This is a genomic window from Desulfonatronovibrio magnus (genome assembly GCF_000934755.1).
Taxonomy (GTDB): Bacteria; Desulfobacterota; Desulfovibrionia; order Desulfovibrionales; family Desulfonatronovibrionaceae; genus Desulfonatronovibrio; species Desulfonatronovibrio magnus.
In genome coordinates this window covers 1-57,405 of record NZ_KN882177.1, presented here as the reverse complement: position 1 = coordinate 57,405, position 57,405 = coordinate 1, and the positions used below count along the sequence as shown (strand labels likewise).

The 57,405-nt window shown below is 45.8% G+C and carries 55 protein-coding genes and 1 tRNA gene (1 of these 56 only partly in view); 14 read left to right on the top strand and 42 right to left on the bottom strand.

What is annotated here, in order from left to right; all coding sequences use genetic code 11:
* The 9 genes from LZ23_RS16480 to LZ23_RS16440 form a co-directional block, all read right to left on the bottom strand.
* A protein-coding gene (locus LZ23_RS16480; protein ID WP_045215969.1) for a complex I subunit 5 family protein crosses the window boundary here: on the bottom strand, positions 1–1,158 show its 5' portion. Its footprint begins 351 nt before the window's first position; 1,158 of the gene's 1,509 nt are visible here — the first part of the coding sequence; the start codon lies at positions 1,156–1,158; its stop codon lies off the left edge, out of view.
* A 63-nt stretch (positions 1,159–1,221) separates the two neighbouring features.
* Positions 1,222–1,530, bottom strand: a complete 309-nt coding sequence (gene nuoK, locus LZ23_RS16475; protein WP_045215967.1) for an NADH-quinone oxidoreductase subunit NuoK — start codon at positions 1,528–1,530, stop codon at positions 1,222–1,224.
* Positions 1,527–2,036 (bottom strand): NADH-quinone oxidoreductase subunit J family protein, encoded by a 510-nt coding sequence (locus tag LZ23_RS16470; RefSeq protein ID WP_045215966.1) that lies wholly within the window; start codon positions 2,034–2,036, stop codon positions 1,527–1,529. Before LZ23_RS16470 ends, nuoK begins: the two co-directional genes overlap by 4 nt.
* Positions 2,037–2,576, bottom strand: a complete 540-nt coding sequence (locus LZ23_RS16465) for a 4Fe-4S binding protein (RefSeq protein ID WP_045215964.1) — start codon at positions 2,574–2,576, stop codon at positions 2,037–2,039.
* Positions 2,573–3,547, bottom strand: a complete 975-nt coding sequence (gene nuoH, locus LZ23_RS16460; protein WP_045215963.1) for an NADH-quinone oxidoreductase subunit NuoH — start codon at positions 3,545–3,547, stop codon at positions 2,573–2,575. The genes LZ23_RS16465 and nuoH overlap by 4 nt, the downstream gene beginning before the upstream one ends.
* Positions 3,544–4,704, bottom strand: a complete 1,161-nt coding sequence (locus LZ23_RS16455) for an NADH-quinone oxidoreductase subunit D (protein WP_045215961.1) — start codon at positions 4,702–4,704, stop codon at positions 3,544–3,546. The genes nuoH and LZ23_RS16455 overlap by 4 nt, the downstream gene beginning before the upstream one ends.
* Before the next feature lie 29 nt (positions 4,705–4,733).
* Positions 4,734–5,243 carry an NADH-quinone oxidoreductase subunit C gene (locus tag LZ23_RS16450; RefSeq protein WP_045215960.1) on the bottom strand — a complete coding sequence of 170 codons (510 nt, stop codon included), beginning with the start codon at positions 5,241–5,243 and terminating at the stop codon, positions 4,734–4,736.
* Positions 5,243–5,776, bottom strand: coding sequence for an NADH-quinone oxidoreductase subunit B (locus LZ23_RS16445; protein WP_045215958.1), 534 nt, complete (start codon positions 5,774–5,776; stop codon positions 5,243–5,245). Before LZ23_RS16445 ends, LZ23_RS16450 begins: the two co-directional genes overlap by 1 nt.
* Positions 5,752–6,132 carry an NADH-quinone oxidoreductase subunit A gene (locus tag LZ23_RS16440; RefSeq protein ID WP_045215957.1) on the bottom strand — a complete coding sequence of 127 codons (381 nt, stop codon included), beginning with the start codon at positions 6,130–6,132 and terminating at the stop codon, positions 5,752–5,754. Before LZ23_RS16440 ends, LZ23_RS16445 begins: the two co-directional genes overlap by 25 nt.
* Positions 6,133–6,325: 193 nt before the next feature.
* Between LZ23_RS16440 and LZ23_RS16435 the strand changes: the two genes are divergently transcribed.
* A complete protein-coding gene (locus LZ23_RS16435; protein WP_045215956.1) occupies positions 6,326–8,410 on the top strand; it encodes a molybdopterin-dependent oxidoreductase in 2,085 nt (694 codons plus the stop codon).
* Between the two features lie 198 nt (positions 8,411–8,608).
* Here LZ23_RS16435 and LZ23_RS16430 read toward each other — a convergent pair whose 3' ends face one another.
* A complete protein-coding gene (locus tag LZ23_RS16430; RefSeq protein WP_045215954.1) occupies positions 8,609–12,976 on the bottom strand; it encodes a translocation/assembly module TamB domain-containing protein in 4,368 nt (1,455 codons plus the stop codon).
* A gap of 265 nt (positions 12,977–13,241) precedes the next feature.
* Entirely contained in the window at positions 13,242–15,044 is a 1,803-nt protein-coding gene (locus LZ23_RS16425) for an autotransporter assembly complex protein TamA (protein WP_084591112.1), read from the bottom strand.
* Between the two features lie 849 nt (positions 15,045–15,893).
* Here LZ23_RS16425 and LZ23_RS16420 point away from each other — a divergent pair.
* Positions 15,894–16,505, top strand: a complete 612-nt coding sequence (locus LZ23_RS16420) for an FmdE family protein (protein WP_045215952.1) — start codon at positions 15,894–15,896, stop codon at positions 16,503–16,505.
* Between the two features lie 145 nt (positions 16,506–16,650).
* A complete protein-coding gene (locus tag LZ23_RS16415) occupies positions 16,651–17,448 on the top strand; it encodes a sirohydrochlorin cobaltochelatase (RefSeq protein ID WP_052507456.1) in 798 nt (265 codons plus the stop codon).
* A gap of 767 nt (positions 17,449–18,215) precedes the next feature.
* Here the strand turns inward: LZ23_RS16415 and fliQ are convergent.
* From fliQ to LZ23_RS16355, 11 genes are all read right to left on the bottom strand, one after another.
* Positions 18,216–18,485, bottom strand: a complete 270-nt coding sequence (gene fliQ / locus LZ23_RS16405; RefSeq protein ID WP_045215949.1) for a flagellar biosynthesis protein FliQ — start codon at positions 18,483–18,485, stop codon at positions 18,216–18,218.
* Positions 18,486–18,612: 127 nt separating this feature from the next.
* Positions 18,613–19,398: a flagellar type III secretion system pore protein FliP gene (gene fliP, locus LZ23_RS16400; protein WP_045215947.1), complete on the bottom strand. Its 786-nt coding sequence runs from the start codon at positions 19,396–19,398 to the stop codon at positions 18,613–18,615.
* Complete coding sequence (gene fliO / locus LZ23_RS16395; RefSeq protein ID WP_232300528.1) at positions 19,334–19,681, bottom strand: flagellar biosynthetic protein FliO; 348 nt, start codon at positions 19,679–19,681, stop codon at positions 19,334–19,336. The genes fliP and fliO overlap by 65 nt, the downstream gene beginning before the upstream one ends.
* Complete coding sequence (gene fliN, locus LZ23_RS16390; RefSeq protein WP_045215946.1) at positions 19,674–20,225, bottom strand: flagellar motor switch protein FliN; 552 nt, start codon at positions 20,223–20,225, stop codon at positions 19,674–19,676. Before fliN ends, fliO begins: the two co-directional genes overlap by 8 nt.
* Positions 20,226–20,327: 102 nt before the next feature.
* Positions 20,328–21,305, bottom strand: coding sequence for a flagellar motor switch protein FliM (gene fliM, locus LZ23_RS16385; protein WP_045215944.1), 978 nt, complete (start codon positions 21,303–21,305; stop codon positions 20,328–20,330).
* Between the two features lie 21 nt (positions 21,306–21,326).
* On the bottom strand, positions 21,327–21,821 hold the full coding sequence (locus LZ23_RS16380; RefSeq protein ID WP_045215942.1) for a flagellar basal body-associated FliL family protein: 495 nt from the start codon (positions 21,819–21,821) through the stop codon (positions 21,327–21,329).
* Between the two features lie 955 nt (positions 21,822–22,776).
* Positions 22,777–23,499 (bottom strand): OmpA/MotB family protein, encoded by a 723-nt coding sequence (locus tag LZ23_RS16375; RefSeq protein WP_232300527.1) that lies wholly within the window; start codon positions 23,497–23,499, stop codon positions 22,777–22,779.
* A 36-nt stretch (positions 23,500–23,535) separates the two neighbouring features.
* Positions 23,536–24,369, bottom strand: coding sequence for an OmpA/MotB family protein (locus LZ23_RS16370; protein ID WP_045215940.1), 834 nt, complete (start codon positions 24,367–24,369; stop codon positions 23,536–23,538).
* A gap of 1 nt (position 24,370) precedes the next feature.
* Positions 24,371–25,132 carry a motility protein A gene (locus LZ23_RS16365; RefSeq protein WP_045215938.1) on the bottom strand — a complete coding sequence of 254 codons (762 nt, stop codon included), beginning with the start codon at positions 25,130–25,132 and terminating at the stop codon, positions 24,371–24,373.
* A gap of 109 nt (positions 25,133–25,241) precedes the next feature.
* Entirely contained in the window at positions 25,242–25,967 is a 726-nt protein-coding gene (locus LZ23_RS16360) for a YggS family pyridoxal phosphate-dependent enzyme (protein ID WP_232300526.1), read from the bottom strand.
* Complete coding sequence (locus tag LZ23_RS16355; RefSeq protein ID WP_045215935.1) at positions 25,957–26,784, bottom strand: tRNA (adenine-N1)-methyltransferase; 828 nt, start codon at positions 26,782–26,784, stop codon at positions 25,957–25,959. Before LZ23_RS16355 ends, LZ23_RS16360 begins: the two co-directional genes overlap by 11 nt.
* A 1,099-nt stretch (positions 26,785–27,883) precedes the next feature.
* Between LZ23_RS16355 and LZ23_RS16350 the strand changes: the two genes are divergently transcribed.
* The 5 genes from LZ23_RS16350 (at position 27,884) to rfaE2 (ending at position 33,066) form a co-directional block, all read left to right on the top strand.
* A complete protein-coding gene (locus LZ23_RS16350) occupies positions 27,884–28,819 on the top strand; it encodes a radical SAM protein (protein WP_045215933.1) in 936 nt (311 codons plus the stop codon).
* Between the two features lie 263 nt (positions 28,820–29,082).
* On the top strand, positions 29,083–30,546 hold the full coding sequence (locus LZ23_RS16345; RefSeq protein WP_045215931.1) for an Rne/Rng family ribonuclease: 1,464 nt from the start codon (positions 29,083–29,085) through the stop codon (positions 30,544–30,546).
* A gap of 2 nt (positions 30,547–30,548) precedes the next feature.
* Positions 30,549–31,097 (top strand): epoxyqueuosine reductase QueH, encoded by a 549-nt coding sequence (locus LZ23_RS16340; RefSeq protein WP_045215930.1) that lies wholly within the window; start codon positions 30,549–30,551, stop codon positions 31,095–31,097.
* A gap of 368 nt (positions 31,098–31,465) precedes the next feature.
* Entirely contained in the window at positions 31,466–32,593 is a 1,128-nt protein-coding gene (hemW, locus tag LZ23_RS16335) for a radical SAM family heme chaperone HemW (protein ID WP_045215928.1), read from the top strand.
* Positions 32,590–33,066 carry a D-glycero-beta-D-manno-heptose 1-phosphate adenylyltransferase gene (gene rfaE2, locus LZ23_RS16330; protein WP_084591110.1) on the top strand — a complete coding sequence of 159 codons (477 nt, stop codon included), beginning with the start codon at positions 32,590–32,592 and terminating at the stop codon, positions 33,064–33,066. Before hemW ends, rfaE2 begins: the two co-directional genes overlap by 4 nt.
* A gap of 29 nt (positions 33,067–33,095) precedes the next feature.
* On the opposite strand, the gene cobM is transcribed toward rfaE2, so the two are convergent.
* The 8 genes from cobM to flgB form a co-directional block, all read right to left on the bottom strand.
* On the bottom strand, positions 33,096–33,848 hold the full coding sequence (gene cobM, locus LZ23_RS16325) for a precorrin-4 C(11)-methyltransferase (RefSeq protein WP_045215927.1): 753 nt from the start codon (positions 33,846–33,848) through the stop codon (positions 33,096–33,098).
* Positions 33,849–34,034: 186 nt separating this feature from the next.
* Positions 34,035–35,378 (bottom strand): FliI/YscN family ATPase, encoded by a 1,344-nt coding sequence (locus LZ23_RS16320; protein WP_045215926.1) that lies wholly within the window; start codon positions 35,376–35,378, stop codon positions 34,035–34,037.
* Entirely contained in the window at positions 35,375–36,097 is a 723-nt protein-coding gene (locus LZ23_RS16315) for a FliH/SctL family protein (RefSeq protein ID WP_198146027.1), read from the bottom strand. The genes LZ23_RS16320 and LZ23_RS16315 overlap by 4 nt, the downstream gene beginning before the upstream one ends.
* A complete protein-coding gene (gene fliG / locus LZ23_RS16310) occupies positions 36,090–37,100 on the bottom strand; it encodes a flagellar motor switch protein FliG (RefSeq protein ID WP_045215923.1) in 1,011 nt (336 codons plus the stop codon). The genes LZ23_RS16315 and fliG overlap by 8 nt, the downstream gene beginning before the upstream one ends.
* Positions 37,101–38,699 (bottom strand): flagellar basal-body MS-ring/collar protein FliF, encoded by a 1,599-nt coding sequence (gene fliF, locus LZ23_RS16305; RefSeq protein WP_045215921.1) that lies wholly within the window; start codon positions 38,697–38,699, stop codon positions 37,101–37,103. It abuts the gene before it with no gap.
* 95 nt (positions 38,700–38,794) lie between these two features.
* A complete protein-coding gene (gene fliE / locus LZ23_RS16300) occupies positions 38,795–39,106 on the bottom strand; it encodes a flagellar hook-basal body complex protein FliE (RefSeq protein ID WP_045215919.1) in 312 nt (103 codons plus the stop codon).
* A gap of 145 nt (positions 39,107–39,251) precedes the next feature.
* Entirely contained in the window at positions 39,252–39,689 is a 438-nt protein-coding gene (flgC, locus tag LZ23_RS16295) for a flagellar basal body rod protein FlgC (RefSeq protein WP_045215917.1), read from the bottom strand.
* Entirely contained in the window at positions 39,689–40,099 is a 411-nt protein-coding gene (gene flgB, locus LZ23_RS16290) for a flagellar basal body rod protein FlgB (protein ID WP_045215915.1), read from the bottom strand. The genes flgC and flgB overlap by 1 nt, the downstream gene beginning before the upstream one ends.
* A 1,322-nt stretch (positions 40,100–41,421) precedes the next feature.
* Between flgB and LZ23_RS16275 the strand changes: the two genes are divergently transcribed.
* Positions 41,422–41,982 carry a tetratricopeptide repeat protein gene (locus tag LZ23_RS16275; protein WP_045215910.1) on the top strand — a complete coding sequence of 187 codons (561 nt, stop codon included), beginning with the start codon at positions 41,422–41,424 and terminating at the stop codon, positions 41,980–41,982.
* Between the two features lie 219 nt (positions 41,983–42,201).
* Positions 42,202–42,816, top strand: a complete 615-nt coding sequence (locus LZ23_RS16270) for an IMP cyclohydrolase (RefSeq protein ID WP_045215908.1) — start codon at positions 42,202–42,204, stop codon at positions 42,814–42,816.
* Between the two features lie 78 nt (positions 42,817–42,894).
* Here LZ23_RS16270 and LZ23_RS25160 read toward each other — a convergent pair whose 3' ends face one another.
* On the bottom strand, positions 42,895–43,047 hold the full coding sequence (locus LZ23_RS25160) for a hypothetical protein (protein ID WP_232300525.1): 153 nt from the start codon (positions 43,045–43,047) through the stop codon (positions 42,895–42,897).
* Here LZ23_RS25160 and hflX point away from each other — a divergent pair.
* Positions 43,027–44,460 carry a GTPase HflX gene (hflX, locus tag LZ23_RS16265; RefSeq protein ID WP_232300524.1) on the top strand — a complete coding sequence of 478 codons (1,434 nt, stop codon included), beginning with the start codon at positions 43,027–43,029 and terminating at the stop codon, positions 44,458–44,460. The two genes, LZ23_RS25160 and hflX, sit on opposite strands and share 21 nt — an antisense overlap.
* Before the next feature lie 298 nt (positions 44,461–44,758).
* Here hflX and plsY read toward each other — a convergent pair whose 3' ends face one another.
* Positions 44,759–45,355 carry a glycerol-3-phosphate 1-O-acyltransferase PlsY gene (gene plsY, locus LZ23_RS16260; RefSeq protein WP_045215906.1) on the bottom strand — a complete coding sequence of 199 codons (597 nt, stop codon included), beginning with the start codon at positions 45,353–45,355 and terminating at the stop codon, positions 44,759–44,761.
* Positions 45,356–45,547: 192 nt separating this feature from the next.
* On the opposite strand from plsY, the gene LZ23_RS16255 reads away from it, so the two are divergent.
* Positions 45,548–45,623: transfer RNA gene (locus tag LZ23_RS16255), tRNA-Phe, on the top strand.
* Between the two features lie 180 nt (positions 45,624–45,803).
* Here the strand turns inward: LZ23_RS16255 and LZ23_RS22860 are convergent.
* The 7 genes from LZ23_RS22860 to LZ23_RS25155 all read right to left on the bottom strand — a co-directional run bounded on the left by LZ23_RS22860 (position 45,804) and on the right by LZ23_RS25155 (position 54,355).
* Positions 45,804–46,643, bottom strand: coding sequence for a DNA-primase RepB domain-containing protein (locus tag LZ23_RS22860; protein WP_157493290.1), 840 nt, complete (start codon positions 46,641–46,643; stop codon positions 45,804–45,806).
* A 353-nt stretch (positions 46,644–46,996) separates the two neighbouring features.
* Positions 46,997–48,475: a class I SAM-dependent DNA methyltransferase gene (locus tag LZ23_RS16245; RefSeq protein ID WP_045215904.1), complete on the bottom strand. Its 1,479-nt coding sequence runs from the start codon at positions 48,473–48,475 to the stop codon at positions 46,997–46,999.
* 64 nt (positions 48,476–48,539) lie between these two features.
* A complete protein-coding gene (locus LZ23_RS25690) occupies positions 48,540–49,268 on the bottom strand; it encodes an AlbA family DNA-binding domain-containing protein (protein WP_052507454.1) in 729 nt (242 codons plus the stop codon).
* A complete protein-coding gene (locus tag LZ23_RS24775) occupies positions 49,265–50,830 on the bottom strand; it encodes a restriction endonuclease subunit S (protein ID WP_052507453.1) in 1,566 nt (521 codons plus the stop codon). The genes LZ23_RS25690 and LZ23_RS24775 overlap by 4 nt, the downstream gene beginning before the upstream one ends.
* Positions 50,831–50,832: 2 nt before the next feature.
* Positions 50,833–53,589 carry a type I restriction endonuclease subunit R gene (locus tag LZ23_RS16230; RefSeq protein ID WP_045215902.1) on the bottom strand — a complete coding sequence of 919 codons (2,757 nt, stop codon included), beginning with the start codon at positions 53,587–53,589 and terminating at the stop codon, positions 50,833–50,835.
* A 171-nt stretch (positions 53,590–53,760) separates the two neighbouring features.
* Positions 53,761–53,892: a hypothetical protein gene (locus LZ23_RS25380; RefSeq protein ID WP_269745192.1), complete on the bottom strand. Its 132-nt coding sequence runs from the start codon at positions 53,890–53,892 to the stop codon at positions 53,761–53,763.
* Positions 53,893–53,974: 82 nt separating this feature from the next.
* Positions 53,975–54,355: an ORF6N domain-containing protein gene (locus LZ23_RS25155; RefSeq protein ID WP_232300523.1), complete on the bottom strand. Its 381-nt coding sequence runs from the start codon at positions 54,353–54,355 to the stop codon at positions 53,975–53,977.
* Positions 54,356–54,575: 220 nt separating this feature from the next.
* Here LZ23_RS25155 and LZ23_RS25150 point away from each other — a divergent pair, with 220 nt between their 5' ends.
* On the top strand, positions 54,576–54,743 hold the full coding sequence (locus tag LZ23_RS25150) for a hypothetical protein (RefSeq protein WP_157493288.1): 168 nt from the start codon (positions 54,576–54,578) through the stop codon (positions 54,741–54,743).
* Between the two features lie 74 nt (positions 54,744–54,817).
* On the opposite strand, the gene LZ23_RS16220 is transcribed toward LZ23_RS25150, so the two are convergent.
* Complete coding sequence (locus LZ23_RS16220; RefSeq protein WP_052507452.1) at positions 54,818–55,669, bottom strand: virulence RhuM family protein/type II toxin-antitoxin system death-on-curing family toxin; 852 nt, start codon at positions 55,667–55,669, stop codon at positions 54,818–54,820.
* A gap of 537 nt (positions 55,670–56,206) precedes the next feature.
* Between LZ23_RS16220 and LZ23_RS16215 the strand changes: the two genes are divergently transcribed.
* A complete protein-coding gene (locus LZ23_RS16215) occupies positions 56,207–56,674 on the top strand; it encodes a helix-turn-helix domain-containing protein (RefSeq protein ID WP_045215901.1) in 468 nt (155 codons plus the stop codon).
* Between the two features lie 71 nt (positions 56,675–56,745).
* Here LZ23_RS16215 and LZ23_RS24225 read toward each other — a convergent pair whose 3' ends face one another.
* Positions 56,746–56,904: a hypothetical protein gene (locus tag LZ23_RS24225; RefSeq protein ID WP_157493286.1), complete on the bottom strand. Its 159-nt coding sequence runs from the start codon at positions 56,902–56,904 to the stop codon at positions 56,746–56,748.
* Between the two features lie 13 nt (positions 56,905–56,917).
* Positions 56,918–57,268 (bottom strand): HepT-like ribonuclease domain-containing protein, encoded by a 351-nt coding sequence (locus tag LZ23_RS16210; RefSeq protein ID WP_045215899.1) that lies wholly within the window; start codon positions 57,266–57,268, stop codon positions 56,918–56,920.
* Between the last annotated feature and the right edge of the window lie 137 nt (positions 57,269–57,405).

Here is a 57,405-nt window from a genome sequence, read left to right as displayed (position 1 = left end):
TAGAAAAAGCAAAGCAGTTATTGGCATCTTTGTGGCCAGGCCGCCAAGCTTTTTAATGTTTCTTATATGAGTAGTATAGACCACAAGGCCACAGGCAGAAAAGAAAACAGTCTTGCCCATGATATGACTCATAAAGAAAAACAGTCCACCCTCAATGCTGGCTGCAGTCAATGCACCTATGCCCAGCATGGAGTAAGCACTCTGGCTGATGGTCGAGCAGGCTGGAATCCTTTTCATGTCTGTCTGTGCCAGGGTAAGCAGTGATCCGTAAATCATGGTTATGACTGAAAAAATCATAATTGGCGGACCAAAAACCTGGAAGTCATCCCACAGGGGCAACACAAGCATACGGACTATAATGTAAGCGGCAATATTAGCGTAAACTGCCAGTAATCCTGCTATACATGTAGGATGTTCAGCATGTACCCAGGGCATCCATACGTGCAGAGGTACAATGGCTAATTTGGCAAAGAAGCCTATGAGCACAAGAAGAATTACCCAGAATGCGAGAGGATCGCCGGAAAGAAGGTGAATTTGATCCATTTGAAATGAACCAACCTGAGCATAAATTATAACTACTCCACCAAGGAAGAATAGCGCTGAAAAGACACCCCAGATAAAGCACATTACTGCAACTTTCACCCTGTCCTGATAACCAAAGTAAGCCATCAGAAAAAATAGGAAAAGGGTGAGCACTTCGAGAAAGAAGTACATAAGAACTAGATCACTGGCGAAACTGACTCCCATAAAACCTACTGGAAATGGAAGCAAAAGATAGAAAAAAGAAGTAAAGTAATTTACCTGCTCTTTTTCACTCAAGTGAGAGTACAGAATCTCTATCCTGTGATCAATGTATTTTATGGAATATGTGCATAAGGCCAGACACAGCAGATTACATATCAGTGCTATGGCTATGCTCAATCCGTCAGCTAACAGGTTAATGCTGATATCAGGATTTGTGAGAATCTGATAGGTCTCCTGGATGGGATCACCTCTGTAGATTTCCATCAGGGCTGTAATAAGCAGAAATGTGGTGTAGACCAGACCTGTAACAGCCACCCACCCTGCTTTTCTTCCCAGCTGGTATCTGAACAGCAGGATGACCAGGGCGACCAAAGCTGGAACAATGATTGTCTGAAGAAGAATAGAAGGCATCATTTCATTTAATCCTTATAGGGCTAAAGGAGGTTCAATATCTCCATTACCATTCCCAGGTTGTTACTATCCTCGCATAGTGGTTAGTTTTGCAGCCTCAACGCTCTTGAATCTTTTTGAGACGACCAGAAGTATCGCCAGAAGAAGAGTAGCTTCTGCAGCTGCTATTCCCATTACCAGTAATGTACCTATCTGACCAATTTCATTAGGAGTAGGCGTAAGCTGTGCTGAAGCCATAATGCTGAGGCCCGCTCCATTAAGCATTAGTTCTATGCCAAGGATCATTCCTACCAGGGTCCTTCTGTACATGACCCCAAACAAGCCTATACATAAAAGAAACAAGGCAATTAATTGATACATAGTCATGGGGCTCATCTTTGTTTCCTCCTTTCAAATCCAAGTATTACTGCTCCGGCCATGGCAATGGTAAGAAGCAGAGAAATAAGCTCGAAAGGCAGGATGTAAGGTTCGAGCAGGAATTGACCAAGGGCTTTGATCTCCGTTTCTTCCGGAGTGAAAATAGAAGGTGGGGCTGTTCTGATAACTGCCATGCCGAGAAAAACTGCCGGTGCCAAAGCACCCATAATGGCGTATATAAATGTTTTTGCACTTCTGGGCTTTGCCTCATCACCACCTGACCAGGCCTGGGTGAGCATGATGGCAAAAAATATCAGAACACTTACAGCTCCGACGTATATAAGTATCTGCATCAGTCCAATAAAGGGCGCAGCCATCAGGAAATAGAGACCGGCTACTCCAAACAGGGTCATGATCAGCCCGAGAAGCGCACGAACCAGGCTCTCAGCCAGAACGGTCATAAACCCGCCGACTAATATGAACCCAATATGGCCGAACAGGACAATGTAGGCTAAGTTTTCCATTTATTTCTCCTTTTTTTGGGCCTGGTAACGTAACCTGGCCAGAAGATCGTACTCAAATTCCTGTCTGCTGTAGCCAGCCAGGTAGACATCGCTGGAAAACTTCAGCGCACCTGACGGGCAGTTTTGCACACATAATCCACACAAACTGCAATAGTTGTAGTCAAGGTAAAAATATTCCGGCTCCCTGACCATCTCCTCAGGATGCGCAACCTTTTTCTTAAGCTCTATAGGCATATTCACCATATCAGGATGAGGCGGAAGTATTTCCTGCGCCTTGGCCCCCTGCTGCCTGGCTCTCAGATCAATACAACTTGAAGGGCAAAGCTGGTAGCAGGTTCCACAGGCTATGCATTTGGACTCATAAGGGTCTTCTTCCTTTGCTACCAGATCTATATGTCCTCTGTATCCTTCCAGCGACTCAACTGTCTGCCTTGGATAATGGACTGTGACCTGGGGCTGAAAGAAATTTTTACCAGTAATTTTCAGCCCTACGAGCATGCTCCAGACACCCGTAACGGCTTCTCGCAATTCTTTAATCATATCGCAACCACCAGAGCTGTAATTAGAAGGTTGATAACTGTCAGAGGTATGAGCCATTTCCAGCACAGGTTCAATAGCTGGTCAAAGCGTACCCTTGGGTATGTCCATCTGAACCACATCATTACCAGAAGAAGCAGATATACCTTGGTCAGGAACCACCACCAGCCTGAAACCAGAGGTCCGTTCCATCCGCCGAGAAACAGCACTGTTGCAACGCTGCAGGCTATGATCATATAGGCATATTCAGCCAGGAAGAACACTCCGAAGCCCATGCCTGAGTATTCAGTATGAAATCCTGCAGTAAGCTCACTTTCTGCTTCAGGCAGATCAAACGGTGCTCTGTTGGTTTCAGCCAGGGCACAAATAAAGAATATCACAAAAGCCAGAGGCTGAGTTGCAACGTGCCACTGCCAGGGCCATGAACCCTGACCCATTGATATCTCATACAGATTGAATGTTCCTGTCATGAATATAATTGGAAGAACTGAAAGCAGAAGCGGAATTTCGTAAGCGACAGACTGGGATATATCCCTTGCTGCGCCAAGCAGTGCGTATTTGTTTTGAGAAGCCCATCCCGCAAGGCACAGGGCCAGAACGTTGATTCCTGTAAAGGCCAGGATCAGAATAAGGCCCACATTCATATCCTTAAATATTGTAACATGCGGACCAAAAGGAACCGCCAGAAAACAGACCAGAACAGGAGCTATGGATATTATGGGCGCAAGCCAGTATAGAAATGCATCTGCTCCTTTGGGGGTGAACATCTGCTTGCCCACAAGCTTGAGACCATCAGCCAGAGGCTGTAGTAAGCCGTAAGGTCCGACTTCGTATGGGCCTGGCCTCCTCTGGATAAAGCCAGCCACTTTTCTTTCAAGGTAAACAAGCACAAGGCCGTTAAGACCGATAAAGGCCATAACTGCGGCCAGCCCTACCCCAATAGCAATCAATTGAGTTGGTATGGTTTCAATCATCTGTCAATCTCCGGGATAACTAAGTCTAAGCTGCCAAGTATGGAAACCGCGTCCGATAGCAGAGTCCCGGCAGATACATCCGCAAAAAGACTCAGGTTGGAAAAACTCGGAGCGCGAAGTTTCAGACGATATGGGGATTCACCACCGTGGCTAATTAGATGCATGCCCACCTTGCCTCTTCCGCTTTCTACTGCGAAATAGACATCTCCCTTGGGTGGGCAAGGCCTTCGTGGTGCTAAGGGATTGATGTGAGGACCGGATGGAAGAGAATCAAGAGCCTGCAGAATAATCTTTATGCTTTGCTCGATTTCATCCATGCGCACAAGATAACGGCTGAGAGCATCCTGATCATGGTAGGTCGGAACTTTGTAGTCAAATTTGTGGTAAACAGAGTATGGCTCGGCACGGCGCACATCATACTCTACCCCTGAACCTCTGAGCACAGGACCTGTTGCTCCGTATTTACGAAGTGTGTCTACATCTATTTCTCCAATGCCTTCAACGCGTTTAAGCAGAATGATATTACCTGTAACCAGATCCTTAAAAAGCTTCAGACGCTCTTCCATGCTGTGACAGAACTCGCGAACGTCAGCTACAAATTTATCATCTATATCAGCGCTGACTCCTCCAAAACGATAATAACAGTATGTCAGTCTGGCACCGGTTACTCTCTGCAGTATGTCCATGACCCTTTCGCGATCGGCAAAGGCGTACATTATGGGAGTAAAAGCACCAAGATCAAGAAGGTAAGCACCCCACCAGAGAAGGTGAGAGTTGATACGGTTCAGCTCGCATGTGATAACCCTGATGTATTCAGCCCGTTCAGGTACCTCAATGCCCATAAGCTTTTCTACTGCTCCAACGTATGCCCAATTCCATGCAAGGGCGTGAAGATAGTCGGCCCGGCCCGTATTGGGCAGAAACTGAGCATAAGTTCTGACCTCTGCCATTTTTTCGTGCATGCGGTGAATATAACCCAGCACCGGCTCTGCCCTGACTATGTACTCACCATCGATTTCAAGCAGAACCCTCAACACCCCGTGTGTAGATGGGTGCTGCGGGCCCATGTTTAAAATCAGTGTGTCATCGCGCTGGGTAGGCTGAAACTTGCGCGCGTAAAAATCGCCGCTTGTGTCTAATCTCAGATCCAGATTCATTGATGTATCCTATTGTGCAATGTTTAGCTTTAGTTAATGGCCTCTGCAAACTCTTTGCTATCGGGACTGACTGTGCTCCCCGTCAAGCCGGGATAAAGCTGATATATATCCTTGCGTTTGCCTTCTTCCTTGATCAGGGGAGGGGGTCCATCGTGTTCCGGGTCCAGGAGAAGAGGGATTAGATTGGGGTGTTTGACAAAATTGATGCCAAAAAAATCATAACACTCTCTTTCATGCCAGTCTGCTCCGGGATAAATAGAAGATACAGAAGGAACGTCCGGCTTATCACGATCAACAATAGCTCTTAGACAAACCCTGCCTTTTTTCTCAAAATGAGCAAAGTGATATACCACCATAAAGCCTTCTTTCATATCAAGACATGAAACATCCTCTATAAAGTATCCTGCTTCATCAACCTTTTGCGCAGCCTTGAGTATGTCCTGAACGTTCACCAGCATGTCAGCAGTGTAGCCGGTCTTGCTCTGATCAGCCAGCAGACTGCATGCTTCCTTAATGCTTTTAGAAACCTGACTGCTCATTATTCAACTCCTTTGGGCATCGGCCACCAGCGTTTGTTGGTGATTTTTTTCTGAAGCTGAAACAAGCCTTCGAGAAGACCTTCAGGCCTTGGAGGACAACCGGGAACATAAACATCAACAGGAACAAGCTTGTCAATGCCTTCAACTATGCCATACTGATCCTTGTAACGAAAAGGGCCACCCGAAATAGCACAATTTCCCATGGCAATAACCCATTTTGGTCCCGGCATCTGCTCGTAAAGCCTGACTACCATGGGTGCCATTTTCTTAGATACGGTACCCGCAACAATCATAAGGTCAGACTGACGCGGAGAGGGCCTGAAAACTTCAGCTCCAAACCTGGCAACATCAAACCTGGCCATACCAATGGCCATCATTTCAATGGCACAGCATGCAAGACCAAAGGTCATGGGCCACAAGGCCATGGATCTGCACAGATCCACGTATTTTTGCACCAGCGTCATATTAATTATGGGCTGGTCGATTTGGGTATCAGCCTCTTTCAGGCTTAAAACTTGATTCTCTTGGGCCATGTAAAGACTCCTTTTTTCCAGAAGTAAATCACCGAAGCGAAAAGAATTACAATAAATATGCAAAGCTTGACAAAGGGCACGATTCCCTGACTGTCAGCATAGTAGGTAGCTACCGGAAACAGGTACAGAACATCCACATCAAAAGCCAGAAACAGCAATGCGTAAAAATAGTAATTGATTCCGAACTTAACCCATGCCGAGCCATAGGGAGACATTCCACACTCATATGGCATCCTTAATTCTTCAGATTGAACCCTTGGAGCAACGAGCATGGACAACAGGAAAGGGGCTACAGCAAAAATTATCCCATGGATAAAGAAAAGTATTATCGCAAAATGCAGCCAGGTTACACTCATAACAGTTCACTTCCTTAAAAAGTTAAGTTAAAAAAGCAAAACAGCAGGTTAAATAAAACAAAGTGGACTATAAACCCTAATCGCTTGTTTATGTCAAGGAAAAAAATGCTTGTTTTTTTTTTCCCAATTTATTTTTTTACTTGTCATAAATTTTAAGCTCTGGTAACAGGCAAAAAAAATCGGGAGGACTTTTATGACTAAGAATAGTGTTTACAGTGTTTGTGGAATGTGTACAGTCAGGTGCCCCATCCAGGTCGATCTGGAAGGAGATGATCTCAAATTCATCCAGGGCAACCCCCATTCACCTCTGAAAGGTGCACTGTGTGCCAGAGGGGCTGCAGGCCCAGGCTTGCTTAAAGATTCCGACAGAATCAGGCAACCGCTGATCAGAGAGGGAGAACGCGGAGAAGGCAAGTGGCGTAAAGCCACATGGGATGAAGCTTTTGAATATGTAGCAGACAAGCTTCAAGGCATCATCAAGGAGCATGGTGCCAACTCTGTTTTATGGTCTGACCGCTCAGGTCCCTTTGCTGATCTGCATAAAGCATTTGTCAAGGGAATCGGGTCAGTCAACTATTGCAATCACGATGTAACCTGTGGCCGAAATGTGCATCATGCAGCCAAGTCTTTGACAGGATTTGGAAGAAAGGGAACAGTCTACGATTACAAAAATGCAAAGCATATTATTCTGCAAACCAGAAATATCTTTGAAGCCATTAATGTAAGTGAAGTCAATTCAGTTCTTGACGGCATGGCTGCTGGAGCAAAACTGACAGTCATTGATATCAGAGCTTCCATTACAGCAGGAAAGGCTGACAACTATTTCCAGATAAGACCTGGCACTGATTATGCTTTTAACCTGGCAGTCATTCACGAGCTCATTGAGAAAAAACTGTACGATACAAAATATGTACAGAAATATTTTGATGGTTTCGACAAGCTGAAAGTTTTTATCAGTGATTACTCACCTGAGTGGGCTGAAGAAAAAACAGGGGTCAAAGCCGCTGATCTGCGTGCCTTTGTGGCTGAACTGGCCAAGGCCAAGCCCCAGGTCATCTGGCACGCCGGCTGGATGGCAGCCAGATATGATGATTCATTTTATGTAGCCCGCTCTGCATACATCATCAACGGCCTCCTTGGCAGCTTCGGCACCAAAGGTGGTCTACCCATTCTGGCCAAACCCGGTGATTGCGGCCGTAAAGGTCTGAACTCTCTGGCAGGTCTCTTTCCCAAACCTGAAGGCAAAAGAGCTGATGGAGTAGGTTGGAAATATCCTCATCTTGATGCCGGCCCCGGACTGCTCAACCTTGCTTTCAAAGCCATTGAAACCGCTGATCCATACCCGGTTAAAGCATATATTGTTCATCGTCATGATCCCATGATGGCTTTGCCTGATCCTGATGCCATGAAAAAGATTTTTGAAAAACTTGATCTCATGGTAGCCATTACTTTTTCATGGTCCACCACCGCCTGGAACTCAGATGTTGTTCTTCCCATGTCTCCTTACTTAGAAAGAGAAAGTATCATGGCCTGTAAAAATGGGTTAAAGCCCCATTTCTTTGTCCGAAAACGCGCTATGGAGCCCTCCCTTGACACTAAGGCCGACTGGGAAATTCTATGTGGCATTGCCAAAAAAATGGGTATTGAAAAACTGGCTTTTGATTCAATTGAAGATATCTGGAAGTTTCAGCTTGAAGGTACCGGGGTAAACATAGAAGACCTGGATGCTACAGGAATAGTCAGCCTGACTGACAAACCTGTTTACTTTGATCGTGATAACCTGAAATTCAACACACCGTCAGGTAAGATTGAAATTATCTCCTCCAAATGGGAAGAAGTTGGTGAGCCATCCCTTAAACCTTATGAAGACAAACCTGCTCCTGAACAGGGCAAATTCAGAATAGCCTTTGGCAGGTGCGGAGTCCATACTCAGGGGCATACCATGAACAACCCCATCCTGCACGAACAGATGCCTGAAAATGTAATCTGGATCAACAAGGATAAAGCCGCAGAGATGGGCATTGGTAATGGAGATCTGGTCAAAGTATCTGGAAACAATGGATACTCAGCCCAGACCAGAGCCTTTGTAACTGAATTCATCCATCCTGAAGCTGCCTTTATGGTGCATGGTTTCAACAGCGGCGTTCCCGCAGAAACCAGAGGCCGTGACAAGGGAGTTGCCGATCACAGACTTATGGTAGGCGGCCTTGAAAAGTGGAGCAAGGCAGGTGGCGGGCTGTCTTTGCAGGAACATTTCATCACTATTGAAAAAGCCTGAACCCTTAATAGATCTTAAGTTCGATAAATAAAAAAGCCGGTCATCCATTATACATGGTGACCGGCTTTTTTTAAGGCTGAAGGCTGAAGGCTGAAGGCTGAAGGCTGAAGGCTGAAGGCTGAAGGCTGAAGGCTGAAGGCTGAAGAAGCAGAACTTTGGATTATTACTCTTGTCAAGTACAATAATTATCTATTTTAACTAATAATCATACTTCCAGAAAAGCATCACTCCTCCCTCACTGTCTGAATCAACATTACTTTCTAAGCTGAATCTCGGGCTGAGCTCAATTTGCACTGCAACTTCATCTCCCCCAGGCGAAGTTCCTTTTTTTACTTCCACATATACCCTTTCATGAACATACTTGCCCATGCCAAACTGGGTATGGCCTTCTTCATCCCGGGTAACATCTATATCATCTACGCCGATAAATGACCTGACCTGATCCATGACACCAGGTCCTGAACTGCCCATGGCCAGGGTTCTGGCTGAATCAGCCAGTGCTACTGCCTGAAAAGGCGTCAGGGTAGAAAGATCACGGCCAAATAGAATCCAAGCCAGAATTTCATCTTCAGGCATAGGCGGATCCGAAGAAAAAACTATCTCCGGATCAAGTGCAGGACCATATACATGCACGTGAATCATCTTATCTCTTTGACGCAGATACGCCTCAATATCAACACCGGGATCAGGCGGATAGGATCCGTCCAGATGAATAATGGAATCACGTTCAAGGTCAAATCTTCGATCCAGAAGCAGCAGTCTGCCCCGCTGCACCTGCAGTTCTCCACGAATCTCCGGAGCTTCAGCTTTTCCCGTAATGGTCAGTCCACCACCCCATTCAGAGTCAAGCCCGCGTCCTCTGACAAAAACTCTGGATGGAAATTCAAGAGCAATATCTAAAGTGACAGGAAACTCCGCGCCAGGCCGGGTGGTGATTGTTTCTTCCCGGGCCTGAGGATGATTGATTTCCGTGACCACATGAAGATCCACTACTCCAGGAGGAGAAGGACCTGGCAAATTTATCTCAATACCGTCAAACACAATTTTCCCAGATACATCAGCCTGTGACTTGCCACCTGTCAAGGCAAGGTCTCCGTCATCAATATTGACAACTGCAAGCCTTTGATTCAGGAGTCTGAAATCCTGCATATCCACGCTGAAAGACCAGGGCATTTCCCCTGACGGGTGAAAGTCAAGACTGCCTGATCCCATAATTTTACCTGATATTCCATCAGTTGCTGTCAGTGACTCAATCTGTAGAGAAGTACCATCCAGAAACGCATCCAGAGTAATATCTGCCAGCAGCAACCCGGCATCAAGATGCTCAAAAAATGAATCTTCAAGACGCAGATGACCTTTAATATCGGGCTCGGTTACTGATCCTGCAATCTTCAGATCAGACAGAAGAAAGCCGGACAAAGTCTGATCCGGAGGTAAAAATATCAGAGCCAGTTTCACCAGATCAAGCTTGGAGTCCACACTGCCGTTAAGGGGGAGTGGATCAGGCATATCAAGAGCAAAAGGCTCTAAGGAGAGATGCATGGGAATATCCACATGGACTGCAAGCATTTCCTTGTCTTCGTCCATAAGCCTGGCCTGCATGTCCAGATCACCTTCTTGCATGCGTATATTAGAGGTCATGGTCAAAGTGAAGGGAACCTCCATATTGGCTGCAGCTGGAGCCAGATTGCTCAGCAGTAATTCCAGGCTGGCCACAGGGCTTTCGGGTGGTCCGGTAAGCTGCAAGTCAAGGTTTATTTCGCCAAGCATGAAATGAACAGCGTCTAAAGGAAGCTCTGACAGCTGTAATCCCTTGAGGCTGATATTGGAATTTATACCCTGGGGCCTGAATTCAAGATCAAGATCAGCTACACCTGATCCAAACCTCAATTGGGTTGGTTCCAGGGTAATATTGTCGTCAGCAAAGGAAAGCTTTAAAGGAGACTCCAGCAACAGTGGCTCGTGGGCAAAACGGCCGTCAAGTTTAGAGAGTTCCAGGTTATGCATTGACTGCCCGGGACTGGAGTACTGTCCTTCCAGCTGAACATCAAATGGGTGAGCTGCATAGCCTGAAGCATCAGCTGCAAAGCTAACTTGTTCAAGGTGGCCTGACAGATTAAGGGCCAGGCTGTCCAGAGATGCCTGGGGCGAGGTAAAACCCTGCAGATCCAGTTCTGATTCCACAGTAAGAGCAGAAAAAATGTCTTCAATTGTGCCGGATGTCGTTACCGTATCCAGTGAAAATTCAGCAAAACGGATTTCTTCACCGCTTAGATAGAAATGAACGTTCTGATTGTCATTGGCCGGGATCAGCTGAATCCTTGACTGAACGTTTCCCTGGATGGCTGTATTGAAAAAAGCTCCAAGCTCTTCAAGACTGAAAAGGCTTACTGCCACATCGCCGTCAGCAAGGCCTGAAGCCATGTCGTATTCTGCATAACCGGACAGACTGAAACCAGGGCCATCAGCAGTAAGATTTCTCAGGCTCGCTTTCTGCCCTTCAAAAAAATAACCTGAATAAACATCCAATGTCTTTTCATGCTGGCTTATGGCAATATCAATCCATCCATGGGGTTCTGTGTCAACAATATCCGCCACAATCAGGGCCTGCACGTCCATGGGCTCAAGATCTTCATAAACCAGGTGGTTGACTGTTGCCAAAAGCTCAATTTCCGGCAGGTCAAGAGTTCCCTGCACTGAAATGTCTGATAAAAACTCACCACCCAGATTAAGATTTAAGGCCTTGCCAAGATTGTGCAGTGAAGGCACGGCTATTTTCGCAGCAAGGTCAATATTTTGATATTCAAAGTCTGCCATACCTGATAAATCAGCATTAAACTCCGCACCCCTGACAGTGGCCTGTCTGATCTCAAGCTTCATGTCCTGGTCAAAGATGGTTTCAATATCTAATGTGGGCTGGTTGCCTGTCAAAGTGTTCAAGGCGGAATCTGTAGATGTGAAATCTGAAAACAAGAAACTGAGCTTTGCCTGGTAAATTCCTTTTTCTATATTGCCTGATGCATCAAGATCAAGACCCAGGTCAGTTTCAAAAAAAGGTTCATCTCCCATGCCTGGAATAAAATTCTGTACCTTTTTTATGTCCATCCGTGCCTCAGCTTTAAAGTCAAGCTTGTCTGCATTAAAGCTTCCCCTGGCAGAAGAACTGAAGTTATCAGCATTAATGTTCAAATATCTGATGACAACTGTGTCAGCATCTGAATAGTGCAAGTCAAAATCAACATTCACCATTTCCGGCATTTGTGCATAATCATCAAGAGCCAGGCCGCTGAGAATGATGCCGCCTTCAGCACCTGCCATGACACCCTGCTCCGGGTTCAGATTAAAAACCCCATCCAGCACTGCCTGACTGAACATGGTTCCATGCCCTGCAAATTCATGGACCAGCAGGTCGGCATCAACTCGGATTTTACTCACCGGACCACTTAATACAGCATGCAGTTCTACAGGCTTGTCTATTGTCAGCCCGGAACCTTTGAGCAAGGGGTTGATATCAAAGACCATTAGATCTGCTGCAGCTTCTACACTCAGATCATCCGGTTTAAAACTGCCCGCAGCATTGAGCTCAAGGGTACTGGATTGAATATTGAAGTTGTCGAAAATCAAGGCGTCATAATCATTGATGCCTGCACTGAACAGGACAGAGAATGGGTCCTCAGTGAACCCCATACCCTCTTCCGGTATCAAGGCAGGATTTACATATATTTCTCCATCTCCATGCAGAACATAAAAATCGCGTTCTTCAATCCATAAGTCCAGTCCGGCATGAAACATATCCTGGCCATCAATTTCAACCCGGCATGTCCAGGCATTTAACACGCCTGCCCCCTGAATGGACAGGGATGTATTTTCAGGCCAGTTTTCAAGGCCAACCAATGCTGGCAGAATTCCCGGGTCAAAAGCAGTAAGATCAATGTCAAGATTATAAGGATCGCGTCTGAGTTCTGCGTTCAAGTCAATTAATGATGATGGTTCATCAAGCCTGTTAACCTTAAGGTTGGCTACTGAAAAGCCTTTTCTGTCAGCATACAGGCTGCCGAGAGCATCAAAATGCAGTTCATGTTCCATGACTGCTTCAGAAATATATACATCGTTCAGAAAAATTTTTTCAACAGTTAATGGAGGCAAGGGCCATTGCCATTTAATCTGCAAGGGTTCCCGGTCCTCAGGGTCAACTTCTGAGCCTTCATACTCCGGCAGACGGTTAAATATTACCCTGTCTGCTCCGACATTGAAAATATGAAACTCGCGGGATAAAAGCCTGGCAAAGGACCAGTTAAGCTCAACATCCTCCACGACCAGCCAGTCTCCCTGCTCATCTTTGATGTCAACCCTGTCCAGGGTCATGTTGAAGGGCACTCTGCCAGACAGCCCTTCAAGCACAACCTGGCCATCATCCCAGTGCAGAATATCATTGAGCTTGGATACAATTAATTTCTGACCGGAACTTGTTTGAATAAAAATAAGCAGAGCACCTGTGATTAGACAAATCAACAGAAATATTGATGTCAGCCCAATAAAAAATCTTTTTAAATATTTTCTCATCATCCAAATTACTCTCAAGGCAATATTTTAGTAACTTACCGCCACAATCCTGTAGTAAAAAACATCAAAATTTTAAACACTCACAAGACCAATAAGGTCCAAAATCTGAATTCTTCAGCCTTCAGCCTTCAGCCTGAAAAGTCCAGATATAGCCGCAACTGAACAATTCTTGTTTAATTTGGGTTGTGGGCACAGCCCGCATTAGCCTTTTTTAAGGAAAGCAGGGAGCAGCTCAAATAAATTGGCGTTGTAGTGATAGTTTCGTCCTTTAAAACGACTGACCAATACTGATGTAAAGTTGAAAACTGTCATCAACCCCTTTTCTGCGGTTCAGAGGAAATGCTATGTCAGCACGAATGGGACCAAAATCAGTAAAAAATCTGTATCCCACACCATAACCCCAGAAAAGTCGTTGATCAAAATCCGGGTATGAAGAATCAAAAGCCCGCCCTCCATCTACAAAAGCCACCAGACCATGACGTTGAGCCAGCTTCAGTCTGATTTCAGCGTTTAATTCTGCCAGCGATAATCCGCCCACAGGTTTTTTGTCTGTCATTCTGCCGGCACTTTGATATGAGTAACCACGAACAGAACCCCCTCCCCCGGCATAAAACCTTTCATCAGGCGGTACTTTTGAGTTGCTTTCAGCATTAATGGCTCCCAATGCTCCGCGCCCGGCCAGCACCAGCCTTTTGTCGTCAAGAATCTCAAGATAGGTATTCAGGCTGGCATAACTTTTGATAAACCTTGTTTTTGAATCAAGGGTATCAATGAATGGTGTAAGCCTGACATTGGCTCTTATCCCTGTCCCGGGATTCAATATATCATCGCGCCCATCCCATGTGACAGTGGCAGGAAAAAACGCCAGCCTTAAATCAGTGGTTTCCCCGAACTGCTTTACTTGCGCGGCCCTGTATCCTACTCCTGCTCCAACAGAAAGCTGTTCACTAAATCTTCTCTCTACCATGGCAGAGGAATAAACACTTCTTGAGTCATATGCATCCTTGCTTTCATCATCCAACCCGGCCTTGAGCACCAGGTTCTGGTCAGGATGAAAAAAAGATGGAATTGTATAAGTTCCCTCTACAATGCGCTGAACATCTGATACTCCAAGATCAAACTCAAGCCTTTCCCCTTTACCGCGCAAATTTCTGTGCATCCAGCCAAGTTTCAGCTCTGGACCAATATCTGTCTGATAGCCAACTCCTGCCCTTGCAGTTCTGGGCCTGCGCTCGTTAACCTGAATATACATGGGCAAACTGCCATCTTCATCAAGCTCCTGGGCATGACCAACATCAACAGTGGCAAAAAGCCCTGTTCCGGTCAGCTTTCTCCGCAGCTCATTAAGCTGGGGAGCAGAGAAAGGCTTGCCTTTTTCCCAGGGGATTTTTTCATACACATATTCAGGTTTCACCCTGCTCAATCCCTGAATCTCTGTTTCTCCGAAAACTGCCCTGGGACCTGGATCAACATTATACACGATATCTGCAATTTGCTCTTTATGATCTATGAGCACTTCTCCCAGTTCAACGAATGGAAATGGAAATCCATGGGCTCTGGCTGACCTCATTATAACTTGACGGGCACTGAGCACTTTGGCTGACTCAATGGAGCTTCCTGCAGTCAGTCCAAGACTTTCCATGGAAGGTATTTCCGGAAGCGGAGTCATTTCAGGACAGATGTTGTTTATATGAACATTGCGGATAACATAGGCCGGTCCGGTATCTATGCTGAACTCCACTTCCTTGCCACTTTGGGTTGTATTAATAAAATATTTGTTTGATGACCTGTAATATCCAAATGACCGCAGCGCTCTGGTAAACTCATCAAGATCATGCTCTGCTCTTCTGCGCAACTGAGCCTCGGTCATGGGAGGCCGATTTTTCAAGGTAACCGTTTCAGAAACCTGGTTTAACACCTGTCTGATGCGAGAGCTCATTTCTCCCGTAAAAACAACAGTATAAGAAATGCCCTTCGAGGAGATTTCCATGCCTGGAATATCGTTTTCCTGTGCAAAAGCGGAAAAAGAAAAAAAGAATGAAAAAAAACAAATAATTATAATTTTAATCATATAATTTTAATCATAAGGTTCTGAACTGTTTACGCAAGCATAAGCTGACATTGGGAGTTTGAAGATGTTATAGTTTTCACAATAAAACTATTTTTGCTTATGATTCATGCACATTTGTTAGAAAAGTTCCGTCAAAGATGGAAATTTTGCGCCTGGCACAGCTTCCTGCCCGGAAGCTTACAGCCCGGAGGGGGACTGTCACAATTTCCTTGAAAGTGACCGTCTCCTAAAGTTACTCACAGGTTCGGTCCCGGTCCGCCCAGAGAAGGAGCTTACAAGCAACTACAATCGTTTTACTAATAAAATCAGATACTTACAGCCTTCAAGTTTTAACGATTTTTGCTCATGATTGATGCACATTTGCCAGAAAAGTTCCGTCAAAGATGGGAACTTTGCGCCTGGCACGGGGACTGTCCCTCGCTGTGTAAATTTTGTCATCAAAGCAAATCTCTTCCAGGAACCAATGCAGCATCAATCTTTTTTATAGTACCTCGCGGGGACTGTCCCAATTTCCAAATATGGGACTGTTCTTCAATGTGGAGGCGGCTTCCAGCCGCCCGGTCTTTAATAGCCTGCAGGATGCAGGCTCGACTTTAAAGACAGTTACTCACAGGTTCGGTCCCGGGCCGCCCGGGTGAGATGCTTATAAGAAAAAATCAGCCCAAGGGCAACATTGATCTGCCATGCCCTTTACATACCCAGCTCTCTTCCCAACGCTTTACACATAACGCGCTGTTTCAAACTTTACCTGACGGATGAAATTATCTAAAATCTTCTTTCAGAGCGTAAACCCATATTTGCGCGCTTGCCATCTTGTTGCGCATACAACCATAAACATAAGGAGAAAATATGGCCTGCACAATTAATGAACAACTGATCAATGACACCATTTCCTTTCATGGACACAATTGTCCCGGGCTAAGCATTGGCATAAGGGCCTCAGAGCTGGCTCTTCGCAAGCTGAACCGCACAAAAGGCGACAAATTTTTGACAGTGGTGGAAACAGATATGTGCGCTGTGGATGCCATTCAATATTTAACAGGATGTACTTTTGGTAAAGGCAATCTGATTCACAAGGATTTTGGCAAAATTGCTTTCACTTTTTATGATCAGGAAAAACCGGTGGCATTTCGTATTACCCTGAAGGAAGGCTGTTTTGGGCCAGAAAGGAAGGAAATGCGCTCTTTAATGAAAAAATCTCTCTCTCAAGAGCTGACCCCGGAAGAACAGGAGCGTTTAAAAACCTTGAGACAGAACCAGATATCATTAATTATGAACCACAATCTTGATGATCTGTTTGTCATGAAAGAGATTGAAAACTCCCCTCCTCGGCCCGCCAAAATTATGGAAAGTCACAAATGTGCAACATGTGGCGATATGACCATGGAGTCACGGGTACGCCTCTTTGATGGACAAAATCTGTGTATTCCCTGTTTTGAGCAGGTTGAACAGAAAAAATAGGCTGTCTGAATTGACTTAAGTTTTCTTATGCTAATGAGGACTGTGCCCACAACCCAAAAAAGATATTTCAACCGCCCGTTGGAAGACTCACTCAAGACGCATTAACTTTTAACTCTCAAGTTAGAAACCTAATCTGGAGAATTTCATGACTGAACCTGATAAAACAGGCATTTTGCTGACCGCCTTTGGAACATCCGTTCCAGGAGCGGACAGCGTTTACGACAATATCCAACAACAGGTGCGCGAAGTTTATCCTGATATCCCCATATACTGGGCTTATACTTCTCAAGTCATCAGGGAAAAACTAAAAAATCAGGGAAAGCCTGTACACTCTCCTGTCCAGGCTTTAAGCCTCATGGCGGAAAATGGGCTGGAACATGTGGCCATGCAATCCCTTTTGATCATTCCCGGGCTTGAACACCATGATCTTATTCAGATCAGTCGGGCCATCCAGGGACTGCCCAAAGGAATTAAGAAAATTGTTCTGGGCAACCCTCTTCTCAGCCACAGCAGGGACCTTCAACGCTTTGCCGCAGCCATGATGGACAATATCTCTCCATCTGTCCACGAGGATGAAGCGATCATCCTCATGGGCCATGGCAGTGTCCACCCTGCCAATGTTTACTATTCCGCCCTGCAATATCACTTCTGGCTCTGCCATCCCAATATTTTTGTAGGCGCAGTTGAAGGCACCCCCAGCTTAGAAGAAATTTTGCCTCTGTTGCAAAAAAATAAAATCACCAGGGCTCGCCTTTATCCACTTATGGTAGTGGCTGGAGAACACGCCATAAATGACATGGCTGGGAGGCAGACAGACTCATGGATTACAGTTCTGAGCAATATGGGCATTGACGCAAAAGCTGTTATGAAAGGCCTTGGTTCCTTCGAAAACATTAACGAAATCTGGCTTGATCATCTGCGAGAGATAATGGGCCGTCTTTAACTTTTTTTGTTTTTTATGAAAGGGTTTCAGGAGTAAGTTACTAAAAAGCCCCGCAGCCGGGCGGCCCGGGACCTAATCTGTGAGTAACTGTCTTTAAAGTGGAGCCTGCAGCCTGCAGGCTATTTAATTCAAGGCGGCTGGAAGCCGCCTCCACCTTGAAGAACAGTCCCATATTTGGAAATTGGGACAGTCCCCGCGAGGTACTATTAAAAAGTTTCATGCTGCATTGGTCCCTGGAAGAAATTGGCTTTAATGACAAAATTTACACAGCGAGGGACAGTCCCTGTGCCAAGCGCAAAGCTCTCATCTTTGACGGAACTTTTCTGGTAATTGAGAATCAATCATATGTAAAAATCTTAAAATTGTGAAAACTATAACCGTCTGATTTTGTTAATAATTTGGTTTTAGTTACTTGTAAGCTCCTCACCCGGGCGGCCCGGGACCGAACGTGTGAGTAACTAAAAAATCAGCCTTAACACGTTAGAGATTGCCGCGCTCGAAGACTCGCTCGCAATGACACCTGAGCTGACAGGGATGTAGTTGCTGAAAACCTGTCACCCACGAGGGAGCCTAAGCGACCCAAGTAATCTGTATGGCAAAACCATAATGCTTTGAATTTATTGCTTATTTGGTTTTAGTTGCTTAGAAGGAAACTGGCTCTTTTGCCGCCGGACAGTCCGGCTGTTTCAGTTAAAGTCAGCAAAAGTGCCTGTCCCCGGTTGTCGAGGCATCTATTAGCAAAAAATGTCGCTGCAGGGTTAATAAAGCTACCCAATATAGTTGGGAAGATTCAGAAACAGGTTAGTAGTAAAGGTAATCATCGTATTCATAATCCAGGGAAAAGCAAACAGCAGCACAAGAAATATGGCGATAATTTTGGGTACAATGGTTAATGTCATCTCCTGAATTTGAGTGGCCGCCTGAATTATACTCACGGTCACACCCACCACCATGCCCACTCCCAGCATGGGCAGAGCAATCATCAGGGTTGTTTCAATGGACTGACGAGCGAATCCAATTACAAAATCTGGTGTCATTTTAATTCTCCAGGATAATATGTTTATTTGTTTTAAGTTTTAAGTCTTAAGTTTTAAGTCTTAAGTTTTAAGTTTTAAGTTTTAAGCCTTCAACCTTCAGCCTTCAGCCTTCTCCCTTCCCCCTTTGTCATGCAAAACTGTTAACCAGCGAACCAACAAGCAGATTCCATCCATCCACCATTACAAAGAGCAGTACCTTAAAGGGCATGGAAATCATAACCGGAGGCAGCATCATCATACCCATGGACAAAAGAATACTGGCTACCACCATATCAAGTATCAGAAACGGGATGTAAATCATAAAGCCAATCTGAAAAGCTGTTTTAAGCTCACTTATCACAAATGCAGGCAGCAGCAGCATTGTGGGAACATCATCCTTGGTTTCAGGGCGATCATGACCTGTAATGGAATAAAAAACTGAAAGGTCTTTTTCCCTTGTGTGTTTGAATAGAAATTCCCTGAAAGGCTCTTCTGCATTGCTTAGCGCCACCCGGTAATCAATATCTTCATTGAGGTAAGGCTGAAGTGCATTATCATTGATCTGCGTACCCACAGGCGACATGATAGCCACTGTCAAAAAAATGGCCAGCGCAGCAAGAACCTGGTTGGGAGGCATTTGTTGAGTGCCCATGGCATGACGAATAAATGAAAAGACAATAACCAGACGTGTAAAGCAGGTAGCAGTAAGAACTATGGCTGGCGCCACAGACAGAACGGTCAGCAGGAAGATAATTTCCAGAGTGACAGCTACCTTTTCCGGGGAAGCCTGCCCTCCGGAAAACTGCATGGACAGGGTTGGAACTAAGGGCTCCTGGGCCAAAGCGGCGGCAGGAAGGAAAACTATCAGACTAAGAACTGTCAGTGTCAGTTTTTTCAGACAAAACCTTGGCGAAATTATGGTCTTTGTATTCATCGATCCGGCTCTCCGTTAAGAGGTTAATTTGAGAGTCTGTGACTCCAAGTACCAGATCTTTATTCAAAAAGCGGACCACAACTACACTTTTCTTGGGGCCTATGCTTACTGCACTGACAACCTTAAGCATACTTTCCGATCCAATGCCAAGCCCTGCCTTATGTCCGTATTTCTTAAGAAGATAAAAGCCAAGAAACAACAGCCCCAGAATAATCAGCAGGGCAGATGCCATTTTTACACCGGCCATGCCCATATCTATTGATCCATTTACAGCATTATCCAAGTTGCTTGATCCTCTCAATGGGGCTGATAATATCAGTAAGCCTGACCCCGAATTTTTCATTAATAACCACTGCTTCACCCCGAGCCACAAGCTTGCCGTTTACATGAATTTCTAAAGGCTCACCAGCCAGTTTATTCAATTCTATGACAGATCCCTGACCAAGCTGCAGCAGTTCGTTAATCAAAAGCTGAGTGCTTCCAAGCTGGGCAGATACTGTCAAAGGAATGTCAAGAATAAAATCTAGATCGCGTTTGGTGCCCTCCGGCTTTTTTTTGGCCTCAGCCGTCATATCTTTGAATTGAGGTTCCTTGCTTTCTGCAGCGAGACTCTTCTGCTTGTTCTCTTCCTTTATATTGTCCTCTTCCTCCGAGGCAAGCGCAGCAGCCCATTCATCAGCCAGAGCCTGATCATCTGAGGCATCGGAAGTTGAGTCTGAAGCACCGTTTTCATCGCCTTCGTCATCACCACCCTCAGCCAAAGCAGCCGCCCATTCTTCAGCAAGTTTATCCTGATCTTCAGCATCATTTTTATCTTCTTGACTCATAATTGTTCCTCTAAGTTATTCAGGCGAAAAGTGCCTTTTCTAATCAACTATAATTATATTTAAAAAAATTTAGATGGCTACCAACTAAATATAACTGACAAATCAAAAATTGGTCTCTTCTTCCTGTATCACCTGATAGGCCTTGCTTCCTTTTACAAACCCTGGAATGCCATGAAATTTGACAACACCCTGTACCTTGGCAGGCAAAAGATCTTCCTCATCAGTGTTAAGAACCAGAATATCCCCAATCTCCATATTCAAAAGCTGTCTTCCAGTTATCTCAGTCTTGCCTATGGTCACATCAAAATTAACTGGTATCTCCATAAGTCTTTCTTTAAATCTTGTCAGCCAGGCATGATCAACCTCAAGTCTTTCAGACTGATATGAAGCGTAAAGTTTGGACCTGATAGGCTCAATAGTGGCGTAAGGCAGACAGATGACAAGAGAACCAATGGCGTTTTCCAGTTCCACTTCAAAACTGACCACAACCACCACGTCACTGGGTGGTACAATAGTAGCGAACTGAGGATTGACTTCAGAACGGCTGAGTTCGATTCCCACCTCATGGACCGGGCGCCAGGCATCTTCGAGGTTAGCCAGAAGCATCTTGGCTACTTTAATGACAATGCTCTGCTCAATAGGAGTAAAATCTCTACCTTCCACCTTGGGCTGGCTGCCGGCGCCCCCGAAAAAATTTTCCACCAGTGCAAAAACAAGACGGGTATCAATGATCATAAGAGCATTGCCCCTCAGAGGATCAATTTTAAAGATGTTGATGCTTGTAGGAACCGGAAGGGAACGCATAAAGTCCCCAAACTTGGACATATCAATAGAAATTGGATTCACATCCACTCTTTTGCGCATGGCATTGGCCATGGCATTGGTTGAAAGCCGGGAAAATCTGTCATTGATAATTTCCAGAACCGGCATTCGGCCACGAATGATTCGGTCCTGGTTGGAGATATCAAAATCAACCACTCCTGTATCATCATCAGGAATGTCGGTTTCAGTTTCAACTTCTCCACCTGTCAGCCCTCTCAAAAGAGCATCAACTTCATTTTGATCAAGAATCTTGTTCATACTGTACTCAAATGGCCTTTCCTACTGAACTACAAATTCGGAAAAATAAACCCTGACCACTCTGCCCTGGCCGATAAACTGATTCAACCTGTCAGCAATGTCATTCCTGAGTCGAATCTTTTTTTCCATGGTATCTATATCTGAATAAGACTGGCTGGACAAAAGCAGAATAATTGAATCACGCACTCTTGCCATATGCTGCTGAACATCAGCAGCCGCCCTTCTGTCAATTACTTCAACCTTGAGCGTAGTCCTTAAGTATCTGCGCCCCAGAGGATCAGCAAGGTTGACAACAAAAGGCTCCAAAGCCACAACCTCGGTTCTTCTGGGATCAACTCGGGGGGCCTCTTGCTCTGCCCCTTCTTCAGCATCATGGCCATTAGCGAGAAAATGAGTATACCCAAAATATCCCGCTCCTCCAAGCGCACCCAGGAGCAGGACAAGGAGAATCCATTTCAGCTTGGATGATTTTTTTTTGCCCCCTTCAGCGGCATCTTTATCATTTTCAGGAGCCATATTATTTACCTACCTTAAATTAAAATATTTGTTATCTAAACAGTCAAAAAATTTATTATAATTATATGTTTTTATTATCTTTTTTGGCAAATCAATCTGTCTTACAAGTAACTAGAATCGTTTTGCTAATAAATTCAAATGGTTACAATTTTCACATTTTTATGATTTTTGCTTATGATTCATGCACATTTGCCAGCAAAGTTCCGTCAAAGATGGGAACTTTGAGCCTGGCACAGGGACTGTCCCTCGCTGTGTAGATTTTTTCACCAAAGCAAATTTCTTCCAGTAACCAATGCAGCATCAATCTTTTTTAAAGTACCTAGCGGGGACTGTCCCAATTTTCAGAAAAGTGACAGGCTCTTAAAGTTACTCACAGGTTCGGTCCCGGGCCGCCCGGGTGAGGCGCTTCTAAGTAACTAAAACCAAATTAGCAATAAATTCAGAGCATTATGGTTTTACCTTACAGATTGCTTCGGTCGCTTAGGCTCACTTGTGGGTGACAGGTTTTCAGCAACCACTTCCCTGACATCTCAGGTGTCATTGCGAGCGAGTCTTCGAGCGCGGCAATCCTTGTTGCGAGCGAAGCGAAGCAATCTCGTGTTAAGGCTATTACCTCTTTTTTTGTGGCTTAAGCCACATTTCAAAGAAGCGGCTGGAGCCGCAAGAACAAGACGTCCCCAGGCTGGAGCCTGGGAACGAGGGGTATAAGTTACTCACAAGTTCAGTCCCGGGCCGCCCGGGTGAAGAGCTTACAAGTAACTTCAAAAAAACTGGACCCCGGATCCGTCATCCCGGACTCGATCCGGGACCGGGGTGACGGTTAAAGCAAGTTCTTACTCTTTATCGTCATTCCGGCGAAAGCCGGAATCCAGGTTTTGATGGGTGTAAGTTACTTATCGGTTCGGCTCCCGGGCAACCCATGTAAGGCGCTTTTAACTCTCAAGTTTTTATTATGTCAAAAAAAAGTCTTGGCAGTGGTTCTGAGCAGAATCTCCACCCTTCTGTTCATGGCACGACCTCTCGCATGATTATTTGATGCCACTGGAAAATGCGGCCCGTAAGAAGAAACCGAAACCCGTTTCTCGTTGACCCCGCTGGCAAGGAAATACTCCAGCACTGCCATGGCTCTTAGTGCTCCAAATTCATAATTATCCATATGAATACCAGGGATATTGTCCGTATATCCAGCAATATTCACTGGTGCCGGCCATTCTTTGACCAGCGGAATAATCTGGTCCAGAACATGTTTCGCCCTGGGATTGAGAGAGGTTTCAGCAAATGGAAAAAGGAGCTCATCTGTTAGCATCAAGGCAACCCCTTCCGGTCGAACCAGAACCCTGAGGTTTTCATCCAGAGTGCTCCTGCTGAGGTCAGGGGGCATCACATCATCTGGAAAAAGTAAATCCTTGATTCTCTGCTGTTTTTTTAAAATTTCCCATGGCTTTTCAAGAAGCTCTTCGAAAATTACAAACCTGTCCGGCACTCTTCCCGAGGAGGTGGGTGAAACAAAAGCAATATCATCCTGAAAAATTGTAATTACCTCTCTGATAATATCCCGGTCAAGTGAAGCCATGCTAAGCAGAAGAATAAAAAAGGTCAAAAGAATGGTCACCATGTCTGCAAAAGTGACCATCCATAAAGCCTCAATGGGCTTTGCCTTTTTCTTTTTTCTGGCCAATGTAATGCTCCCGCCCCGACTGCATAGCTTATGCAGTTATTGTCTTCGCTCTGTAGGACCTACATCAAAAATAAAATCTCTGTAAATAAAGCGTCCATCGTCATCCGGATCACGGGTTGCAGCTTCATCTACTCTGGCATGGGTCCATTCAGGATTTCTTTTGTCCAGAATAATCTCCACTCTGCGGTTATTGCGTCGTCCATCCTGAGTTCTGTTACTGTACCGCGGTGCATATTCACCAAAGGCTTCAAGCCTCATAATATCCGGATCAACATTATTTTCAATCAGGTATCGGTAAACATTGAGAACACGATGTAAAGAAAGATCCCAGGAAGGGTTGACCTCATCCTGTGCCCTTCTTTCCTGCCTGCCGTTACCAAGTTCATCCCGCACCGGCGAAGTGTGACCGGCAAGCAGAACCGGATAGGTCAGATCGTTCAGGACTGGAATTACCCTGTCTAACAATTCCTCTCCTGCCTGAGTCAAAACTGTCTGCCCGGGTTCATAAAGGATGTCTGTGTTAATTGAAAAGATCTGGACAAACCTGTTTTCAATGAAGTTCAAATCATCGTTTTTATCATCCCACAAAAGAGGCTTGATCTGCTGAAGTTCACGATCATCGGGCATGGGACCTTCTTCCACCACCCAGTCTCCTTCTACCTGACTCAAAACATCCTGTTTGCCCGTACCTATTCCAAAGGTTCCTGTAATGGACCCCATGACCAGCTTGACTCGCCTCGGGTCCAGAAAGGATGCAAAAGTGATGATGAGTACGAAAAAAGTCAAAAGCAGGGTCATTATATCGGTCAAGGTGACCAGCCACGGTGCTAATCCGCCTGACTGTTTTTCCTTTTTTTCCTTGCGTGCCATATCAATCTGTTGCCCTCCTGACCTTGGGAGGCAGATAACTGTTTAATTTTTCCTCAATAATCCTGGGATTTTCGCCTTTGGATATGCAGAGAATTCCTTCCAGCATCATTTCCTTGCCCAGTATTTCTTCCTTACTGCGCGTTTTGAGCTTGCCTGACATAGGGTTGAAAACCAGGTTGGCCAGCAGGGCGCCATAAAAAGTTGTAATAAGTGCGACAGCCATGGCCGGTCCAATGGCACTGGGATCATCAAGGGCCTGAAGCATTTGAACAAGCCCGATTACTGTACCTATCATTCCCATGGCAGGTGCAAAAGAGCCCATTATAGCCAGGATTTCCGCCCCTGTTTCATGTCTTTCTTCAAGGTACGATATTTCTGTTTCCATGATCTCCTGAATAGTTTGCGGCTCCAGACCATCCACTGTAAGCTGCAACCCCTTTTTCAAGTATTGATCATCGATATTCTTAAGCATGGGCTCTAAGGACAGAATACCTTCCCTTCTGGCCTTATTGGCAAAATCCATGAACTGTTCAATGATTTTTGCAGGACTTTCAACCTTGGTCATAAAAGTATGCTTGATAACACCCACTACGCCGAGAACATGCCCGAGTGGATAGTTTATCATGGTTGCCCCAATGGTGCCGCCGATAACAATTAGTGCTGCCGGAATATTGATAAAAATCATGGGGCTTCCGCCAAGAAGTATAGCGGAACTTACCAGACCAAAAGCGATAACCAGTCCAAGAATTGTTGCCAGATCCATTATTTACATCCTGCAATCTGAAGTATCAGTTTTGCGTTTAAAATAAGACACAGATACATTGTTTTTAATCGGCATTTATATCAGATTTATTTAATCTCGCAGTCAGTCCTTATATAGCTGTCCGTGGACCAAAAAGAGTTGTTCCCACCCTGACAAGGTTTGCACCTTCTTCTACAGCTACAGCATAATCATTAGACATGCCCATAGAAAGATCCGGAAGCACCAGTCCAAGGTCTTTTTCTAACTGATTTCTGCACCTTCTGAGACCGGCAAAATATGGCCGGGACTTTTCAGGATCGTCAGAAAAAGGAGGCATGATCATCAAACCCTGCAGCCTCAAGCTTCTCAGGTTGCATATTTCAGTGGCTAAATCGGTCAATCCCTGCAGGGTAACTCCAGCCTTTTGTTCTTCTCCGGCCAGATTGACCTGTATCAGCACTGGTTGAACTTTTTCCAAGCCCTGGGCCTTTTTATGCAAATATCTTGCCAGTTTAACAGAGCCTACCGAATGTACAAGAGTATATTTTCCTGCCACAAACCTGGCCTTGTTGGTTTGCAAGGCTCCAATAAAATGCATGCGCAGCTTAAGGTCCTTGAGGTTGTGCATTTTCTCCTCAGCTTCCTGAACATAACTCTCTCCAAAGTCCATGTGACCAACTTCTGACAAAATCCTGATCTTTTCTACAGACTGCCTTTTAGAAACAGCAACTATAGTCACCTTTCTACCTGGATCATTGGACTTCTCTAACGCTTTGTCAACCCGCTCCCTAACAATATCCAGGTTGGCGCGCAGCACTGCCTTGAGAGATTCTAATCTCTTGTCCTCAGCACTCACATTCATCTCCTTCAATGTCATATCCAGACTCATCATCTTCAGGCGGCTGGAGCGCTTTGGTCTTCAACCTTGCAAAAATCAGATAACCTGTGTGGGCAACCATTCGATCATCCGGTCTCAGCCTCTCAGGTACTGGTTTATATCTTCTGTTAAGCAACTCCAGCACTTCGATGGAAGTAAACGGTCCTGCCTCCAGGGCGCTTAACAATATGCTGACCTGGTTGGCCGTAGGAAGCAGAAATCCTATGGGGCCCCCTGGCAGAAGAACTTCAGGAACATGGCAAAGATAATCCCATGGAGTGCGTACATCAAGAAAAACAGCATCAACATTGCGTTGATCAAAACCATGGCTTATATCCCTGTTAATGCTTTCCACCCTGTGTCCAAGTCCGTTGCGGTTCAGGTTTTCCTGACACAGCCTGGAAAACTCCTCGCGCCTTTCATAAGAGTATACCTTGCCAGTATCTCCCACAAACCAGGCCAGAGCAGTAGTCATGGCCCCTGATCCTGAACCCGATTCTATTACCCTGACTCCGGGGCCTACACCGAGCTTTACAATAATATAGCCAATATCCTTGGGATAAATTATCTGAGTTCTGCGCTTGACTGATTTTATCAGGTCATACAATGTGGGCTTGAACACACTATACGTTCTGCCAAGATGAGTTTCAACAGCTCCTCCAAAACCAGCTTCCATGACACTTTGCATTTGAAGCTGACCGTCATTGGTGTTAAGTGTTTCTTCCGGGTCTAACAGCCTGAAAAAACGCTTGCCCTTGTGGCTGACCAGCATTACCAGCTGGCCTGGATTAATCATGATGATATTTCTCCTGTAAGTAACTATAAAAATATATGTATTAGCGATAAATTCTACACATTATGATTTTGCCATACAGATTGCTTGGGTCGCTTAGGCTCCCTCGTGGGTGACAGGTTTTCAGCAACTACCTACCTGACAGCTCAGGTGTCATTGCGAGCGATTCTTTTTACCTCGTTGAATACACGCAGTGTAGGCGCAGCCATTCAACTGGGGCGTGCGCGGCAATCCTTGTTGCGAGCGAAGCGAAGCAATCTCGCGCTAAGGCTATTTTTCTTGTTCCCAGGCTCCAGCCTGGGAATAACTCTTTTTTTGTGGCTCCAGCCACATTTTGAAGAAGCGGCTGGAGCCGCAAGAACTAACCGTCCCCAGGCTGGAGCCTGGGAACGAGGGGTATAAGTTACTCGCAGGTTCGGTCCCGGGCCGCCCGGGGGAGGAACTTTGACAGCTCACGTGTCATCAAATATGTGACTGTTCTCAAATGTTGAGACGGCTTCTAACCGCCTGTGCTTCAATAGCCTGCAGGATGCAGGCTCCACTTATCAAGGCAGTTACTCACAGATTCGGCTTGTCCGTTCAGCGAACCACCCCTGCAAGCGGATATATATCAGGAACAATGCTCTCACAGGCAAAGATAAGGTTAAAGGTTTTTTAATTTCCCGTAAAGAGTCATATCTTAAGAGTTAAAAGTTATCAGTTATTTGAGTGCATGGTGCTGAAACAAAACAGAATACTAAGGAATCATTAGGGCTTCTAAGTAACTAAAACCAAATTAGCAATAAATTCAGAGCATTATTGTTTTACCATACAGATTGCTTCGGTCGCTTAGGATCCCTCGTGGGTGACAGGTTTTCAGCAACTACATCCCTGACAGCTCAGCTGTCATTGCGAGCGAGTCTTCGAGCGCGGCAATCTCTAACACATTGAGGCTGATTTTTAGTTACCCACAGGTTCGATCCCGGTCCGCCCAGGTGAGGAGCTAACAACTATTAACTATTAACTATTAACTATTAACTGATAACTGATAACTGATAACTGATAACTGATAACTGATAACAATTAACCAATAAATATCAACACTCAACACTCAAAACAATAAATGAATTTCAAAACAATATTCGGACCAGTAAGATCATCAAGACTCGGCAATTCACTTGGCATTGATCTTGTGTGTGACAAGATATGCAGCTTTGACTGTCTGTACTGCGAATCCGGTAAGACCAGAACCCTGACCACCAGCAGAGCACCATTGGTCAGCTCTGATCTGATTATCCAGGAGTTGAGCAGATGGCTTGAACTACATTCTGTTCTTCCTGACTGCGTGACCCTTGGCGGTGAAGGAGAGCCGTGCCTTAACTCTGAACTGGGCAAGATCATTAAGTCCATAAAGATCCTGTGCCCAGAGATTCCAATTGCTGTTCTTACCAACTCTTCACTTTTAGGCAACAGCAGTGTAAGAAGTGAACTAAGTGGGGCAGATATTGTTTTGCCATCCCTTGACAGCCTTGTAGAGGAAGAATTTCAACGCATAAACCGCCCTCATTCTGAAGTTTCGCTGCACGGCATTAAACAGGGCCTTTTACAGTTTAGCCGAGAATTCAAAGGAAAATTTTTTCTTGAGGTACTTATCCTGCCGGGGTTTAACGATTCTCTTGAAAATCAGAACCTCATCAGAGAATTTCTCCAGGAACTCAGGCCGGACAGGGTGGATGTAACAACCATGACCAGACCCGGAGCTTATCTAAGATCCAAACTGCCAGACCCTGCTTTTTTGAAACAATGGCAGCAGAAACTGCATCCGCAACATACCGGGGGGGCACATGGGCGGTCTGAATTTCAGACAAATATAACTACTGCCAGTCAGACCATTTTAGCTTCTTTGCAAAGAAGGCCACAGACGACAGAGCAGCTTGCCCTGGCCTTAGGGTTATCCAGAGAGCAGGCTCAGCCGGTCATTGATGAAATGATCAAGTCTGGAAAAATTAAGTTACTGACAGGTGCATCAGCCGGTCCGAATTTTTATGTGACAGTTTGACAAAATAGTAATAGAAACCAACTCAGCATCAATCTTTTTTATAGTACCTCGCAGGGACTGTTCCAATTTTCAGATATGGGACTGTTCTTCAATGTGGAGGCGGCTTCCAGCCGCCTGGCATTAAATAGCCTGCATGATGCAGGCTCCACTTTAGAGGCAGTTACTCACAGGTTCGATCCCGGGCCGCCCGGGTAAGGAGCTTACAATTAGAAATAAAAATCAAGAAACTTTAAACTTTCAAGTTACATATATCAGAGGAAAGAATGCCAGCTAAAACCAGAAAAAGAAAAATGTTTATCAGCGTACTTCCCGGCGAACAAATTGAGCTTGTTCTATCCCTTGATGGGATGATCCAGGAATATTATGTTGAAATGCTTAACCAGTCCAAAACAAAAGGCAATATTTACAAGGCCAGAATTCACAACATTGACCAGGCCCTTCAGGCCGCTTTTATCAATTACGGGGCTGCGCGCAATGGATTTTTACAGGTGGATGAAATCCATCCGGAATACTACAAGTCAGATATCAAACCCATCAAGGGCAATAAGTACCCGCCCCTGCAAAGAGTCCTCAAGCCTGGACAGGAACTCCTGGTGCAGGTGGTCAAAGAGCCCACTGGTACCAAAGGTGCTTTTCTTACCACATACCTGTCTTTTCCTGGCAGATATTTCGTGCTCACCCCAGGAAGAGAACAACTGGGAATCTCCCGTAAAATTGAAGATGAAAAGGAAAGACTCCGCCTTAAGACCATAGTTGATGAACTCAAATTGGATGAAGGACTTGGCGTAATTGTACGCACTGTCAGCGAGGGCAGAAATAAAACCTGCCTGTCCAGAGATCTGCAGTTTCTCAAGCGCTTGTGGAAAGAGGTCCGTAAAAAGGGTATGGGCGAAAAAGCCCCTGGCCTTATATATGAAGAAAAGGATCTGGCCTTCAGAGCAATTAGAGACTATCTTACAGAAGATGTTTCAGAAGTTTGGGTGGACCATGAACAGACCGCGCAGCAGGTACAGGAATTTGCAGCCCTGGTTTTTCCAAGGCGCAAAAAAATGGTTAAAATTCATAATGAACCTGAACGTAACCTCCTGGAGCGCTTCAGCTTGGAAAAACAGATTACCCAGATTTTTTCCAGAGAAGTTGACCTGCCCAGTGGTGGGCAATTGGTCTTTGATCAGGCAGAAGCACTCATGGCCGTAGATATCAACTCAGGCAAAATCGGTGGCGAAAAAGACTTCAAGGAGATGGCCTTCAAGACCAATCTTGAGGCTGCTCAAAAAATCCCCCATCAATTGATGCTCAGAGACGTAGGTGGCCAGGTAGTCATTGACTTCATTGAAATGAAGGACAAGAAACATATCAACGAAGTGGAAAAAGCTCTCAAGGCCGCTCTTAAAACAGATAAGGCCAGAACTGATATGAACAAGATGTCAAGATTCGGGCTGGTAGAAATGGTCCGGCAAAGGCTTGGCACATCTGCTCTGTCTGTCACCATGCGCGGTTGTCCGGGATGCAGCGGCACCGGGATGATCAGAAATATGGAATGGCAGTCATTACAATCTCTTAAGGAAATTTATAGACTATTACGCAGAAAAAACTGTCCTTCCCCACTGGAATATCAGGTGGACCAGGAGTTGGCCTTTTACCTGCTCAATCACAAACGGGATAACTTGTGCAAGATGGAAGAAAAGTTTGCCAATAAAGTAACTATCAACCCCAGAGTGAAATAACAATGCCCGCGCATGTTCTGCTTCATATCTGCTGCGGGCCCTGCGCAATCTATCCTCTCCGCAAACTGAAAAGTCAGGGATATGAAGTAACAGCACTTTTTTTCAATCCTAATATTCACCCGTTGAAGGAGTATCTGCTGCGTGCAGAAGCTGCTGAAACAGTAACAGAAGCTGAACAGGTCAGGCTGATCAGGCTGGACAAAGAATATAATCCCACTGATTATCTGCGCACAACTGTCTATCGTGAAGAGCAGCGCTGCCTGCTTTGCTATCAGCGACGGATGGAGCGCACTCGCAACATTGCCTGCAAAGGCGGCTTTGACTACTTCAGCACGTCCCTGCTCTTCAGCAAACATCAGAAGCACTCTCTCCTGGAAAGCCTTGGGCAGTCCCTGAACTCGTCTAAGTGCGGATTTCTTTATCAGGATTTTCGATCAGGATGGCGGCAGGGCCGTTCCCAGGCCAGGGAAATGGGGATATATATGCAAAACTATTGTGGCTGCATTTATAGTGAGTTTGAACGTTTCCAGAAAGAACTGAAAATCTCGTGAAATTCTAACTCGGGCTGTACCCGCAACCCCAAAAAGATATTTTACCGCCCGTTCGAAGACTCACTCAAGACACAAAGGGCGCAAAGGAAGAAAGAAGTTTTTTCATTTGCCGGGGAACCCAGTTAAACCCGTCTGCGACGGAGACTACGTCTGTTTAACAAGGCAGGCGGCAAATGAAAAGGCAGCTTTTTTGAAAACCGATGCCCGGTTTTCAAAAATATCTTCTTCATTGTCTTTAACTTTGAGTCCTTTGCCTGCCCAGTTGAATTGCTCGAAGAGCAAGCCCGAAGGGCATTCAGCCGGGGCGCCTTTGCGGTTCAAATTTTCTTGTTTTTTTATGACAGGGCTTCAGGAGGAAGTTACTAACTTTGCTTGTCTACATTCATATTCCTTTCTGCCTGCGCAAATGTCACTATTGCGCGTTTTATTCCCGCCAGTACGATGCAGAGCTGGAACAGATTTACCTTGACACCCTGGAAAAGGAAATACATGTACGAAGCAGTCACAGCTTAGATACGGTCATATCTTGCGTCTATATTGGCGGAGGCACCCCCACTCTTTTGCCCCCAGCTTCTATGGAACGTATCATCAATCTCCTGGCTAAACACTTCAAGCTTAAGAACAACCTCGAATTTTCAGTAGAAGCCAATCCTGAAACCCTCATTGAAAATAATTATGCCAGGATTTTGAAGGATTGCGGGGTGAACCGCATGAGTCTCGGCGTACAAAGCCTGAACAATGAAACCCTGCACTGCATCGGAAGAAAGCATACGTCAGTACAGGCCATGAAGGCAGCCCGCATAATCCAGGATTCCGGCATTACTAACTTAAACTTTGATCTTATCTGGGGTCTGCCTTATCAAACCGTCAGCTCATGGCTGCAGGACCTCAAAACAATAATCAAACTTAATCTTAGACATGTTTCCTGCTATGGTCTCAACCTTGAACCCGGCACTATGCTGCACAACCAGGTTGAGCAAGGTCAGATTTATTTGCCTGAGGATGGTGACCAGTCCAAAATGTATATTTATGGAGCTGAACTCTTGGAATCAGCAGGGTTGCTGCAATACGAAATATCCAATTTCGCCTGCATGGGCTATGCATGCAGGCATAACTCCAACTATTGGGAAGGTACTGACTACCTTGGTCTTGGTCCTTCAGCAGTAAGCTGCGTTGCTGGGTTCAGGTGGACCAATCCCAGTGATATCAGGCAGTATGAGTCTCTTGCGGAGCGGAACTTCTCTGAAGTCCCCGGAGAACAAGTTGCAGGCTCGCGCCTTATTAATGAAAAGATCTTGCTTTCCCTTCGTACCTGCAAGGGGCTAAATCTGAAAGACTATGCCCGACTGACCGGTAAAAATTTCTGTACCATTCACGCCAGATTGATCAAGGTACTGCACCAGAATAATCTTATTCGGATTGCCAATGGCTATCTGCGCCTGACAAAGAACGGCATGCTGGTCAGCAATGCCATTATTGAGAGGTTTATTCAGTGAATACAAGAGACAAAGTACAAAGTATAAGCGATTTTCAACTGCAAAGGGACAAAATTTCGTCAGAATCCATTGTTTTCACCAATGGCTGCTTTGATATCCTGCATTCAGGGCATATAGACTACCTGGAACAGGCTTCCACCCTGGGAGACCTGCTGGTGGTGGGACTCAACAGTGATGAGTCAGTCAAAAGGATCAAACCGGGAAACCGACCGGTCAATGCACAACAGGACCGTGCCAGAGTATTGGCAGGTCTTGCCTGTGTTTACCGTGTTCTGATTTTTAATGAAGATACTCCATATGAACTTATCAAAAAAGTACGCCCGCATGTTCTGGTCAAAGGTGGAGACTGGCCGGTGGAAAAAATTGCAGGCAGGGATATTGTTCTGGCTGCAGGGGGAAAAGTGTTGAATATTGCTATTACCCGTGGTTATTCCACTACAAATATAATCAACAAAATCATTAACAGTGCGTGATGAAACGCGAAAGGCTGAAAACTCCACAGCTACTGCTTCCTGAATCCGTGGCTGAATTCAGGATCGTATAATTTGGATCTATGGGCAGTATTATGACCTGGTACAATTAAAAAAACAGCCTGACCAGAAATACCTCTTTCCTTTGCTGCAGCAGCCAACCCGGATAAATCTGTCTGTATGACCTCCTCGTCTTCCCAGCCAAGCTTCCACCCGATAACCGCAAATGTATCCCCGGGCAGCCCGGCCTCTAAGAGCTCATCTTGCATTTTACCAGCCATGCCTGCGGAAAGATAAATGGCCATGGAACTTTTGGAACGGGCCAGTTCCCGGAGTTTCTGAGCTTCGGGGACAGGCGTTCTACCGGACATGCGGGTGATGATCAGGGTCTGGTTGACCTCGGGAAAAGTAAAGGAAAGGCGGGCCAGAGCCGCGCCAGCAAAGGCAGCAGTTACACCTGGTATTATTTCAAAGGGTATATTGTCATTACTGAGCAGTTCGCCCTGTTCGTGGATTGTTCCAAATATTGACGGATCGCCGGTATGCAGTCTAACCGCAGTCAGCCCCTCCTCCCAGGCGTTCTTGAGAAGGGCATGTGTTTCTTCAAGGGTAAGCCCGGAGCTGTCAATTATTCTCGAAGTTTTTGCCTTGCTGAACATGGACACGGGCACCAGAGAACCAGCATAAACGATCACATCCGCCTGCTGAATAATTTTCAAACCTTTGACGGTGATAAGCTCCGGATCTCCTGGCCCTGCGCCTATGAAATAAATTTTGCCTGACAACTCTTTTCCCTCTGACTCAGTAAAATAGAATCACCTTAACCAAGCGGACCGGAATCTGAGCTTTGAGTAACAGCCTTGATAAGTGGTACTTTCAGACTCCCACCTTCAACCTTCAGCCTTCCCTCCTTCCAACCTTCAACCTTCAGCCTTCAGCCCTCCAACCTTCAACCTTCAGCCTTCCAAACTTCAGCCTTGAGACTGCCCCTTTTCCTTTTTCATAATGCCCTGCAGCAGCTTGAAACTCTTTTCAAGAGAAAAACTCTCACCAACATTTTGCCTCAAAAAGTCATTAATCGGCCCAATCAGCTTGATGGCCTGGTCAATTTCCGGATTGCTGCCCTTGACGTAAGCTCCAATATTAATCATATCCGAAGCCCGGTCATAGGCGGCCATCAGTCTGATAATCTTCTGTCCTGCTTTGATAACATTCTGATCAGTAATATCTGCCCTTAAACGGCTGACGCTTTTAAGTACGTCAATGGCCGGGTAATGTCCCTGGTCCGCAAGTTCTCTCGTAAGCACAATATGCCCATCCAGAATTGAACGTACCGCGTCTGCCACAGGTTCATTAAAGTCATCCCCTTCCACAAGCACAGTATAAATTCCGGTAATGCTGCCCTTGGGACTTTTGCCGGTCCTCTCCAGAAGCTTGGGCAGCTGAGTAAAAACTGTAGGAGTATAACCCCTTGTGGTGGGCGGTTCTCCTGCTGCCAGACCGACTTCTCTCGCAGCCATGGCAAACCTGGTAACTGAATCCATCATCAACAGCACATCCTTGCCCTGATCGCGAAAATATTCGGCAATGGCTGTTGCTGCAAAAGCTGCGCGCATCCTGATGAGCGGACCCTGATCCGAAGTGGCCACCACCAGAACTGATCTGGCAAGACCTTCCGGCCCCAGGTCCTTTTCCATAAACTCTACAACCTCTCTGCCCCGCTCCCCTACCAGAGCAATAACATTGATATCTGCTTCAGTATACCTGGCCATCATGCCCATGAGAGTACTTTTACCCACACCTGATCCGGCCATGATTCCCACCCGTTGCCCCTTGCCCAGTGTCAGCAGAGAATTGATGGACTTGATGCCAACATCAAGGGGTTCATTGATGCGCGGTCGCTCGAGAGGGTTGAGTGGTTCCGCGTACAAAGGATAATATTTTCGGGGTTCAATTTTTTGAGCTGAATGCTTGAGAGGGTTGCCAAAAGCGTTTATGGCTTGTCCCAGGTATTGACTGCCTACGGGAATTAGTGGCGGCATGGAAGTGTTTTTGATCAAGGTACCGGGCTTGATGCCGCGCATATCTTCATAGGGCATGAACAGCACAGCCCCATCCCGGAAACCTACAACTTCGGCATTAATTGAGTTGTTAAGATCTTTTTCATCTGGAAGCAGACGACAGATAGATCCAAGTGGGGCCTTTATGCCCTGTCCTTCTACCACAAGACCTATTACCTTGGACACCTTGCCAAAAGTCAGCACAGGATTTACTTCAGACAGGAGATCAATGCAGGTCTTGGTATCTAAGGTCATGCACTTTCTTCTTCTAAGGAGAGCTGATCAACAATCTCTTTGATCTGTTTATAGCGGCTTTCAATGGTATTATCCACCATCCCGTTTCCATTTTCCAGGATCAGCCCTCCCTTACTGACTTTCTTGGATGCTTTCAAACGACATGATGCCATTTCAGGACGTTTCTGCCTTGCCTTTTCTAAGAGTTCACGCATAATCTTTTCATCTTTTGCGCTTACTGTCAGAGTCAGGCTTTTACTGCTTTCCGCCTGTTCTAAGGCCTGTTCTAAAAGGTTGCTCATTACGTCAATCTTGTTTGCCTCCAGTTCAATCGCCAGAATTTTGTCCAGAGATGCCTTGAGCACCATAGCTATGTCCTGACGATGTTCGGTCCATATTTTTCTTTTTTCCTGCTTAAGGGTATCAAATATCTTGGCAAGGCTGGCACTCAGCTCATCCTTTTGTGCGGCAATCTCCTCCTCAGCCTTAGACAGACCGGACCTGTGACCTTCTTCAAAGGCATGGCTTTTAATATCCCTGGCTTCAGCCAGAGCCTGGTTGATAATTTCCGTAGCCTTCTGCTTAGCCCTTGCCCGAACACGCTCCATAAACTTTTCTTCATTTTCCGGAGTCGCAATACGGACAGCATCGCGGGCTTCAGCATTAATTTCATCCAGACCTCTGGTCTGCAGACCAATTATAACCCTTCCTGTAGTCAATTTTCCTGCAGTATTAGACAAGGACATCGCCTCCTCCCTTGCCGGTTATGATTATGCGTCCTTCAGCTTCCAACCGGCGCACTATCTTGACCACATTCTGCTGAGCAGCTTCCACGTCACTGAGCTTTACAGGTCCCATGATTTCCAGGTCTTCTCGAATCATATTGGCTGCGCGCTCGGAAAGATTTTTGAAAAACTTTTCCTGAAGATCATCAGAGGCCGTCTTCAGGGCCAGTGTCAGGTCTTCATTGCTGATCTCCTTGAGCACCTCGCGCACCGCACGATCATCAAGCTCTTCTATATCATCGAAGACAAACATGAGCTGCCTGATTTCTTCAGCAAGCTGACTGGATTCTTCTTCAATATCCGAAAGAACTTCTTCTTCAGTACTTCTTTCAACTGCATTAAGAATTTCAGCCACAGACTGAACTCCGCCAACTTTACGGCCTTCTTTGGCGCCCATGGCTATGAGCTGGTTCTGTAAAACTTTATCAACTTCCATGAGCATATCCTCTGGTACTGCTTCAAGTTTGGCCAGCCGCATAAGCACCTCGGCCCGAATACCGGGGGGGAGGTTCTGCAACAGATCTCCCGCGCTTTCCGGAGGCAGGTGGCCCGTGATCAGGGCCAGGGTCTGGGGATGTTCATTTCTAAGAATCTGAGACAGAATCTTGGGGCTGACATTGCTGAGTTCCTTGAATGGAGTTGGCCCCACTTCCATGTCAAGGGCGTCCATGACATACTTGGCGGTATCTGCATCAAGAAGCTTGGTAAGCAGCCTTTTGACCTGTTCCGGACCCCCAAGAAGCATTTCCTTGCCCATAATAAGGGTCTGATTAAACTCTTTAAGCACTTCTTCAGCAACTTCTTTGGGCACACTCTCCATTTCCAGCATAGCCTTGGAAACCTTGGTGATTTCGCTTTTATCCAATTTTTTGAATACGTCCGACGTAAAATTGTCACCAAGGGCCAGCAAAAGTATTGCCGTCTTCTGCACGCCGGAAAGTCTACCCGGATATACCACTTACGCTTTCTCCTCTTTAAGCCACTTTTTGATCACCGCAAATGCCTGATCAAAATTATCATCAGCCAGTTGGGTTGCAAAGGCCTTGATATCTTCAATACGTTTGGAGGCCTGCATACCCTCCAGTTCCTCTTCACTCATGCCTGGAGCCAGAGCTTCAGGGCCCTGTCCTTCAGGCAGTCCAGCCACGTCTTCATCATCTTCAGAGACCTTGGGCTTAAGTATTGCCATGACAATAGGCCTTACCACGAGAAGAAGGAAAAGTAAAACCAGAAGTGCGTTAAGCAGGGGTTTTCCAATGATATTGAAATAATTAACCAGGTTGTCCATGAGGGTGGGTTCAGGCTCAACTTCCGGCATGCCAAAAGAGATATTGCTGACTTCAATATTGTCGCCTCTGGCATTGTCAAAACCTACAGCCCTTTCCACCAGCAGTCTGATTCTTTCCATCTCCTGCTGACTCAATTCTTCATATACGAGTTCACCTGCATCATTAGTCACGTACTTTCCATCCACCAGCACTGCTACATTAAGCCGGCTCACGTCACCTACCGACCCAATTATATTCTGCTCTTCCCTGCTGATTTCAAAGTTAGTGGTGCGAGTTTCCCTTGATGTCTCCTGAGAGGTGGCCGGACCGGTATAACCATCTCCCTGAAATGCAGGTTCAGGCACTCCAGCTTCCATATGTGTGTCGCCCCGGCTTTGCTCTTCTGAACGCTGCTCACTGCGCACTACTGCGCTGTCAGGGTCAAAAAGCTCTTTTCTTATGGTCCGACGATTGAAATCCAGATCTGCATTGACCCTGGCAATAACCCTGCCCGGACCTGTTATGGCGGTAAGCATATTCTCAATACGTCGCTCCAGATTCTGCTGAAAGGTCAGCTGATATTCAAGTTGAGTACTGGTCAGGCCATCTATGGTGTCGGACCTGGGCTCATAGAGCACTCGTCCCCGGGTATCTGAGATGGTAATTTGTTCTGCAGTCATGCCTTCAACCCCGGTTGCAATGAGGTTGACAATACTTTGTACCTGTCTGGAGTCCAGAGCCTGGCCTGAACGTAACTGCAGCACAACAGAAGCTGAGGGAACCTGCTGTTCCTCAATAAAAAGACTTCTGCTGGGCATCACAAGGTGCACCCTGGCGTGATCAACTTCATCAAACTCGGCAATAGTCCGGGCCAGTTCTCCCTGAAGGGCGCGCTGATAATTTATTCTCTGTACAAAGTCGGTTTGACCAATTCTGCTCTCATCAAACAACTCATACCCAATGCCTGAACCATGCATAACCCCTTCACCGGCTACTACCAGCCTCAGCCTGTGCAGATCATCCCTTGGCACACTAACGGTTGTTCCGCCGTCTTCCAATCTGTACCTGGCATTTTCTCTGTCCAGAACATTCATTACCCTGGAGGCGTCCTCTGTATTCAGGTTGGTGTAAAGTATTTCATAATCAGGCCTGGTCATGAAAAACATGAGCATAATAAAGGTAAGAATTACAGAACCTGCAAGACCGCCTATGAGAATTCTCTGCGATAAAGTGCTGTTGGCCCAGATACTGGTGGCCCTGGTCATGAATTGTTCTAATGCGGGAGGCATGGCAAACCCCTTGTTGATTAAAGTAGTTAGTGTGTATCCTGTCAGTCGCTGATTATTGGCAGCATCTCCAAAACCGTAAAAACATCAACAATCGGTTAAAACGGCATGTGCATCAACTCTTTGTAAGCCTCCATGACCTTTCCGCGAACCGCGGTAGTCATCTGCATGGCTATGCTGCTTTTTTGCATGGCAATCATGAGCTCGTGAACATTTTCATTCTCGCCCGCTGCAAATGATTTTATCATTTCATTTTTTTCAGTATTCATACTGTTTACCTTGCTCAGTGAATTCTTGAGAGTATCACTGAAGTTATCGTAAATCTTGTTTTGAGTCTGAGGTTTTTTAAACTCATTGCCTGTCTGTAAAGCATCAGCATATGCCTTCATGGCCATGGGTGATATGGACATCTTATCCCTCCGCAAATCCTGCCGCTTATCAGTGTCTGACAGGTATATTCAATATTTGTCATCTTTATAGCTGAACCAGTCTGAATCATGGAATTAATAAAATTACAATACATTCTGTACTATAGTTTGAACTGATTCAACCTGCCTATCTTCCTATTTCCATAGCTTTCTGGAACATGCTTTTAGCCGTGGTTATGGATGCAACATTTGCCTCGTAGGTACGCATGGCTGTCAGCATATTGGCCATCTCCTCTACAACATTGATATCCGGCATCTGGACATATCCATCATTATTAGCATCGGGATGCCCCGGATCATAAACCATTTTAAATGGTCTGTTGTCGTTAAGAACGCTTTTGGCCTTAACCCCTCGAAGTTCTCGTTCCAGCTCTGACTGCATAGCCTTGCCAAAAGGTGTTTCCACGGGAGTAGCCTGAAAAAGAACTGTTTTCCTGCGATAAGGACCGCCTTCAGGGGTTCGTGTGGTATTCACATTGGCCAGGTTCATGGAAATGACATTAAGGTGGGTTCTCTCCGCACTTAATGCTGATGCCCCTATGTCTAAAGTTTTCATAAAACTCATTATTTGCCTCCTTCAGTAATTGCTGATTTTAACCCTTCAAAATTTTTATGCTGCACCTGAGCCAGAGCATTGTACATAAGGGTGTTCTTGGCTTTTACTGCCATTTCTTTGTCAAGATCTACAGCATCTTCACCCTGATATACCCTTGGCTCGATACTTTTAAAAAAATCTGAGCCAAACTTTGAGGGATCAAACTGGGCCGGCATGTGCATATTACTTGTTCTGGTGACTTTGCCCCGTCCATCGATCTGAAGGGCGGCCTGAAGATTTTCTTCAAACTCAACACGCCTGGCCTTGTACCCTGGTGTGTTGACATTGGCCAGGTTGGACGAGACAACATTTTGACGCTCAAGACGCATGTCAAGAACTCTTGAAGCGACATGGATATGTGTTCCAAACAGTGATTTCATTGCATACACTCCTTTATATTAAGGTTGGTGTTTTTTGTGTTTCCAGTCATTCAAAGCAAGTCCTGTTCCAATACGCATAAAGTTCAAAAAAACAGTCATGTACAAGGCAGGATTGAGGGGGGAGGGGCAGAGGGAAGAAGGCAGAAGGCAGAGGTCAGGAGCATTACGCGCTTACAAGTAACTGGAATCGTTTTGCTAATAAAATCAAATGTTTACAATTTTCATGTTTTTACGATTTTGGCTTATGATTGATGCACATTTGCCTGAAAAATTCCGTCAAAGATTAGAGCTTTGCGCCTGGCACAGGGACTGTCCCACGCTGTGTAAATTTTTTCATTTAAGCAAATTTTTTCCAGGAACCAATGCAGTATCATGCTTTATTATAGTACCTTGCGGGGACTGTCCCAATTTTCAGAAAAGTGACAGAGTCTTAAAGTTACTCGCAGGTTCGGTCCTGGTCCGCCCGGGTGAGGAGCTTCTAAGTAACTAAAACCAAATTAGCAATAAATTCAAAGCATTATGCTTTTACCATAAAGATTGCTTCGGTCGCTTAGGTTCCCTCGTGGGTGACAAGTTTTCAGCAACTACATCCCTGACACCTCAGCTGTCATTGCGAGCGAGTCTTCGAGCGCGGCAATCCTTGTTGCGAGCGAAGCGAAGCAATCTCGTGTTAAGGCTGATTTTTTAGTTACTCGCAGGTTCGGTCCCGGGCCGCCCGGGTGAGGAGCTTACAAGTAACTGGAGTCGTTTTGCCAACAAAATCAGACGGTTATAATTTTCACAATTTTAAGATTTTTACATATGATTGATGCACATTTGCCTGAAAAATTCCGTCAAAGATGAGAGCTTTACGCCTGGCACAGCTTCCTGCCCGGAGGCTTACAGCCCGGAGGGGGACTGTCCCTCGCTGTGTAAATTTTGTCATTAAAGCAAATTTCTTCCAGGAACCAATGCAGCATCAATCTTTTTTATAGTACCTCGCGGGGACTGTCCCAATTTCCAAATATGGGACTGTTCTTCAAGGTGGAGGCGGCTTCCAGCCGCCTGGTCTTTGATAGCCTGCAGGATGCAGGCTCCACCTTAAAGGCAATTACTCACAGGTTCGGCCCGGTTCCAGTCCCCCCAGGCAGGGAGCTTACTATATACTTGAAGTTTATCAATACAACCTGCCACATCATGGCACACATGTTGCTTAGATTTTTAACAACGGGCATTTTTTCTCACACAGCAAAAAATGCTTATGCACGTAATATAGTAGTTAACCATACCAACTGATCATCAACATGTTTTATACTTTTTGAAAACTTAATTGGAGGAGAATTATGACTAACAATCTGGATTACGAAATCAACAAAGAACTTGGTGAATGTTATCTGTTTATGGGTGAACTCGATAAAGCTGAACAATATTATCAAAAAGCTGCAGGTTCCAATGGGGTTCACGCAGATCCTTACCTTGGTCTGGCCACCATTGCTGTGCAAAAAGGGGAGCTTAAAAAAGCCGGCACCCTGTACGAAAAAGCCACCAAAGTTGAGCCCAATGACAAAGCTTTTGCCGGCCTTGGCCTCATAGAAACTGAAATTGGATCACATGACCGGGCTTACAACCTTTTCGAGCAGGCTCTCAAGGTCAACCCTGGAAACCTCATTGCCCTTTATGGTCTTGTCCAGACTGCTTACGTCCTTAACAAGACTGAAACCGCTATTGAGTATCTTGAAAATGCCCTGGAGATTGATTCATCCCAGGTTGATGTAAGATTCTCCCTTGCTGGATGCCTTCAGAGTCTTGGACGCACTGAAGATGCAAGGAATCATATTGAAGCTATCCTGGAAAACGAACCGGACAACGAACCGGCAAAGGAACTCCTGTCTGAACTATCCTGATAAGGTTTCTCCTCCCCAATACAAGGCTGGTCCCGGCATTATCATGGGGAAAATGCCGGGACTGGTCCAAAAGAATATTTCTTGCCAGAACTGCTATTTTCTGACACGAAATATTGGTACATGCCGGAACAGGCAAAATTGAACCTGCAACAGGTTAAATGCAAAATATTTACCTTGGAGCACCTACCCTGCAACATGTACCAGAAGTAGAGGAGAAGAATGAATTATTTGCCTATTAAAAGAGCCCTTATCAGCGTTACTGACAAAACAGGCATTATTGACCTGGCCGGTTTTCTGACAAAAAATAATGTGGAAATAGTATCTACAGGCGGGACAGCCAGGCTGATTCGTGAGAATAACATTGAGGTGACCGGCATCAGCCAGGTTACCGGTTTTCCCGAAATACTGGGTGGCCGTGTCAAAACTTTGCACCCCAAGGTGCATGGTGGAGTGCTGGCAGATAAAGACAATCCTGATCACGATAAAACCCTCAAAGAGCAGGATATTGGTTATTTTGATCTTGTCTGTGTTAATCTCTATGATTTTGCCGGCGCAGTGGCTGGCCAGGCAGATATAAAAGATGCAGTAGAAAAAATTGACATTGGCGGACCAACACTGTTGCGGGCTGCTGCCAAAAACTTTCACAGCGTATGCGTACTTCCGCATCCTGACTATTATCAGACGTTTATGAATGAGTTGAGCAAAAATGGTGCTATAGACCTGGCTTTCAGACAGAAAACAGCCTGGTTCACCTTTGATCTCACCTCAAGGTACGATACCATGATAGCTGATTATTTGCACCGCAAGACAGACACACACTCAGATGAAAGTTAAAGACAAGGAGAATTTTCTATAGCCAGAAAACCAAGAGGAAACCTGACCGGGCTTAAGCCCAGTCAAATCAAGGCCCTGTCAAGGCTTTACTTCAGGGTATATCCTGCCAGTCCTGGATTTACGCCTGAACAGCTTCATGAACTGGCAGATCTTACCAGCCAGATTAAACGCCAGATAGGTCTGCTCATAGACAGGCGCGGGCATGTTTTCATGGTCATAGTAGGAGACCATGAAAGCATACTTATCCCCCAGTTAGACAGGGCACGCCAGAGTACCGGCAGGCTGCGGGGCATAAGGCTTTTCCATACTCATATCGGGTCCTCCCCCCTGAGCCGTGAAGATGTCATGGACATGGTTTTTCTGCGTCTGGACTCCATTGCACTTCTGAACATTGACGAGCAAGGCGATCCGGACAAGTTTCAATGGGCTCATCTTCTACCCCCCAATCCCAAAAATGATCCCTATCTCATCCATGAACCAGTCCCCTGGACACATGTTGATTTTGATTTCGCCAAGACAGTTGATTCTCTGGAAAAGGAACTGGATCGCAGCCAGGCATCCATTGAAACAGGATCCCAGTCAGGTCGCTGTCTGCTCATTAGTGTAGGACAGGCTCCGAGAAAAGTTCTTGAAAACTCACTTTCAGAACTGGCAGATCTTGCTGAAACCGCAGGGCTGCAAGTGGCCGGGACCATGATTCAACGAGTAGCAAGGGTTAATCCCAGGTTCATAGTTGGGAAAGGCAAGCTGTCCGAGCTCGAGGTCATGGCTTTGCAGCATAACGCATCAATCCTGGTGTTTGATCAGGAACTTACTCCCACACAGCTTAGAAATATTGCCTCTATCACTGAAAGAAAAGTGATAGACCGCACCCAGCTAATCCTGGATATTTTTGCCCAGCATGCCACATCCAAAGGGGGCAGACTTCAGGTGGAAATGGCTCAGCTAAAGTACACACTACCAAGACTCGTCAAGCAGGACCGGGCCCTGAGCAGGTTGACCGGTGGCATTGGCGGCAGGGGGCCTGGTGAAACCAAGCTTGAACTGGACAGAAGAAAAATCAGAGATAGAATAAAAAAGATTAAGGATGATCTGCAAAACCTGCGCAAACATCGCCAGAACACAAGATCCAAAAGGCAGCAGGAAGACATTCCTGTTGTTTCTCTTGTTGGTTATACCAATGCTGGCAAATCCACCCTGCTCAACACCCTTACCCACAGCGATATTCTTTCAGAAGACAAGTTGTTTGCCACATTGGACCCCACCAGCAGAAGACTCAGGTTTCCCAAAGATAAAGAAGTAATCCTGACTGACACTGTCGGCTTTATCAAAGACCTGCCCAAAGATTTACAGGAAGCATTCATGGCTACGTTGGAAGAATTATCCCAGGCCCATGTTCTGGTCCATGTAGCAGACTCTTCTCATCCGGATCTGGAACAGCAGGTTCAGGCAGTGGAAAACATTTTGGAGCAGCTGGGACTTCAGGAAAAAACTATTATTCTTGCCCTCAACAAATGGGACCGACTTGATGACCAGACCCGCACCCTTGTCAGCAACACCTACCCCATGGGTATTCCCATTTCAGCACTTAGGCGGAATTCCCTGACTGACTTGGTCCAATCCATTGAAAATCACCTGACCTGACACACCTCGCAGCCCCCAGCCTGTCAAGAACAATAAGCCTCGCAACACCCAAAAAAAAGCGCCCTGACATGGGCGCTTACAAGTGTAACTATAAAAAAACCGTCACCCCGGTCCCGGATTAGATCCGGGACCGGGGTGACGGTTAAAACAAATTATGACATATTTCCGTCATTCCGGCGAAAGCAGGAATCCAGGTTTAAACAGCGTGAGTCACTCCCTGGTTTGCAGTCAGGCAGATCGAGTGAAACGCTTACCAGATTACCAGCATGTATACTCGATAAAATTAACAAAAAAGTTGCTAATCTTCATTCACGTTTTTACGCCAGCTGCTTTCCTCACCGCTCAGCAAGCGATGAATATTTTCTTCATGTCTCCAGAAAACCAGTCCCATAAGCAGCAGAGCAGCAATAATATAAGCAAAATTGCCGCTGAGAAGAAAGACAACAGGTGCTGCTGTAACTAAGGCAAGGGATCCGAGAGATACAAAGCCTGTCAAATAAATGACCGCCAGACAGATACCAATGGCCCATACTGTAGCCATGGGGGCAAGACCAAGAAATACGCCTACTGTAGTTGCTACACCCTTGCCGCCTTTACCGTAAAGGAATACGGAATACATGTGTCCTGCTACAACTGCCAGTCCTGTGAGGGAAACAAGAACGATTGACCCACTGAAGCTGAAAGCCAGGAGGATGGGAAGATATCCTTTAAGGATATCAAGAATCAGGACCGCCAGACCGTACTGAAAACCACAGACTCTGGCCACATTTGTAGCACCAATGTTTTTACTGCCATGCTGCCTTGGGTCTATCCTGCAGAAACCCTGAGCGATCATGAGGCCAAAAGGCAGCGAGCCAAGAATGTAGCACAAGCCTAACCAGATGATAGATACCATTATTCACTCCTTGTCATTACTTAAAGATGATGAGAAAATTAAGGATTCAAAAAAATTTATGAACTATTGACTCCAAACAAAAATAGCCAATAACCTGATTTTGGAAAAAAGTAAATTTTATTTTTTAAAAAAAAGTTCTTGCCATCAAATTTACTCTCGGATATAGATCTATCTTCCAACGACATGGCAAAAGCCGAGGTAGCTCAGTCGGTAGAGCAGGGGACTGAAAATCCCCGTGTCGGCGGTTCAATTCCGTCCCTCGGCACCAATAAAATCAAGGGTTTACAGGATTTTTTCTGTAAACCCTTTTTTATTGGTAAGCACATAGTAAGCAAAAAAATCTGTTTTTTTTGCCAAAAAAATAATTATTGAGAGCCATCAAATTTCTTATCTGCTCTTTTGCATCAAATTATTTTAATCAATTTTTTCATCAAAAAAATGCTTTTCATTAAATTTCCATTCCAACCCTTTCATTATCCATAAATGGATAATGATACCCTTCTGATTTTTTCAGGCGCATATACTCTGCACACTCCCTGCTCAGTTCCCGTGAAACTACCTCGTAACTATATCCGGCATATTTTGTTTCCATGAGCTTGGCTTTGAATGCTGTCCGCTCCAGATATTCATCCACATGGCCTTTTTTCTTGTCCTCAATATCTAGTCGTGTCTGCCTTAAAATGGATACTGTCTCACCTGTGCTCTTTGTAACCCTGTAAACAAGTCTGCAGAAAGCAAAATCAATTACACTGCTGTCTAAGGATTTATGACGCTTCAGATATTCTTTTTCCAGGGCATGATAAGTATTCAGAAGATCGGGGGCATTGAGAGAAGACAGCATGTTCTGGTAATGTTCACTTTTACTCAGCTGATCAACTTGCCTTGCCCTGACATTTCCCAGCCTTTCCTTTGCGATAAAAACCAACTCTTCACTCATCCTGCATTCCTGGCCTTTATGTTCATGAAGCAGAACAAAAGGAAAACCCTTGCCCTCGATAAATCTTTCATGCTTACGATTTGTAAATCCGGCCAGTCTACCAAAGTGTGATGCATCTGCACTGCCTGGATCGCCATCATATTTCCTGGCCAGATACCTGGCAATTTCTGTTCTTGTAGGAATATCCACATCTCGGTCCAGCTTGAGCCAAACCTGAAAATTGTGTTCGCTGGTTTCCATAACCAGGGCAGGAGAAAGTCCATCATTTTTCATCTGCTCAATATCTTCAATATCAATATCATCAATTCTGTCCATGTCCGTAGCCTTTGGCCGAACAATAAATGTTTTCATGTTTGCATAAAATATGCTTATTTTACAATACTTTTTTTCGAAAAATTTTTTCTTTTGCAACAATATCTGTCTCAGTTGACATGATTATGAATTGTTATATCGAGTAATTTATTTGAAAGTTGTCCAATATATGGGCCAGGAATATCGAAATATGCAAGATATAGCATGCATATTTGAACGATATCTCAAATGAGTTGAAAAAAAAGATTAAGACAGACAAAAGCGATACGCTGCTTTTGCAAAAAATTGGAGTATGCTTACAAAGATGCTGTCATGTTGCTGATGTAGCAACTAAAGTGGAAGTGGAGTTTGGGGGGTAATCAAATGGCTTAGATGAGTGCAAGCAAAGTATCTTATCGTCCATTGATGGATTCCATGATCCGCCTGAAACTCTGGGCGCCGGCTTCGAGGTTTTCCACGATCTCTTCGGCCAGCACATCCGGGTCGGGCAGGTTGTCCAGATCAGCCAGGCTTTCATCCCTGATCCAGAAGATGTCCAGGCTGGTTTTGTCCCGGGCGATGATCTCGTCATACGTGAATCTGCGCCACCTGCCGTCCGGGTTGTCTTCAGACCAGGTTTCTTTGCGCTGGTGGCGGTTCCCGGGATTGTAGCAGGCAATAAAATCCTTGAGGTCCTGGTAGGTCATCAGATTCTTTTTCTTGGTAAAATGAATATTGGTCCTGAAATCATAGAACCAGACTTCTCTGGTCCAGGGCTCCTTGGCTGCGGGTTTATTATCGAAAAAGATCACATTGGCCTTCACACCTTGAGCGTAAAAGATCCCGGTAGGAAGTCTCAGGATGGTGTGCAGGTCGGTATTGTCCAGTAGCTTTCGACGCACTGTTTCACCGGCTCCCCCTTCAAAGAGCACATTGTCCGGCACCACCACTGCTGCCTGCCCGTTTGTCTTGAGCATGGTCCGCACATGCTGGACAAAATTGAGCTGTTTGTTGGAGGTTGTAGCCCAGAAATCCTGCCGGTTGTAGCGCAAGTCTTCCTTTTCCTGCTTGCCTAGACCATTGGTAATGGTGATGCTGCTTTTCTTGCCAAAGGGAGGATTAGTCAGGACATAGTCGTACCGATCACCGGTATCTGCGATCAATGCATCATTGGGTGAAATGGCTGATTCACCGGTAATTTCTCCGATGTTATGCAGAAAACAGTTCATGAGTGCCAGGCGGCGGGTGTTGGCTACGATCTCGTTGCCGAAAAAGGTCTGGTTTTTGAGAAACTTTTTCTGTTCCTTGTCCAGACTATACTCCCTGACTAAAAAATCATAGGCAGCCAGGAAAAACCCGCCTGTGCCGCAGGCCGGGTCAGCGATGGCCTTTAAGGGTTCTGGCCGGACGCACTCCACCATAGCTCGAATCAGGGATCTTGGGGTAAAATACTGCCCAGCACCGCTTTTGACGTCTTCAGCGTTTTTTTCCAGCAGGCCCTCATAAATATCGCCTTTGACGTCAGCGCCCATCATGACCCAGTTTTCCGCATCGATCATGTGGATGATCTTGAAGAGCTTAGCCGGGTCCTGGATCTGGTTCTGAGATTTGACAAAGATCTGGCCGATCATGCCTTTCTGCTTTCCCAGGCTTCTTAGCAGGGTGATGTAATGGGCTTCCAGGTCCGCGCCTTTCCTGGATTTCAGGCTTTCCCAGCTGTATTCTTCCGGAATGCCTACATCTTTTTTGTAAATCCTGCCGTATTCATCAGCCATCTTGAGGAACAAAAGATAAGTGAGCTGTTCCAGATAATCGCCGTAACTCACCCCGTCATCACGCAGGGTATGGCAGAAACTCCAGACTCTTGAAACAATGCTTGCCGTGTCGTTCATATTATTCTTCGATCTCATTAAAAGTAAATGTTTTGGGCTGACATCAGATCGTGCCTTTTCAGGGTTAAACACCCAACAACAGCTTTTCGGTATTGCCCTCGCTGAAGCGGATAATTACAAAACTTCCCAGTGGCCTTCCTTTCACCCGCCAATTCGGCGCAGCAATCCGTCTTGCCGCAGTTTCTGAATATTTCGCTGTACCGATCGCTCGGTAATGCCAATCTGTAAAGCTAACTCCGGGATGGTAACAGAAGGCTTTTCCCTGCAAATATCCAGAATCTTTCCCGACGCTTTCCCGACGCTTTCCCGACGTTTTCCCGACGTTTTCCCGACTCTTTCCCGACGCCACATCCGTATTCGGCGAACTATCTGATGAAATGTTCACCAAATCAAGCTCTTCTTTGGAGTTCACCCGTCGTTTGTCCGCTCCGCTCTTCAGCCAGATCACTCCGTTCTTGTCGAAGTAAGGCTTATCAAGCCCATTAGGCACGGTCAGCAAGATCACCACGCGGCCATTATCTAAGCTAATATTTTCGGTTCGAACCGTCAGCGGGCTTTTGACAAGGTGACTGGCGGCATTGCTGATGAGTTGATTGATCCGGGCCACATCGGCCTTGTCAAGCCCTGGTGTGCCGCCGTCATCAGCCACACCCAGGTAGATTGTCCCGCCCTCGGAATTGGCAAACGCAGCCAATTCAGAGGCCAGGGATTCAGCATTGCGTATATCTGCCTTGAACTGGCGAGTGCTGTCTTCCCCCAGAGAGATCTGGGCTTGAAATTCATTGATGTTCATCTTTTAATCCCCTTCAGCTGGGCCTTTTCCTCCCGGATACGCGCAAGCAGGCTTTCCGCCGAGTTTTCACCGGAAATCAGTTCCGGGTGTTCCGCCCTCCACTCCCTGGTCAGCTCCCCTTCAAATGCCTTTTTGAGAATGCTCTGCCGGAGGGCTTCAGCCTTTTTCAGGCTGTCTTCAATGGTTTTTTCCAGCTGGTCACAGACAGAGAGGCGGGTTTCGATTTCGGAGACGATGGCTTGTTGTTCATTTAGATTTGTTATTGGTAATTTTAGTGTCTTGAATCTTTCAGTACTTATTTTCTTCTGCGCAACACCTTTTGTAATCAAACCTAATTGTTTTTTTACATAAACATTTTTAAGACAGTTCATTACATATCTTCTGTCCGCAAATTTTTCCCAAACCCTAAATTTTAAACAATCTGCTGTTAGAATAGCGATCGAATTATTTTCAGGGTAAATCGTGCAATCACCAGGCGGATCGCCCATTTTTGTGATTAAAATATCTAACGGTTTTACACTGTGAGGTATTAGTTCTTGAAATTTTTCCTTTGAAACGTATTTTTGATTGATCGAAAAATTTTCATTTGTAATATGCTTCACAAAAATAAGGGGTATTCCCTCTGATTTATAATCAGCAACTTTTAAATTACTCCCAAAAGGGCCTATTCCGATTGAATAGTTGTCTGTTGAGCAAACAGATTCAGGATAACACCACCCCCACCCCTCGGGCAGTTCCGGCAACTCAGCCAGTTCCTTTTCCGTCAATGGAGGCAGGTCTTTGGGCTTTCTGGGCTTGGCGGGGTTCTTACTGCCGTCTTTCTTTGCCTGTTCGCAGGCCTTTTTCCATTCCTCCACCTGTTGCTGATAGTGGGCTTCCCGTTCTTCCTTGATGCGCTCCAAAAGCTTTTCAGCAGGTTCCGGAAGATTCCCGGCCTGTATCTGCTGCTCGCGCCATTCCTGGGTCAGCTTGCCCTCAAAGGCATATTTCAGCACGGCCTGGCGATAAGTTTTCAACTGTTCCCGGGCTTTTTTCAGGCTTTCGATGCCGTTGTCCAGCTCGGAAAAGAGTTCTTCGATTTTTTCTACGATGGCATGTTGTTCAGGAAGGGGGGGAACTTTTATAGGTATTTGCTTCATGGCAGCCTGGTTTAACTTTAATCTGGTTGTACCAGTTACGAAATACCTATAATCTAATTGGTTTAAATAATGACACAAATATCTATTAGAAGAGTATGATTTTAATACATGGGCATGATTATTAACCCAAAATTTCCCATTTACAATGTACGCTTTACTCTTAAACACTTCTAAAAATGGCGCACCATCTTCCCCTAGTAAAATATATTCACCGTCAAAAATGTAATCATCAATCCATCCAACTTGCCCTGTTGCTCCATAATATGGGAACAATAATCTTTTATCTTTCCCGGAAATTCTGGACTGCCTATCTTTGATGTTTACTGGAATTCTTTGCCTATCCAGTATTTCACAAATATCATCAAGCTTCGCTATTTCCCAATTTTCAGGTAAAGATTCTTTGAGATTCTCAAAAGCTAACATATTTACGCCGCCAACGCCTCATTCATCTCATCAATAATCGCATCCAACTCATCACCAAACAACTGGTACATCTTGCCAATGCCGCCCTGTCCGTCAAACGGGGCGTAATCCAGATCATCCCTTTCAATATGCGCGGAGCTGATGACATGGTCCTTGATCATGCGCAGCCAGGTCATCTGCTCCTCGCTGAATTTTGCGGCAGCCCCGGCCTGTTTGCCAAACACCCATTTTTTAAAATTGCGGTCCACGGTCTGATCAAAAGCAGTCAGGGTCTCATCAATACCTGTAATCCGCCGGATCAGGGAAACAAGGGCTGTGAGTTCGCTTTTCGGGGATCTGCCTTTCACCTTTTCCACCTGTTCAAAGGCCTGCCAGACCCTGGCCGGGGCAAGCCCGGGCTTTTTCAGCCTCAAGGTATCCAGCACTTCCCGAAGCATGGAATAGGTGACATGGCGGCGGTTGTACGGCTGGCTGTAGAATATGGAAAGGGCCGTAATCTCATCCTTGTGGGCCTGCATAAAGGCTTTAAAATCCTCAATGACCTCCTGGGCCTTTATACCGGCCTGCCTGTCCCACCCGGCAAATTCAAGCCTGTCCAGATTAACAGTGTCGATGATCTGCTCATGAGATTTGCGCACGGTTTCAATGTATTCGTTCAGCTCGCCGGTGAAGGTGTCTCTGGCCCGGTGAATCAATTCCTTTTGGGCAGTCTGCTGTTGATTCTTATCCGGATCTGTACCCGGCGGCAGATCAAACTTTTGCGCAGCGTGTTCAATGATTCTGTCCGGATTATGGGCATCCAGGAGTTCATGCGTCAGCTGATTAATGGATTTCCCCTGGGCCAGCTTTTTGAACCTGTCTCGCTCATTATCCGAGATCTGCTTATCCAGCCGGGCCAGGCGGCCGGCCAGGGACGAATACAGGTCCTCGTCGGTCTGTCCCATGAGCACGGCCTGGAGCAGATCCTTCAAGGGAACTGATTTTTTGCTCTCCAGGGGGCGGCTGTCGGTTTTAACTGATTTACTAACGCCCACGGCATCCACGATCACAAATCCGGTTTTGGCGCTATGCACCGAAGGAGTCACCTTTTTCAGGTCATCATAGCCCTGGGTCCGGGTTCCCCTGCCCTTCATCTGTTCAAAATAATTTCTGGAACGGACATCGCGCATGAAGACCAGGCATTCCAGGGGTTTTACATCCGTGCCCGTGGCGATCATATCAACAGTGACCGCGATCCTGGGGTTGTAATCATTGCGGAAGGAGGCCAGTACGGATTTGGGGTCTTCCTCGGACCTGTAGGTGACCTTTTTGCAGAAATCATTGCCCTCGGCAAATTCCTCGCGCACTATCTGAATAATATCATCAGCATGACTGTCGGTTTTGGCGAAAATAAGGGTTTTGGGGATTTCTTCGCGTCCGGGGAACATTTCCGGGAGTTTATCCCTGAAGGCCTTGATCACGTTTCTGATCTGGCTGGGATTGACCACGTCCCGGTCCAGATCGCTTGGTGTGTAAACAATTTCTTCATCAAGCTGCTCCCAGCGCTTTTTCCGGGTCAGGCGCTCGCGCTTGTCCACCCATTGCTCGGCCACCAGCCTGGCCCCGTCCTTAGTGATCTTTGTCTCTATCAGATAGGTGTCAAACCCCACATTGACCCCGTCGGCCACGGCTTCTTCATGCCGATATTCACTGACCACGTTTTCATTGAAAAAGGCAAAGGTCCGCTTGTCCGGGGTGGCGGTCAGGCCGATGTAAAAGGCGTCAAAATAATCCAACACCTGTTTCCACAGGTTGTAGATGGAGCGGTGGCATTCATCGATCACGATCAAATCAAAAAATTCCGGGGGGACCTTTTCATTATATTCAATTTCCCTGGGCGAACCCGCAGCCACGAATTCATGGGGGTTGGTCTGCTCCGCAGTATCTTCCAGGTCTTCACCCTTGAGAATGGAATACATGCGCTGGATGGTGCTGATGCACACCTGGCTGTCCGGCGGCACGTACTTGGAATTCAGCCGCCGCACGTTATATAGCTCGGTGAATTTGCGGTTGTCGTCACTGGGCAGAAAGCCCATGAACTCCTGCTCAGCCTGCTCTCCCAGGTTTCTGGTATCCACCAGAAACAAAATCCGTTTGGCATCCGCGTATTTGAGCAGGCGGTAAACAGAAGTTATGGCGGTGTATGTTTTGCCGCTGCCCGTGGCCATCTGAACCAGGGCTCTGGGCCTGTTTTCCCGGAAGGATTTTTCAAGCCTGGTAATGGCCCTGATCTGGCAGTTTCTAAGCCCCTGCACAGGCAGGTCCGGCATGTGCTGCAGGCGCTGGCGCAGGCTGGTTTGTTGCTGGATACTTTGTTTTAATGTGACTGGATGATGAAATGAAAAAACCGGGCGGGCGCGGGGTTTGGGATCTCTCATGTCTGTAAAACGGGTTAATATGCCGGTGCTTTCATAAACAAAAGGAAGGGGCTGGTCGTCTGCGAACCATTTCAGCCTGCTCTGGGCGTAAAATTCAGCCTGGGTTTCATGAGTGCTCAGGCGATGGCCTTCGGTTTCTTTCTTGGCCTCGATCACGCCCAAAGGCTTGCGGTCCACAAACAAAACATAATCCGCAGGCCCCACGTCGGTCTGATATTCCCGAACCGCAAGCCCAGGCCCAAGACTCCAGTTGATGGCTGTTTTATCAACAACCACCCACCCGGACCTCTCAAGCATTGCATCAATGCTGTCCCGTGCTGTTTGTTCTGGCGTTTTGTTCATGGTATGGGTTTGATGAGGTGTTGTAATGGATGCATCTCAGGTTGTGGTGCGACAGCGCCGGAATCCTGCGCATACGCTTGTTAAAACCTCTATTGCTGATAGCTCGGGTTTTTCAACAAATTCATGAATCATACCAGCCCGGACAAGCTCGAAGCTATGAGTTTACTCAAACTATTTGTTCTTTTTCTTTATCAAATGCTTGAATTTCAATACCGCAAAATTGATCTCAATGGACGTTTCAGTATCCGTGGTCTTTAAGTCATCATCCAGTATTTCAGCAATGATCTCACCGCTTTTCTGCATCAAACCCTGCTGTTCGGATTCATCTTTGACATCCGAAAGAATTTTGATGTTTCTGGAAAGTTCCCTGATCTTGGCAAAGGTCTCAATGATGGCAATGGTGGTCTGTACAGCCTGTGGGCTTTTCAGGACCCCGGTGAAATCCTCTTCGAGGTGCTGCGCATTTCACAGGGCAAGTAGTCGCCAGCATATAGAATCCTTTTTCTGTAAATGCTTTTGGAAGGGCGGTGGAGTGCTTGAGTCGATTGAACCGGTCGAAATTTTCGACCAGTTGTTTTTTTTCGTTTAAAGTCAGCTCTTTAACATAATTATCTGGAAACCGTTCCGGATTATTCTTTACAGCTTCGTTAATGCGCTTAGTTTCCACTCCATAGAGTTCTGCCAGGTCACTGTCCAGGATCACCTTGTGCCCTCTGATTTCCAGAACTCTGTTTTCGACATTTTCAAACTTAACGATATTACTCATGTTTATTAACCTTGATCCCGATTTGACCGTTCATTAAGGCGCTGAACGTGCTCCTTACGGGTTGAATATCCGGGTTGCAGGCGGCCCGATTCAATCCTGGCCGTCAGATCGCTTACCTGGTCCTCTGTTATTATTAAAAAGGCTGCGGCCCTGTGTCCGGGCAGGGCACATGCATTAATTGCTGACAGGGGAACCCTATTTATTCCTGTTAAGGATACTTATGATCAATCTTTTCACTGTTTCCATCTCATCCGGTCTGCTCACCGCTATGAACAGGGTCAATCCTGCCAGGGGCTCATTGCTGATGGTCAGTACATCCTGTCAGGCTGTTGAAAATCTCCCAATTGCTGCGTCGCTTCAAAAAGTTCAAACTCTTACGTATGGATAAATACGCTGCGACCTTGAACTTTTTTTGCTCCTTGAACTTGGAATTTTTGAACAGCCTGCCTGATAAGGACTTTTTCAACACACTTCCAGGTGGACATCAGGCGATTGTTTTTTTTGCAGAAACAATAGAAAGCTTGCTGCTGCAATTAGCTTGTTCCCATCAACAAAGGCGTGATTCTTGACTATGAGATATAGCAGGGTCGCGGCTTTTTCCTCAAAGGACGGATACAAATCCTGATTGCCGAATCCCTGACGGATATGTTCCACCGCACTTTTAAAGCCTGGCCCCTGCTCCTGTCCGAAAACTTGCGAACCAAAATCCTTGCGCATCTGTCTTATGACAGCCTGGTACTCTTCATAGGATGGATATGCAACTGCTGCCCTGGTATCGCCTTTGGTATCAAGTCTTTCCTGGTCGTAGTCATCCAGCAGGCGCAGGCCGCTGGCGTAGAGCTTCAGCCATTCAAAGTCTGTATCCCCTGCCTTTTCTTCAATAGCCCGACTTAAGATACGGATGCCGTCTTTTAACTGCCTTACTTCCTGGTGTTTCTGGGACAAACGCTTTTCATTAATGGCATAGCCATGGAGCAGGTAATCCTTAAGCCTCTTTGTAGCCCACTGTCTGAACTGGGTGGCACGAATTGAATTGACTCGATACCCCACAGATATGATGACATCAAGATTGTACAGGTTCATTTTTCTTTTTTTGCCATCAGAGGCAACCTGTTCCAAAATGGAACAGGTTGCCTGCTTATCAAGTTCACATGATTTATAAATGTTGCTGATATGTTTAACAATGGCCGGACGCTGCACACCAAACAACTGGGCTACCTGATGTGCATCAAGCCAGACCGTATCCTGATCAAACGTAACTTTGATCTGAGTCTGACCGTCACTTTCCCTGTATATTTCTACCCTGTTTTCCATTCTCTCAGCTTGTGTGTTTGTTTTGCTTGTTTGTTTGGTGCTTGGGCTCGGACCGAGATAGTTTGCTGAATTATCGAATCATTCGCTCCAAAATATGCCAATATTCTGCCTTAGAGAGCTTGTTTCACCCTCAAAATTGCACTGTAAGAGTTTTCAGATTGCAAGTGGAGTCCTGATATACCATGTTCCCAGGGTGTTATTAGACAAGTGTTGAAGTAAAGCTATGTTGAATTAAGTTCCGGTCAACTAACCACTTTTTTGTAGGGATTACAAGGAAAAATGCTGTCAGCAGAATTCAAGCCGAGCTTTTACATATCTTTCTGGTTCTGCAGATTAAATCTTCTGATCTCCCCGGATAGCTTGGCAATGGTGGCAGCCAAAACAGCAGCATCATCTAACATAAATACCTTCAGCTACTCCAAATTATTTCCTTTCAATCACTCTTCGATGCAGTCCCTATTTGGTTGATTCAGATCACCTTTCTGAGTATTTTGGCTCTGGCGATTCATTTTTTTACCTTTTAACTGGAGGCATACTATGATTGAGCTTGAAAAAAAATTTTGTCCCAACAAGCTGTGCAAACAATATGGTTTAAGTAATAAAGGCAACATTTCTATTCGCGGAAAGTATGGCAAAGACAAAAGTCGCACCTTGCTTTACTGCCGTACCTGCGGCAAACGCTTTGCCTCCACTCATTCCAGCCCCGTATTCGGAACGCATATCCCGGCCGAGACTATCCGCCAGATAATTCATCACACGGCCGAAGGGGTTGGAGTACGAGCTACTGCGCGCTTATTGGGTCTGGACAAAGATACCGTCAACCGCGTGATTTTGCGGGCCGACGAGCACTGTGCCCGTGTGCTTTCTGATCTGTTAATGTCGCTTGAATTGACCGATACCCAAATCGACGAGTTGTGGTCCTTTGTAAAAAAAAGAAAAATACTGGCAGCACCGAAGACCTCGAAGGCCAAAACGGACGAACATGGCTCTGCACAGCTCGCTTAGCTCTTCGATGCTCAACATGGAATTCAATCTGTGAAGCCCCAGAAAAATGATTGTATCAAAAAACGCCTTGTTCATAACTCCACTTCCCGGCCTCCAAACATCTTCTTTCTCTGGACAGCCTGTTCAAAAAGTTCACTGTCTTCAGGACTCAGGTCACTGAGCATGCCAGCGTATTTCATGATGTCAGGCTTTGGGCCCGGGTGCTTTTCTTTTAGAATTTCTTCTTTCATAAGGTGAATCATTTCAATTATTTTGATCACTTTGCAGAATTTTTTCTATGGAAACAGCAACTTTTGGCAGCTCGTCAATACATACATACCAAATGATATCAATGTTCACTCCAAAATAGTCGTGAATAAGTTTATCTCTGATGCCAGCCATACTTTTCCAGGGTACATCGCTATAGCGCAAGCGTGTGTCTGTGCTAAGGCTTTTGGTTGCCTCACCAATGATTTCCAGATTGCGTATAACAGCATCCTGGGTTTTATAGTCCCTGGCAAATAAAGAGTAATCTAAGCCGGAAATATAGCTCAATGTCCTTTTGATGGCCTCCTGAATATCCAGAAGATATGCTTTTTCCGACCGCTTAGACATAGGTAGTTTCCTTTTCAATGGAGTCGGCAATTTCAGGCAGTCGAATCTGCTTCACGCCGTCAGATGTAAGTACATCTACTTTCCCCCCCAAAACATCTTCAAGGTACTCGCAAAGCTCCATAAACTTGAATCCAAGT

What these genes read in the sequence shown, in the direction of transcription:
- nuoK (WP_045215967.1), bottom strand. Translation starts at nt 1,530, where the DNA reads ATGAGCCCCATGACTATGTATCAATTAATTGCCTTGTTTCTTTTATGT.
- LZ23_RS16470 (WP_045215966.1), bottom strand. Translation starts at nt 2,036, where the DNA reads ATGGAAAACTTAGCCTACATTGTCCTGTTCGGCCATATTGGGTTCATA.
- LZ23_RS16465 (WP_045215964.1), bottom strand. Translation starts at nt 2,576, where the DNA reads ATGATTAAAGAATTGCGAGAAGCCGTTACGGGTGTCTGGAGCATGCTC.
- nuoH (WP_045215963.1), bottom strand. Translation starts at nt 3,547, where the DNA reads ATGATTGAAACCATACCAACTCAATTGATTGCTATTGGGGTAGGGCTG.
- LZ23_RS16455 (WP_045215961.1), bottom strand. Translation starts at nt 4,704, where the DNA reads ATGAATCTGGATCTGAGATTAGACACAAGCGGCGATTTTTACGCGCGC.
- LZ23_RS16450 (WP_045215960.1), bottom strand. Translation starts at nt 5,243, where the DNA reads ATGAGCAGTCAGGTTTCTAAAAGCATTAAGGAAGCATGCAGTCTGCTG.
- LZ23_RS16445 (WP_045215958.1), bottom strand. Translation starts at nt 5,776, where the DNA reads ATGGCCCAAGAGAATCAAGTTTTAAGCCTGAAAGAGGCTGATACCCAA.
- LZ23_RS16440 (WP_045215957.1), bottom strand. Translation starts at nt 6,132, where the DNA reads ATGAGTGTAACCTGGCTGCATTTTGCGATAATACTTTTCTTTATCCAT.
- LZ23_RS16435 (WP_045215956.1), top strand. Translation starts at nt 6,326, where the DNA reads ATGACTAAGAATAGTGTTTACAGTGTTTGTGGAATGTGTACAGTCAGG.
- LZ23_RS16430 (WP_045215954.1), bottom strand. Translation starts at nt 12,976, where the DNA reads ATGATGAGAAAATATTTAAAAAGATTTTTTATTGGGCTGACATCAATA.
- LZ23_RS16425 (WP_084591112.1), bottom strand. Translation starts at nt 15,044, where the DNA reads ATGATTAAAATTATAATTATTTGTTTTTTTTCATTCTTTTTTTCTTTT.
- LZ23_RS16420 (WP_045215952.1), top strand. Translation starts at nt 15,894, where the DNA reads ATGGCCTGCACAATTAATGAACAACTGATCAATGACACCATTTCCTTT.
- LZ23_RS16415 (WP_052507456.1), top strand. Translation starts at nt 16,651, where the DNA reads ATGACTGAACCTGATAAAACAGGCATTTTGCTGACCGCCTTTGGAACA.
- fliQ (WP_045215949.1), bottom strand. Translation starts at nt 18,485, where the DNA reads ATGACACCAGATTTTGTAATTGGATTCGCTCGTCAGTCCATTGAAACA.
- fliP (WP_045215947.1), bottom strand. Translation starts at nt 19,398, where the DNA reads ATGAATACAAAGACCATAATTTCGCCAAGGTTTTGTCTGAAAAAACTG.
- fliN (WP_045215946.1), bottom strand. Translation starts at nt 20,225, where the DNA reads ATGAGTCAAGAAGATAAAAATGATGCTGAAGATCAGGATAAACTTGCT.
- fliM (WP_045215944.1), bottom strand. Translation starts at nt 21,305, where the DNA reads ATGAACAAGATTCTTGATCAAAATGAAGTTGATGCTCTTTTGAGAGGG.
- LZ23_RS16380 (WP_045215942.1), bottom strand. Translation starts at nt 21,821, where the DNA reads ATGGCTCCTGAAAATGATAAAGATGCCGCTGAAGGGGGCAAAAAAAAA.
- LZ23_RS16370 (WP_045215940.1), bottom strand. Translation starts at nt 24,369, where the DNA reads ATGGCACGCAAGGAAAAAAAGGAAAAACAGTCAGGCGGATTAGCACCG.
- LZ23_RS16365 (WP_045215938.1), bottom strand. Translation starts at nt 25,132, where the DNA reads ATGGATCTGGCAACAATTCTTGGACTGGTTATCGCTTTTGGTCTGGTA.
- LZ23_RS16355 (WP_045215935.1), bottom strand. Translation starts at nt 26,784, where the DNA reads ATGATTAATCCAGGCCAGCTGGTAATGCTGGTCAGCCACAAGGGCAAG.
- LZ23_RS16350 (WP_045215933.1), top strand. Translation starts at nt 27,884, where the DNA reads ATGAATTTCAAAACAATATTCGGACCAGTAAGATCATCAAGACTCGGC.
- LZ23_RS16345 (WP_045215931.1), top strand. Translation starts at nt 29,083, where the DNA reads ATGCCAGCTAAAACCAGAAAAAGAAAAATGTTTATCAGCGTACTTCCC.
- LZ23_RS16340 (WP_045215930.1), top strand. Translation starts at nt 30,549, where the DNA reads ATGCCCGCGCATGTTCTGCTTCATATCTGCTGCGGGCCCTGCGCAATC.
- LZ23_RS16320 (WP_045215926.1), bottom strand. Translation starts at nt 35,378, where the DNA reads ATGACCTTAGATACCAAGACCTGCATTGATCTCCTGTCTGAAGTAAAT.
- fliF (WP_045215921.1), bottom strand. Translation starts at nt 38,699, where the DNA reads ATGCCTCCCGCATTAGAACAATTCATGACCAGGGCCACCAGTATCTGG.
- fliE (WP_045215919.1), bottom strand. Translation starts at nt 39,106, where the DNA reads ATGTCCATATCACCCATGGCCATGAAGGCATATGCTGATGCTTTACAG.
- flgC (WP_045215917.1), bottom strand. Translation starts at nt 39,689, where the DNA reads ATGAGTTTTATGAAAACTTTAGACATAGGGGCATCAGCATTAAGTGCG.
- flgB (WP_045215915.1), bottom strand. Translation starts at nt 40,099, where the DNA reads ATGAAATCACTGTTTGGAACACATATCCATGTCGCTTCAAGAGTTCTT.
- LZ23_RS16275 (WP_045215910.1), top strand. Translation starts at nt 41,422, where the DNA reads ATGACTAACAATCTGGATTACGAAATCAACAAAGAACTTGGTGAATGT.
- LZ23_RS16270 (WP_045215908.1), top strand. Translation starts at nt 42,202, where the DNA reads ATGAATTATTTGCCTATTAAAAGAGCCCTTATCAGCGTTACTGACAAA.
- hflX (WP_232300524.1), top strand. Translation starts at nt 43,027, where the DNA reads ATGGTCATAGTAGGAGACCATGAAAGCATACTTATCCCCCAGTTAGAC.
- LZ23_RS25160 (WP_232300525.1), bottom strand. Translation starts at nt 43,047, where the DNA reads ATGGTCTCCTACTATGACCATGAAAACATGCCCGCGCCTGTCTATGAG.
- plsY (WP_045215906.1), bottom strand. Translation starts at nt 45,355, where the DNA reads ATGGTATCTATCATCTGGTTAGGCTTGTGCTACATTCTTGGCTCGCTG.
- LZ23_RS22860 (WP_157493290.1), bottom strand. Translation starts at nt 46,643, where the DNA reads ATGAAAACATTTATTGTTCGGCCAAAGGCTACGGACATGGACAGAATT.
- LZ23_RS16245 (WP_045215904.1), bottom strand. Translation starts at nt 48,475, where the DNA reads ATGAACGACACGGCAAGCATTGTTTCAAGAGTCTGGAGTTTCTGCCAT.
- LZ23_RS25690 (WP_052507454.1), bottom strand. Translation starts at nt 49,268, where the DNA reads ATGAACATCAATGAATTTCAAGCCCAGATCTCTCTGGGGGAAGACAGC.
- LZ23_RS24775 (WP_052507453.1), bottom strand. Translation starts at nt 50,830, where the DNA reads ATGTTAGCTTTTGAGAATCTCAAAGAATCTTTACCTGAAAATTGGGAA.
- LZ23_RS16230 (WP_045215902.1), bottom strand. Translation starts at nt 53,589, where the DNA reads ATGAACAAAACGCCAGAACAAACAGCACGGGACAGCATTGATGCAATG.
- LZ23_RS25380 (WP_269745192.1), bottom strand. Translation starts at nt 53,892, where the DNA reads ATGCAGAAAAGCGGTGAGATCATTGCTGAAATACTGGATGATGACTTA.
- LZ23_RS25155 (WP_232300523.1), bottom strand. Translation starts at nt 54,355, where the DNA reads ATGAGTAATATCGTTAAGTTTGAAAATGTCGAAAACAGAGTTCTGGAA.
- LZ23_RS25150 (WP_157493288.1), top strand. Translation starts at nt 54,576, where the DNA reads ATGATCAATCTTTTCACTGTTTCCATCTCATCCGGTCTGCTCACCGCT.
- LZ23_RS16220 (WP_052507452.1), bottom strand. Translation starts at nt 55,669, where the DNA reads ATGGAAAACAGGGTAGAAATATACAGGGAAAGTGACGGTCAGACTCAG.
- LZ23_RS16215 (WP_045215901.1), top strand. Translation starts at nt 56,207, where the DNA reads ATGATTGAGCTTGAAAAAAAATTTTGTCCCAACAAGCTGTGCAAACAA.
- LZ23_RS24225 (WP_157493286.1), bottom strand. Translation starts at nt 56,904, where the DNA reads ATGAAAGAAGAAATTCTAAAAGAAAAGCACCCGGGCCCAAAGCCTGAC.
- LZ23_RS16210 (WP_045215899.1), bottom strand. Translation starts at nt 57,268, where the DNA reads ATGTCTAAGCGGTCGGAAAAAGCATATCTTCTGGATATTCAGGAGGCC.